Annotated in this window: 50 protein-coding genes, 1 pseudogene and 1 riboswitch (1 of these 52 cut by a window edge); of the genes and pseudogenes, 23 read left to right on the top strand and 28 right to left on the bottom strand. The window is 74.5% G+C overall.

Annotation, left to right across the window (positions count from 1 at the left end):
• Positions 1 to 125: 125 nt before the first annotated feature.
• Complete coding sequence (locus ACFV1J_RS24445; protein ID WP_385861285.1) at positions 126 to 599, bottom strand: MarR family winged helix-turn-helix transcriptional regulator; 474 nt, start codon at positions 597 to 599, stop codon at positions 126 to 128.
• Between the two features lie 144 nt (positions 600 to 743).
• On the opposite strand from ACFV1J_RS24445, the gene ACFV1J_RS24450 reads away from it, so the two are divergent.
• From ACFV1J_RS24450 to ACFV1J_RS24465, 4 genes are all read left to right on the top strand, one after another.
• On the top strand, positions 744 to 1,208 hold the full coding sequence (locus ACFV1J_RS24450; protein WP_385861287.1) for an SgcJ/EcaC family oxidoreductase: 465 nt from the start codon (positions 744 to 746) through the stop codon (positions 1,206 to 1,208).
• Between the two features lie 51 nt (positions 1,209 to 1,259).
• On the top strand, positions 1,260 to 1,580 hold the full coding sequence (locus tag ACFV1J_RS24455) for a DMT family transporter (protein WP_385861289.1): 321 nt from the start codon (positions 1,260 to 1,262) through the stop codon (positions 1,578 to 1,580).
• 127 nt (positions 1,581 to 1,707) lie between these two features.
• Positions 1,708 to 2,715: a 2,3,4,5-tetrahydropyridine-2,6-dicarboxylate N-succinyltransferase gene (dapD, locus tag ACFV1J_RS24460; protein ID WP_385861291.1), complete on the top strand. Its 1,008-nt coding sequence runs from the start codon at positions 1,708 to 1,710 to the stop codon at positions 2,713 to 2,715.
• A gap of 137 nt (positions 2,716 to 2,852) precedes the next feature.
• Entirely contained in the window at positions 2,853 to 3,788 is a 936-nt protein-coding gene (locus ACFV1J_RS24465; RefSeq protein ID WP_385861293.1) for an EI24 domain-containing protein, read from the top strand.
• Here ACFV1J_RS24465 and dapA read toward each other — a convergent pair.
• The 3 genes from dapA to ACFV1J_RS24480 all read right to left on the bottom strand — a co-directional run bounded on the left by dapA (position 3,691) and on the right by ACFV1J_RS24480 (position 6,949).
• Complete coding sequence (gene dapA / locus ACFV1J_RS24470) at positions 3,691 to 4,638, bottom strand: 4-hydroxy-tetrahydrodipicolinate synthase (RefSeq protein WP_385861295.1); 948 nt, start codon at positions 4,636 to 4,638, stop codon at positions 3,691 to 3,693. The two genes, ACFV1J_RS24465 and dapA, sit on opposite strands and share 98 nt — an antisense overlap.
• Positions 4,639 to 4,825: 187 nt before the next feature.
• Positions 4,826 to 4,975: a hypothetical protein gene (locus tag ACFV1J_RS24475; RefSeq protein ID WP_199812430.1), complete on the bottom strand. Its 150-nt coding sequence runs from the start codon at positions 4,973 to 4,975 to the stop codon at positions 4,826 to 4,828.
• A gap of 135 nt (positions 4,976 to 5,110) precedes the next feature.
• Positions 5,111 to 6,949: an endonuclease/exonuclease/phosphatase family protein gene (locus ACFV1J_RS24480; RefSeq protein ID WP_385861297.1), complete on the bottom strand. Its 1,839-nt coding sequence runs from the start codon at positions 6,947 to 6,949 to the stop codon at positions 5,111 to 5,113.
• Between the two features lie 243 nt (positions 6,950 to 7,192).
• Here ACFV1J_RS24480 and ACFV1J_RS24485 point away from each other — a divergent pair, with 243 nt between their 5' ends.
• Both ACFV1J_RS24485 and ACFV1J_RS24490 read left to right on the top strand, forming a co-directional pair.
• Positions 7,193 to 8,686, top strand: a complete 1,494-nt coding sequence (locus ACFV1J_RS24485) for a hypothetical protein (protein ID WP_385861299.1) — start codon at positions 7,193 to 7,195, stop codon at positions 8,684 to 8,686.
• A 166-nt stretch (positions 8,687 to 8,852) separates the two neighbouring features.
• Complete coding sequence (locus ACFV1J_RS24490) at positions 8,853 to 10,310, top strand: alkaline phosphatase PhoX (RefSeq protein ID WP_385861301.1); 1,458 nt, start codon at positions 8,853 to 8,855, stop codon at positions 10,308 to 10,310.
• Here ACFV1J_RS24490 and ACFV1J_RS24495 read toward each other — a convergent pair.
• Entirely contained in the window at positions 10,307 to 11,194 is an 888-nt protein-coding gene (locus tag ACFV1J_RS24495; RefSeq protein ID WP_385861303.1) for a class I SAM-dependent methyltransferase, read from the bottom strand. The genes ACFV1J_RS24490 and ACFV1J_RS24495 overlap by 4 nt on opposite strands.
• A gap of 71 nt (positions 11,195 to 11,265) precedes the next feature.
• Between ACFV1J_RS24495 and ACFV1J_RS24500 the strand changes: the two genes are divergently transcribed.
• Positions 11,266 to 12,309 (top strand): LLM class flavin-dependent oxidoreductase, encoded by a 1,044-nt coding sequence (locus ACFV1J_RS24500; protein ID WP_385861305.1) that lies wholly within the window; start codon positions 11,266 to 11,268, stop codon positions 12,307 to 12,309.
• Here the strand turns inward: ACFV1J_RS24500 and ACFV1J_RS24505 are convergent.
• The 3 genes from ACFV1J_RS24505 to ACFV1J_RS24515 all read right to left on the bottom strand — a co-directional run bounded on the left by ACFV1J_RS24505 (position 12,284) and on the right by ACFV1J_RS24515 (position 14,861).
• Positions 12,284 to 13,522, bottom strand: a complete 1,239-nt coding sequence (locus ACFV1J_RS24505; protein WP_385861471.1) for a TerD family protein — start codon at positions 13,520 to 13,522, stop codon at positions 12,284 to 12,286. The two genes, ACFV1J_RS24500 and ACFV1J_RS24505, sit on opposite strands and share 26 nt — an antisense overlap.
• A gap of 112 nt (positions 13,523 to 13,634) precedes the next feature.
• Positions 13,635 to 13,907 (bottom strand): GlsB/YeaQ/YmgE family stress response membrane protein, encoded by a 273-nt coding sequence (locus ACFV1J_RS24510; RefSeq protein WP_030799231.1) that lies wholly within the window; start codon positions 13,905 to 13,907, stop codon positions 13,635 to 13,637.
• A 135-nt stretch (positions 13,908 to 14,042) separates the two neighbouring features.
• The gene (locus ACFV1J_RS24515) at positions 14,043 to 14,861 is read right to left on the bottom strand and encodes an NAD-dependent epimerase/dehydratase family protein (RefSeq protein ID WP_385861307.1); all 819 of its coding nucleotides are present in this window, start codon (positions 14,859 to 14,861) and stop codon (positions 14,043 to 14,045) included.
• A 284-nt stretch (positions 14,862 to 15,145) separates the two neighbouring features.
• On the opposite strand from ACFV1J_RS24515, the gene ACFV1J_RS24520 reads away from it, so the two are divergent.
• Positions 15,146 to 16,117 (top strand): 5-dehydro-4-deoxyglucarate dehydratase, encoded by a 972-nt coding sequence (locus tag ACFV1J_RS24520; protein WP_385861309.1) that lies wholly within the window; start codon positions 15,146 to 15,148, stop codon positions 16,115 to 16,117.
• Positions 16,117 to 17,346, top strand: a complete 1,230-nt coding sequence (locus tag ACFV1J_RS24525) for a hypothetical protein (protein WP_385861311.1) — start codon at positions 16,117 to 16,119, stop codon at positions 17,344 to 17,346. Before ACFV1J_RS24520 ends, ACFV1J_RS24525 begins: the two co-directional genes overlap by 1 nt.
• Here the strand turns inward: ACFV1J_RS24525 and ACFV1J_RS24530 are convergent.
• The 3 genes from ACFV1J_RS24530 to ACFV1J_RS24540 form a co-directional block, all read right to left on the bottom strand.
• The gene (locus ACFV1J_RS24530) at positions 17,318 to 18,058 is read right to left on the bottom strand and encodes a response regulator (protein WP_385861313.1); all 741 of its coding nucleotides are present in this window, start codon (positions 18,056 to 18,058) and stop codon (positions 17,318 to 17,320) included. The two genes, ACFV1J_RS24525 and ACFV1J_RS24530, sit on opposite strands and share 29 nt — an antisense overlap.
• Positions 18,055 to 19,347 carry a sensor histidine kinase gene (locus tag ACFV1J_RS24535; protein WP_385861473.1) on the bottom strand — a complete coding sequence of 431 codons (1,293 nt, stop codon included), beginning with the start codon at positions 19,345 to 19,347 and terminating at the stop codon, positions 18,055 to 18,057. The genes ACFV1J_RS24530 and ACFV1J_RS24535 overlap by 4 nt, the downstream gene beginning before the upstream one ends.
• 77 nt (positions 19,348 to 19,424) lie before the next feature.
• On the bottom strand, positions 19,425 to 20,195 hold the full coding sequence (locus ACFV1J_RS24540; protein ID WP_385861315.1) for an IclR family transcriptional regulator: 771 nt from the start codon (positions 20,193 to 20,195) through the stop codon (positions 19,425 to 19,427).
• A 227-nt stretch (positions 20,196 to 20,422) separates the two neighbouring features.
• Here ACFV1J_RS24540 and ACFV1J_RS24545 point away from each other — a divergent pair, with 227 nt between their 5' ends.
• On the top strand, positions 20,423 to 21,988 hold the full coding sequence (locus tag ACFV1J_RS24545; protein ID WP_385861317.1) for an aldehyde dehydrogenase (NADP(+)): 1,566 nt from the start codon (positions 20,423 to 20,425) through the stop codon (positions 21,986 to 21,988).
• An 8-nt stretch (positions 21,989 to 21,996) separates the two neighbouring features.
• The gene (locus ACFV1J_RS24550) at positions 21,997 to 22,602 is read left to right on the top strand and encodes a GNAT family N-acetyltransferase (protein WP_385861319.1); all 606 of its coding nucleotides are present in this window, start codon (positions 21,997 to 21,999) and stop codon (positions 22,600 to 22,602) included.
• Here the strand turns inward: ACFV1J_RS24550 and ACFV1J_RS24555 are convergent.
• Positions 22,520 to 23,233, bottom strand: coding sequence for a class I SAM-dependent methyltransferase (locus ACFV1J_RS24555; protein WP_385861321.1), 714 nt, complete (start codon positions 23,231 to 23,233; stop codon positions 22,520 to 22,522). The genes ACFV1J_RS24550 and ACFV1J_RS24555 overlap by 83 nt on opposite strands.
• Before the next feature lie 105 nt (positions 23,234 to 23,338).
• Here ACFV1J_RS24555 and ACFV1J_RS24560 point away from each other — a divergent pair, with 105 nt between their 5' ends.
• From ACFV1J_RS24560 to ACFV1J_RS24570, 3 genes are all read left to right on the top strand, one after another.
• Positions 23,339 to 24,043, top strand: a complete 705-nt coding sequence (locus tag ACFV1J_RS24560; RefSeq protein WP_385861323.1) for a DsbA family oxidoreductase — start codon at positions 23,339 to 23,341, stop codon at positions 24,041 to 24,043.
• 81 nt (positions 24,044 to 24,124) lie between these two features.
• On the top strand, positions 24,125 to 25,195 hold the full coding sequence (locus ACFV1J_RS24565) for an aminotransferase class V-fold PLP-dependent enzyme (protein WP_385861324.1): 1,071 nt from the start codon (positions 24,125 to 24,127) through the stop codon (positions 25,193 to 25,195).
• 100 nt (positions 25,196 to 25,295) lie between these two features.
• The gene (locus ACFV1J_RS24570; RefSeq protein ID WP_385861326.1) at positions 25,296 to 26,363 is read left to right on the top strand and encodes an alkene reductase; all 1,068 of its coding nucleotides are present in this window, start codon (positions 25,296 to 25,298) and stop codon (positions 26,361 to 26,363) included.
• A gap of 87 nt (positions 26,364 to 26,450) precedes the next feature.
• On the opposite strand, the gene thpD is transcribed toward ACFV1J_RS24570, so the two are convergent.
• The 4 genes from thpD to ectA form a co-directional block, all read right to left on the bottom strand.
• Entirely contained in the window at positions 26,451 to 27,350 is a 900-nt protein-coding gene (gene thpD / locus ACFV1J_RS24575; protein ID WP_385861329.1) for an ectoine hydroxylase, read from the bottom strand.
• 98 nt (positions 27,351 to 27,448) lie between these two features.
• On the bottom strand, positions 27,449 to 27,865 hold the full coding sequence (locus tag ACFV1J_RS24580; RefSeq protein WP_310726864.1) for an ectoine synthase: 417 nt from the start codon (positions 27,863 to 27,865) through the stop codon (positions 27,449 to 27,451).
• A gap of 51 nt (positions 27,866 to 27,916) precedes the next feature.
• Positions 27,917 to 29,185: a diaminobutyrate--2-oxoglutarate transaminase gene (gene ectB, locus ACFV1J_RS24585; protein WP_385861331.1), complete on the bottom strand. Its 1,269-nt coding sequence runs from the start codon at positions 29,183 to 29,185 to the stop codon at positions 27,917 to 27,919.
• Between the two features lie 128 nt (positions 29,186 to 29,313).
• Complete coding sequence (gene ectA / locus ACFV1J_RS24590) at positions 29,314 to 29,880, bottom strand: diaminobutyrate acetyltransferase (RefSeq protein WP_385861333.1); 567 nt, start codon at positions 29,878 to 29,880, stop codon at positions 29,314 to 29,316.
• A 598-nt stretch (positions 29,881 to 30,478) separates the two neighbouring features.
• Between ectA and ACFV1J_RS24595 the strand changes: the two genes are divergently transcribed.
• Together ACFV1J_RS24595 and ACFV1J_RS24600 are read left to right on the top strand one after the other, a co-directional pair.
• Positions 30,479 to 31,570: an amidohydrolase family protein gene (locus tag ACFV1J_RS24595; protein WP_385861475.1), complete on the top strand. Its 1,092-nt coding sequence runs from the start codon at positions 30,479 to 30,481 to the stop codon at positions 31,568 to 31,570.
• A gap of 427 nt (positions 31,571 to 31,997) precedes the next feature.
• Positions 31,998 to 33,011 carry an SCO1860 family LAETG-anchored protein gene (locus ACFV1J_RS24600; protein ID WP_385861334.1) on the top strand — a complete coding sequence of 338 codons (1,014 nt, stop codon included), beginning with the start codon at positions 31,998 to 32,000 and terminating at the stop codon, positions 33,009 to 33,011.
• Between the two features lie 165 nt (positions 33,012 to 33,176).
• Here the strand turns inward: ACFV1J_RS24600 and cobC are convergent, their stop codons facing one another.
• From cobC to ACFV1J_RS24645, 9 genes and pseudogenes are all read right to left on the bottom strand, one after another.
• Entirely contained in the window at positions 33,177 to 34,301 is a 1,125-nt protein-coding gene (cobC, locus tag ACFV1J_RS24605; protein ID WP_385861336.1) for an Rv2231c family pyridoxal phosphate-dependent protein CobC, read from the bottom strand.
• A 2-nt stretch (positions 34,302 to 34,303) separates the two neighbouring features.
• A complete protein-coding gene (locus ACFV1J_RS24610) occupies positions 34,304 to 35,221 on the bottom strand; it encodes a sirohydrochlorin chelatase (protein ID WP_385861477.1) in 918 nt (305 codons plus the stop codon).
• A 156-nt stretch (positions 35,222 to 35,377) separates the two neighbouring features.
• Positions 35,378 to 35,770, bottom strand: a pseudogene (locus ACFV1J_RS24615) (cobalamin biosynthesis protein); the annotation flags it as partial.
• Complete coding sequence (locus tag ACFV1J_RS24620) at positions 35,767 to 36,435, bottom strand: VOC family protein (RefSeq protein WP_385861337.1); 669 nt, start codon at positions 36,433 to 36,435, stop codon at positions 35,767 to 35,769. The gene ACFV1J_RS24620 and the pseudogene ACFV1J_RS24615, both read right to left, overlap by 4 nt.
• The gene (locus ACFV1J_RS24625) at positions 36,432 to 37,817 is read right to left on the bottom strand and encodes a cobyrinate a,c-diamide synthase (RefSeq protein WP_385861339.1); all 1,386 of its coding nucleotides are present in this window, start codon (positions 37,815 to 37,817) and stop codon (positions 36,432 to 36,434) included. Before ACFV1J_RS24625 ends, ACFV1J_RS24620 begins: the two co-directional genes overlap by 4 nt.
• Before the next feature lie 16 nt (positions 37,818 to 37,833).
• Positions 37,834 to 38,433, bottom strand: coding sequence for a cob(I)yrinic acid a,c-diamide adenosyltransferase (gene cobO / locus ACFV1J_RS24630; protein ID WP_385861340.1), 600 nt, complete (start codon positions 38,431 to 38,433; stop codon positions 37,834 to 37,836).
• Positions 38,433 to 40,583: a putative cobaltochelatase gene (locus ACFV1J_RS24635; protein WP_385861342.1), complete on the bottom strand. Its 2,151-nt coding sequence runs from the start codon at positions 40,581 to 40,583 to the stop codon at positions 38,433 to 38,435. The genes cobO and ACFV1J_RS24635 overlap by 1 nt, the downstream gene beginning before the upstream one ends.
• 55 nt (positions 40,584 to 40,638) lie before the next feature.
• A complete protein-coding gene (locus ACFV1J_RS24640; RefSeq protein WP_385861344.1) occupies positions 40,639 to 42,216 on the bottom strand; it encodes a cobyric acid synthase in 1,578 nt (525 codons plus the stop codon).
• Positions 42,213 to 43,199 carry a cobalamin biosynthesis protein gene (locus tag ACFV1J_RS24645; RefSeq protein ID WP_385861347.1) on the bottom strand — a complete coding sequence of 329 codons (987 nt, stop codon included), beginning with the start codon at positions 43,197 to 43,199 and terminating at the stop codon, positions 42,213 to 42,215. Before ACFV1J_RS24645 ends, ACFV1J_RS24640 begins: the two co-directional genes overlap by 4 nt.
• 129 nt (positions 43,200 to 43,328) lie before the next feature.
• Positions 43,329 to 43,466, bottom strand: a riboswitch (cobalamin riboswitch).
• Between the two features lie 202 nt (positions 43,467 to 43,668).
• On the opposite strand from ACFV1J_RS24645, the gene ACFV1J_RS24650 reads away from it, so the two are divergent.
• From ACFV1J_RS24650 to ACFV1J_RS24660, 3 genes are read left to right on the top strand one after another with little or no spacing between them, the layout of a single operon-like run.
• Positions 43,669 to 44,094, top strand: coding sequence for a hypothetical protein (locus tag ACFV1J_RS24650; protein WP_385861349.1), 426 nt, complete (start codon positions 43,669 to 43,671; stop codon positions 44,092 to 44,094).
• Positions 44,095 to 44,099: 5 nt separating this feature from the next.
• Entirely contained in the window at positions 44,100 to 46,763 is a 2,664-nt protein-coding gene (locus ACFV1J_RS24655; protein ID WP_385861350.1) for a caspase family protein, read from the top strand.
• Complete coding sequence (locus ACFV1J_RS24660) at positions 46,760 to 48,169, top strand: extracellular solute-binding protein (protein ID WP_385861351.1); 1,410 nt, start codon at positions 46,760 to 46,762, stop codon at positions 48,167 to 48,169. Before ACFV1J_RS24655 ends, ACFV1J_RS24660 begins: the two co-directional genes overlap by 4 nt.
• A 45-nt stretch (positions 48,170 to 48,214) precedes the next feature.
• Here the strand turns inward: ACFV1J_RS24660 and ACFV1J_RS24665 are convergent, their stop codons facing one another.
• Together ACFV1J_RS24665 and ACFV1J_RS24670 are read right to left on the bottom strand one after the other, a co-directional pair.
• Positions 48,215 to 48,451: a hypothetical protein gene (locus ACFV1J_RS24665; protein ID WP_385861353.1), complete on the bottom strand. Its 237-nt coding sequence runs from the start codon at positions 48,449 to 48,451 to the stop codon at positions 48,215 to 48,217.
• A gap of 22 nt (positions 48,452 to 48,473) precedes the next feature.
• Positions 48,474 to 49,754 (bottom strand): anion permease, encoded by a 1,281-nt coding sequence (locus tag ACFV1J_RS24670; RefSeq protein ID WP_385861355.1) that lies wholly within the window; start codon positions 49,752 to 49,754, stop codon positions 48,474 to 48,476.
• A gap of 378 nt (positions 49,755 to 50,132) precedes the next feature.
• On the opposite strand from ACFV1J_RS24670, the gene ACFV1J_RS24675 reads away from it, so the two are divergent.
• The 3 genes from ACFV1J_RS24675 to ACFV1J_RS24685 all read left to right on the top strand — a co-directional run bounded on the left by ACFV1J_RS24675 (position 50,133) and on the right by ACFV1J_RS24685 (position 53,793).
• The gene (locus ACFV1J_RS24675) at positions 50,133 to 50,816 is read left to right on the top strand and encodes a class II aldolase/adducin family protein (RefSeq protein WP_385861357.1); all 684 of its coding nucleotides are present in this window, start codon (positions 50,133 to 50,135) and stop codon (positions 50,814 to 50,816) included.
• A 143-nt stretch (positions 50,817 to 50,959) separates the two neighbouring features.
• Positions 50,960 to 52,087 (top strand): alpha/beta hydrolase, encoded by a 1,128-nt coding sequence (locus ACFV1J_RS24680; protein ID WP_385861358.1) that lies wholly within the window; start codon positions 50,960 to 50,962, stop codon positions 52,085 to 52,087.
• A 209-nt stretch (positions 52,088 to 52,296) separates the two neighbouring features.
• Positions 52,297 to 53,793, top strand: coding sequence for a hypothetical protein (locus ACFV1J_RS24685; RefSeq protein ID WP_385861360.1), 1,497 nt, complete (start codon positions 52,297 to 52,299; stop codon positions 53,791 to 53,793).
• Between the two features lie 34 nt (positions 53,794 to 53,827).
• On the opposite strand, the gene ACFV1J_RS24690 is transcribed toward ACFV1J_RS24685, so the two are convergent.
• Positions 53,828 to 54,244 (bottom strand): VOC family protein, encoded by a 417-nt coding sequence (locus tag ACFV1J_RS24690; protein ID WP_385861362.1) that lies wholly within the window; start codon positions 54,242 to 54,244, stop codon positions 53,828 to 53,830.
• Positions 54,245 to 54,556: 312 nt separating this feature from the next.
• Here ACFV1J_RS24690 and ACFV1J_RS24695 point away from each other — a divergent pair, with 312 nt between their 5' ends.
• Positions 54,557 to 55,819, top strand: partial view of an ABC-F family ATP-binding cassette domain-containing protein gene (locus tag ACFV1J_RS24695; RefSeq protein WP_385861364.1) — the 5' portion only. It continues 336 nt past the right edge of the window; 1,263 of the gene's 1,599 nt are visible here — the first part of the coding sequence; the start codon lies at positions 54,557 to 54,559; its stop codon lies off the right edge, out of view.

A 55,819-nucleotide genomic window follows, 5' to 3' on the forward strand; every position in this document is an offset into this window, starting at 1 on the left:
CTGCGGCTGGGAGTCCCGCGGCGATCCGTCGTGGCGGGGCACTCGGCGTGCGGTCAGCTCGCCCTGGGGGCCCCCGCGCCGCACCACTGGCGGGCACGGCCGTGACGTGTTTGCGGCCCGTGGGGTCAGGCCCCTGGCAGGCCCTTGGTCTCCGTGGTGGCGGCCCGCAGGGCCGGCGCCGCGGCGGCGAAGTAGCGGAAGAGGACGCGCAGTTCGTCCTCGGTGAAGGTGCCGAAGACCTCGGCCATCCGCCGGCGGGCCGGCCCGAAGGCGGCCTCGTCCTCCTCGTGCGGCAGCGGCAGCGGCTCGACGACCACCCGCCGCCGGTCCTCGGGGTCGGCCGCCCGGCGGGCCCGGCCGGCCCGTACCAGCCGGTCGACGAGCCGGGTGGTGGCGCTCTGGGAGAGGCCGATGCGCTCGGCGAGGGCGCCGGTGGTGAGCGGCCCGGCGAGCTCCAGGGTGTGCAGCGCGTAGAGGTCGGTGGGGTGCTGGCCGAGGACCTCCGCGGCGGCCTGGCCGTGCAGCACGGTGGCCGTGACATAGGCGCGGTAGCTGTCGGCGTGCTGCTGCAGCAGGGCGTCGCGCTGCTGGTCGGACATCTCGCTCACCTTCCGGGCGGAAACCGTGACTCGTGTGCGGGGCGGACCGTTGTGGGCAGCCCCCTTGCCACATTCTTGCATGCCTGCATATATTGCATGCGTGCATGCAAATAACTGCAGCCGTTCTTCTTCACAGGGGGAGTCATGACCGCAGCACCGACCGCAACCACCCAGGACGCGGCGGCCGCCGTACGCGAGCGCTTCGCCGCGCACCGCCTCGCCTGGGGCGACGCCGACGCCTACGGAAGCTCGTTCACCGAGGACGCCGACTACATCACCTTCTACGGCGGCCGGCTCACCGGCCGTGAGGGGGTCGTCGAGGGACACCGGGGCCTGTTCGCCGGCGTCCTGAAGGGCTCCCGGCTCTGGGCCGAGATCACCGGCCTGGCGTTCCTCACCCCGGACGTGGCACTGGTCCACGCCCGCGGCGCCGTCCTCAAGGGCCGCCGCACCCGGCCCGGCCGCCGCGCGCTCTCCGTCCAGACCTACGTCCTGGTCCGCGAGCCGGACGGTGACTGGCGGATCCGCGCCTTCCACAACACCCGCCACCGTCCCCGCACGGAGGCGCTCAGCGCCGCCCTGGCCCGATGGGCGCCGAAGGGCGACTGACCGGACGACCGACCGCCGACCGGCACCCCCGCGCTCGGTACGGTCGTCCGCATGGCCCATCTGACGCTCGCCGCCGCGATCCTCTCCGAGATCCTCGCGACCACCTCGATGAAGTACAGCGACGGCTTCAGCAGGCTGTGGCCGTCGCTGGGGACCGCGGTGGGCTACCTGATCGCCTTCGCGCTGCTCGCGCAGACCCTGAAGTCGATGAGCATGGGCGCCGCGTACGCCATCTGGGCCGGTGTCGGGACGGCGGTGATCGCGGCCATCGGCATGGTCTTCCTGGGGGAGAGCACCAGCGCGCTGAAGATCTTCGGGATATTCCTGGTGATCGCCGGGGTCGTGGTGCTGAACCTGGACGGGGCGCACTGACGGACCACGGCACCACGGCCGCGGCGGCTTCGTACGGCCGTACAAGGCCGGTGGTGCGACCGTACGGGCCGGCCCGAGCACTGAGACCGGTTCGCCTCGGCGGGCGCCCTCCGGTTAGGTTTCCCGCATGACCGATGCTGCTACCTCCGCTTCCCGCACGACCGGCGCCGTCGCCGCCGGGCTCGCCACCGTCACCTCCGACGGCACCGTTCTCGACACCTGGTTCCCGGCCCCCGAGCTGGTGACCGTGACCGCCGAGGGCCCCGGCCCGGCCGGCACCGAGCGCCTGGACGACGAGCGCGCCACCGAACTGCTGGGCCCGGCCGTCCTCAAGGCGATCGGCCCCGACCCGGTCCGCGAGGTCGAGGTCGTGGCCGTCCGCACGGTCATCGCCTCGCTCGACGACAAGCCGCTGGACGCGCACGATGCCTACCTGCGGCTGCACCTGCTCAGCCACCGCCTGGTCAAGCCGCACGGGCAGAACCTCGAAGGCCTCTTCGGCGTGCTGTCGAACGTCGCCTGGACCTCGCTGGGCCCGGTGCCGGTCGACCGGCTGGAGACGGCGCGGCTCAACGCCCGCGCCGAGGGGCTGCACCTCGCGGTCACCAGCGTCGACAAGTTCCCGCGGATGACCGACTACGTCGCGCCCGCCGGGGTGCGGATCGCCGACGCCGACCGGGTCCGGCTGGGCGCCCACCTCGCCGCCGGCACCACCGTCATGCACGAGGGCTTCGTCAACTTCAACGCCGGGACGCTGGGCACCTCCATGATCGAGGGCCGGATCAGCGCCGGCGTGGTCATCGGTGACGGCTCCGACATCGGCGGCGGCGCCTCCACGATGGGCACCCTCTCGGGCGGCGGCAAGCAGATCATCTCGATCGGCGAACGCTGCCTGCTCGGCGCCGAGTCCGGCATCGGCATCGCCCTGGGCGACGAGTGCGTCGTCGAGGCCGGTCTGTACGTCACCGCGGGCACCCGGGTCACGCTGCCCGACGGCCAGATCGTCAAGGCCCTGGAGCTGTCCGGCGCGGACAACATCCTCTTCCGCCGCAACTCCACCACCGGCGCCGTCGAGGCCCGCCCCAACAAGGCGACCTGGGGCGGCCTGAACGAGATCCTGCACAGCCACAACTGAACGTCCCCGCACAACGGGGCGGTGGCGCACCCTCGGTGAAGTGCGGGGCGGCCCGGCGGAAAGCGTTCCGCCGGGCCGCCCTCGCATGGTGACCGCCCCGTCCACACCGTCGCCGGGCACCCTCTAGGCTGGGGGCCATGCGTGATCTTGTAGCGGGGATGCGGTATCTGGGGGAGGGCCAGCGCTGGGTTGCCCGGCACGGCCGGTGGTGGGGGTTCGGGCTGATCCCGGCGCTGATCGCGCTGGTGCTCTACGTCGGGGTGCTCATCGCGCTGGCCATCTGGTCCGGTGATCTCGCCGCCTGGGCGACGCCGTTCGCCGACGACTGGGGCTCGCCCTGGCAGGGGCTGCTGCGCGGGGTGTTCGTGGCGCTGCTGCTGGCCGGCGGGCTGACCCTGTCGGTGCTGACCTTCACGGCGGTCACCCTGCTGATCGGCGACCCGTTCTACGAGTCGCTCTCGGCGAAGGTCGAGGAGAGCGAGGGGTACTGCCCGCCCGGCCCGGACCGGCCGCTGTGGCGGGAGCTCGCGCTCGCGCTGCGCGACAGCGTCCACGTACTGCTGCGCGCGGCCGGCTTCGGCATCCTGCTGTTCGTCCTCGGCTTCGTGCCGTTCCTGGGCCAGACCGTGGTGCCCGCGATCGGCTTCTGCGTCTCCGGGTTCTTCCTCACCGTCGAGCTGACCGCGGTGGCGATGCAGCGCCGGGACGTTCCGGTGCGCGCCCGGCTGCGGCTGCTGCGCGGCCGGAAGGCGCTGGCGGTCGGCTTCGGCACCCCGCTCGTGCTGCTCTTCCTGATCCCGTTCCTCGCGGTCGCCCTCATGCCGGGCGCGGTGGCCGGCGCCACGCTGCTGGTGCGGGACCTGGTACCGGCCGGGAACGGGGACGAGGGCGGCCACGGGGGCGGCGGCGAAGGCATGGACGAGGCCGCGGGCCGGGGCGGTGCCGCCGCCCCGGCCGGCGCCGGACCGGTCCCGGCTAGCCCGGCACCCCCGCCGGCACCGCACGCCCCGCAGCCTCCGCGTCCGCGGTCCGGTCCAGGGCCGTCCGCAGGGCGTCCGCCAGCCGGCTGGTGAGCGCGGGGTCCGCGTCCAGCAGCGGGCCGCGGACCGGCCCGGCCGGCAGCCCGAGGTGCGTCAGCAGCGCCTTCACGGCGACCGTGCCGGGCGTCCCGGACCCGGTCACCGCCTCGATGAGCGGGATGAGCGCGAGCTGGCGGCGGGCCGCGCCGGCGGTGTCGCCCGCGTCGTAGGCGTCGAGGACCGCCCGCACCGCCCGCGGTGCCACATTGCCGGCGGTGCTGACGCAGCCGGCGGCGCCCAGCGCGCGCAGCGGCAGGATCTGCTCGTCGCAGCCCGCGTAGTACGCGAGGTCCGTCGCGGCCCGTACCTTCGCCGTCTTCAGCAGGTCGTAACCGCAGTCCTTGACCGCCGCGATCCGCGGGTGGCCGGCCAGCCGCAGCAGGGTGTCCGCGGTCAGCGCGGTGCCGGTGCGGCCGGGGATGTCGTAGAGCATCACCGGCAGCCCGGTGGCGTCCGCGACCGTGCGCAGATGGTGCGCGACGGCCTCCTGCGGGGGCCGTGAGTAGTACGGCGTGACCACCAACAGGCCGTGTGCGCCCGCCCGTTCGGCACCGCGGGCCAGTTCGACGGTGTGCCGGGTGTCGCTGGTGCCGACCCCGGCGGTGATCCACGCCCGGTCGCCGACCGCCTCGGCGACGGCCCGCAGCAGGGTCTCCTTCTCGGCGTCCGAGGTGGTGGGGGACTCGCCGGTGGTGCCGCTGAGGACCAGCGCGTCACAGCCGCCCTCGTCGACGAGCCGGGTGGCGAGCCGCTGGGCGCCGTCCGGGTCCAGCTCCCCGTCGGCGGTGAACGGGGTGATCATGGCGACCGCGGTACGGCCGAAGGGTGTGGTGGGGTGCTCCATGCCGGGAGTGTGAAGGTCCATCATGTTTCACGTCCACTTAGTTGGGCGGGTGACAACTCTTAAGCGAAAGCACGTAGTTGATGGCTTGACGGCTCACAGCGCCGCGCCGGCCGGTGGCTCCGCACCCGCAAACGCGGGGCGGCCGCCGCACCTCTCGGTGCGACGGCCGCCGGGCTGCTGAGGCCCATCACGCGTCAGTCAGGCCATTCCGCGAACGCTTCAGGTCCTGGGTCCGCTCGGAAGCGGACTCCTCCGACGACTTCGGCTTCCGCTGGTCGGCGCGCCGCTCAGCGGCACGGTCCTTGTTGCCCGACTTACGGTTCTGCGCCTTCGGCATGATGACTCCCTATGTCTCGCCGAATGTTGCTTACGTTGCCAGTACCGCACTCCCGGCCGCGGTTTGCTCCCGGACGTGGGCCAGTGGAGTGACGGACGGGTCACGCGGGGTGACGGGAGGGCGGGAGCCCGGGCCTCACGGCGTGATCCGCAGCACCTGCGGATCGTGGTCGCTGGCCTGGTCGGCGTACTCGGCGTTGAGGTGCACGATGTCGTAGTCCGGCCTGGTCAGTTGTCGGCTGGTGAGCATGTGGTCGAGCACCTGCGAGTTGCCGCTGTAGACGTAGCCGTAGCGCTCCGCGGCCGGCAGTCCGTTCACCAGGTCCGTGAGGACGCCACCGGCGGTGAGGTTCTTCAGGGCCGGTGAGAACTGGTAGTCGTTGAGGTCACCGGCGACCACCACGTCCGCCTTCGGGTCCTTGGCCAGCAGGTCCTTGACGAACGCGTTCACCAGCTTCGCCTGGGCGGTGCGCTGGGTCTCCGAGGAGCGGACCGGTGGCTGGAAACGGCTGTCCAGGCCCTGGTCGCCGCCCTTGGAGTTGAAGTGGTTGGCGATCACGAAGATCCGGCTGCCCGGGCGGCTCTTGAGCGAGAACTGCCCGGCCAGCGGCTTGCGGCTGGTCTTCCACGCCGGGTCGGCCGGGGCGATCCGGCCCGGGGAGGCGGACAGCGCGGCCCGGCCGTGGTCACCGACGACCTTGACCGGGGTCGTGGCGTCGCCGCCCTTGACGTCCGTGAACGAGACCCGGGCCGGGTCGTACAGGAACGCCACCCGGATGTTGCCGCCCGGCTGGCCGCCGTCCTGGTCGTTGACCGGGTCGATCTGCCGCCATGCGTACGCCGGGCCGCCGGCCGCCTTGATCGCGTCGGTGAGCTTCTTGAGCGTGCTGCCGGCGGTGACCGTGCCGTCGTCCTTGGCGCCGCTGTCGTCCTGCACCTCCTCCAGGGCGACGACGTCCGGAGCCGCCAGGTTGTGCACCAGGGCCTTGGCCAGCCGGTCGAACTTCGCCTGCGGGTTGTCCGGTGCGAGGTTCTCGACGTTGTACGTGGCCACCGCCAGCTCGCCGGACTTCTGCTTGCGGGTGGTCTCCGGCGCCGGGCCGTGTCCGGTGAGCTTGCCCAGCTCGGTGGCCTGGAGGGTGTAGCCGCCGAAGTTGTCGTAGTCCAGCGGTCCGGCGGTGGTGCCCGCCAGCGTCTGGCCGACGTCGGCCACCGGGAACGGCCGCTCGGAGAAGGGGATCAGCGAGCCGACCTTCACCCGGCCGCCGTTGGGGTCCGCGTACGAGCGGTAGAGGGTGCCGCCGCGCGGTGTGCGGTTGTGGCCCGGCTCGGCGGTCACCCACAGCTCGTGGTACTTGTTCGTCGGGCCGACGACCCGGGCGCCGCCGACCGCGACCCGCATGCCCTCCAGCGACTCGTAGCGGTCCAGCGCGTAACTGCCGGGGCGCAGCTTCAGCGATTCGATGCTCTTGCCGCCCGCGTCGGGGGCGTAACGATCCGGCACCGAGGCGGTGTTGAGCTTATGGGCGGCCGGCAGCGGGTTGCCGGAGGAAGTGGTCTTCCAGGTCGCCTTGGTGATCTCGGTGACGGACTGCAGGCCGGCGTCCTTGCCGCCCGGGTAGTACTCGCTGACCGTGCCGGAGAACGTGATCGCGTCCCCGACCGAGACCTTCGGGGTCTCCTTGCCGGTGAAGACGAAGACCGCCTCGCTGGTGGCCGGGTCGTCGTCCGGGTGCGGGTCCTGCACCCAGAAGCCGCGCGAGGAGCCGAACGCCCGGACGGCGGTGACCGTACCGGGGACGTCGCTGACCTGCTTGCCGGCCAGCGGGGATATTCGGGTGCTGCCCTGGATGTCGTGGATCCGGGTGCCGGCCGCCGAGGCGGACTGGGTGGCGGTCAGCAGTCCGCCGGCGAGGGCGGCCGCGGCCACCGCGCCGAGGGCGGCTGGTCTGCGGAGCGGACGACGGGACGGCATGCATGCCTCCGAGGGGAGAGGGGGGTGGTCGGTGTGTGCGGAGCCGGGACCGGCGTCACGCTACGCGCGTCAATCTCTTGTGCGGGCAAGGGAGTTGTCAAGGTTTCGCGGGTGACCGGCGGGCGGCGCGGGGGTGAACCGCCCGAGATACGGAGAATTCCGTCTACGCTGGGGCGGCGCCTCCCCCAGCCACCGCTGGGAGGTCCCCCAGCCGTAGTCCGTTTTCGAGGAGCTGAGCACCCGATGTCCGCAGACCGCCCCACCCTGCCGCCGGTGCGGCTGCGCTCCGAAGCGGAACTGGCCCGGGACGCGCTCAGCGCCCCCCTGATGGCCCGGGCCGCCCGGCTCGCCCGCTGGGCCGAGCGGGGCGTCCCGGTCGGCGCCGGCGGGGAGATCCTCGACGACGCGCTGGCCGCCGCCACCGAACACCTCGGCCTGACCGCCGACGAGGACGGCCCCGCCTACACCGCCGAGGCGTGGCAGCTCGCGGTGGACACCGGCCTGGTCGAGATCGAGGAGATCCCGGACGCCGACGCGACCGCCGGGGACGGGGCCGGCCCGGCCGACGCCGCGGTCGGCACCGCCACCCCCGGCGAGGAGCTCGCGCTGCTCACCTCCGGCAGCCCGCAGGACATCCTCGACATCTGGCTGTCCGGCATGGAGACCGTTCTCGCCGACGCGGCCGCCCCCGATCTCGCCGACATCGCCGACCAGCTCGCCGAGGGCGGCGAGCTGGACCTGGACGCCCTCGACTGGAACCCGGAGGAGGAGGCCGAGCTGCTCGACGGCATCCTCGGCAACCTCTACCTCCTCACCGCCCTGGCCGAGGGCCCCGACCGGAACGTCCCGCTGCCCGCGCTGGCCGCCTCCATGATCGTCCCGGACGACATGGACGAGCCCACCGACGACATCCTCGAAGAGGTCTCCGAGGCGATGATGCGCCTGGACGACCAGTTCCGGGTCCTGGAGCCGATCGGCCTGGTCGCCTACCGGCCGGTCGACGAGGCGCTCATCGAGGAACTGGACGAGGAGGGCGAGACGGTCCGGGCCGCCGAACCGCTCACCGACGAGGACGTCTCCCGCTACGGCCTGGTCCGCCTCACCCCGCTCGGCGTCTACGCGGTCCGCACCCGGCTGCTGGACGCGGGCGCCGACGCCCCGGCGGTCGGCGACCTCACCGGCAAGGGCGCCGACGTCCTCCTCGACGCGCTGCCCGACTACCCCGAGGCGCACGCCCAGGCCGAGTCCGAGCAGTGGCTCGCCGCCCGCGGCCCGCTGGACGCCGCCCGCGAGCTGCTCGGCGCCGCCCGCGGCGACGACGCGGACGCCCCGCGCCGCCGGCTCGCCGCCCAGCAGACCCTCTCGCTGGTCGCCCCGGAGGCCGAGGCCGCGCTGCGCGAGGTGCTCGACGACCGGCAGCTGGGCGGTCTGGCCCGGGTCTGGCTGGCCGAGCGCGGGCTGCCCGGCATCCCCGAGCCGTCCCAGGACATGGTCTTCTGGCTGACGATCGACACCATCGCCGCCCAGCTGGCCAGCGCGGACGAGGGCGCCGAGGCGGAGCTGCGCGACCTCGTCCAGGGCCTGACCGAGCAGCACAGCGGCTTCTTCGACGCCGCCTGGCGGGTGGACCACCCGGCCACCGCCGACGTCCTGGACGCCATGGGCCGGCTGCACCCGGACAAGAAGGCCGCCAAGGAGGCCCGCAAGGCCGCGTTCAAGGCGCGTTCCCAGCAGTAGCACTGAGTATCCGCCGCAAGGGGCCGGTCCGGGGGCGGGAACACCGCCCGGGCCGGCCCCAACTGCTTCCTGGATGTCGCACCGCGTTCAACTGGAGTTCGACGGCGCACGAGAACGTGTGCGACGCAGGCACAGGGGAGTAGAACCGGCCATCCAGGAGATGACAATGCCGCTCACCCGGAGAGACTTCGCCAAGCGTTCCGCCCTCGCCGGCGCGGGGGTCGCGCTGGCCGGCAGCGCCGGCGTACTGGCCACCGCGCCCGGCGCGCTCGCCGCCGAAGCGGCGGACGCCGACCAGGACGGAGCGGCGGACGGCCAGGGCCACCCGGCCGGCTACGGCCCGCTCCTTCCGGACCCGGACGGCATCCTCGCCCTGCCCGCCGGGTTCTCGTACAAGATCGTCACCCACTCCGGTGTCACCAAGCTGGACAGCGGTGAGTCCACCCCCTCCAACCACGACGGCACCGGCACCTTCGCCGGTCACCGCGGCACCACCCTCCTCGTCAACAACCACGAGCTGAAGGGGCCGCGCGCCGGCTGGCCGCACCCGGTCCCGCTGGCCGAGGGGCTGGTCTACGACCCGGCCGCGGCCGGCGGCTGCACCGTCGTCGAGGTCGCCAAGGACGGCACGCCGATCGGCGAGTGGGTCGGCATAGCCGGTACGTCCACCAACTGCGCGGGCGGCACCACCCCTTGGGGCACCTGGCTCACCTGCGAGGAGACCGAGGACAAGGCCGGCCAGCACGGCATGACCAAGGACCACGGCTACGTCTTCGAGGTCGACCCGCACGACGGCAAGGCCGGCCGCGACCCCAAGCCGGTCAAGGCGCTGGGCCGTTACGCCCACGAGGCCGTCGTCGTCGACCCCCGGCGCGGCCGCCTCTACCTCACCGAGGACGCCGCCGGCCCCAACGGCCTCTTCTACCGCTGGACCCCGCCGCAGGGCTTCCACCACGGCCGCGGCAAGCTCCGCACCCTCGCCGACGACGCCGGTGTGCTGCAGGCGTTCAAGTGCTTCGACTCCGGCGGCCGGTTCGTCGACGACCTCTCCCGCGCCACCCGGCCCGGCACCGTCTACGGCGTCGACTGGGTCGACGTCCCCGACCGCGACGCCCGGACCACCTCCGTCCGCAAGCAGTTCAAGGACGGCGAGGTCACCCGCGCCCGCAAGCTGGAGGGCCTGTGGTGGGCGGACGGCGGCGCCTACGTGGTGTCCTCCTACGCCCGCGAGGAGAGCCCGGTCCAGCACGACGGGCAGGTCTGGTTCTACGACCCGCGGCGGCGCACCCTGACCCTGAAGGTGCTGCTCGGCGTCAACCCCGACCCCGGCAAGGACGGCGCGTTCGACGGCCCGGACAACATCACCGTCTCGCCCTACGGCGGCCTGATCATCGCCGAGGACGGCGAGGGCGTCCAGCACCTCTTCGGCGCCACCGAGGACGGCCGCACCTACCCCCTGGCCCGCAACGAGCTCAACCTCGGCACCGCCGAGGCGCCCGAGTACAGCGAGTTCACCGGCCCGGTCTTCTCCCCGGACGGCCGCACCCTCTTCGCCAACATCCAGGAGCCTGGCATCATGCTGGCCATCACCGGCCCCTGGAAGCGGCAGCCCCGCCGGCGCTAGCGCACCGCCGTGAGCAGGTAGTAGTCCAGCAGCCCGGCCTGATACGCCGTCAGATAGCGGCGCGGCCACTCGTCGTCGGCGAGCTCGGGCTGCTGGGCCATGTACCGGTCGTACGGCTCCCACACCGCCTCGCCGATCGGCCGGACCATGACGTCCCGCAGCCCGGCCGCGGCCAGCGTCCCGGCGAACTCGTCGATCACGTGCGGCACGTCCAGCCCGTCGGCGTACGGCGGCAGCAGCCCGGGCAGCTCCCGGGCGGCCGCGGGGGTGCGGGCGAAGAACGTGGTCAGCGCCAGCCGGCCGCCGGGCCGCAGCACCCGCGCCGCCTCACGGGCGAAGGCGGCCGGGGCACGGAAGTGCTGCACGGCCTCGACGGAGTACAGGCAGTCGAAGGTCTCCCTGGGCAGCGGCATCCGCTGGGCGGAGCCCAGCACGAACGTGAGCCGCCCGGAACCGCCCGCGCCCCCGGCGAGCAGCTGGACGTGCGCCGCCCGGGCCCGGGCGATCTGGTCCGGGTGCGCGTCCAGACCGATGACCGGGTCCAGTCCGAACTCCCGCAGCGCCAGCGCACAGCCCAGCCCGCGCCCGCAGCCGGCCTCCAGGGCGCTGTGGCCGCGCACCCCGTCGAACGTGCCGAGCACCAGGCGGTAGAGGTCCTGCTCGCTGCGCACCCGGTCGGCCTCGGTCAGCGGCCGGCCGGTCAGGTCCCCCAGCCCCGCCCAGTAGCCGAAGTTGATGAACCCGCCGGCGAAGGCGGGCACGGTGGCCAGGTCGTACGCGCCGTAGACCGTCGCGACCCGGGGCGGGAGATCCGGTGCGGACGCTGGGCCGTCCGGGTGACCGGTGGCTCCGGCCGGGCCGGTCTGCGGCTGCTGCTGCGCCATCGGAGAGGCTCCTTCCGCGGCCGGCGGGCGGGGACGGGGAATCCTGGGGGCGGCGGGACGTTGAAGCAGAGGTGGGGAACTCGACGACACGGACGACACGGACGACACAATTTTCGGTCCTGGACCGCTCCCGCACCAGGGAAGGGCACCCGGAGGCGGCCGCCCTGCGGGACACGGTGGCGCTGGCGCGCCGCGTCGAGGGGCTCGGCTACCACCGCTTCTGGGTCTCCGAGCACCACGGCGTGCCCGGCGTCGCCGGCTCCGCGCCGACCGTGCTCGCCGCCGCGGTGGCCGGTGCGACCTCCCGGATCCGGGTCGGCACCGGCGGGGTGATGCTGCCCAACCACCGGCCGCTGGTCGTCGCCGAGCAGTTCGGGGTGCTGGAGGCGCTCTTCCCCGGCCGGATCGACATGGGGCTCGGCCGGTCGGTCGGCTTCACCGGCGGGATCCGCCGCGCCCTGGGCACGGAGAAGGACGCCGCCGAGGACTTCGGCGCTCAACTGACCGAGCTGCTCGGCTACTTCACCGGTGAGCAGACCACCCATCCGCAGGTCCACGCGCGGCCCGCGGAGGGGCTGCGGCTCCCGGCGTTCGTCCTGGCGACCGGGGCCGGCGCACGGATCGCCGCGGCGGCCGGGCTGGCGCTGGTCATCGGCGACCTCCGCGGCCGGCAGCGGATGCTGGAGGCCATCGACGGCTACCGCCAGGGCTTCCGGCCGTCGCCGCTGTGGGAGCGCCCGTACGTGGTCGTCTCCGGGACGGTGGCGGTGGCCGGCACCGAGGCGGCGGCGCGCCGGCTGCTGCTGCCGGAGGCCCGTTCGCTGGCGTACTCCCGTACCCACGGCGTCTTTCCGCCGCTGCGGCCCGCCGAGGACGGTCCGGCGGCCACGGCCGGGATGTCCGACCGTGAGCGCGGCTTCTACGAGGACGCCCTGCGCGGGCCCGTCCACGGCACGGAGGAGCAGGTGGCCGACGCCCTCGGCACCCTGATCGAGCGCAGCGGCGCGGACGAGGTGCTGGTGACCACCAGCACCTACGACCGCGCGGCGCTGACCGAGTCGTACGAGCGGCTGGCCCGGGTCGCCGGGCTCACAGCGCCTGACCGCCCGGTTTGACCATTCCGCGGACCGTGCGGGCGTCGACGAACTCGCCGATGGCGGTCATCTCCCACTCTCCGGAGAACTGCCGGATCAGCTTCGCCATCATCACGCCGGTGCGCGGTTCGCCGTGGGTGAGGTCGAAGCGGACCAGTTCCTCGTCGGTCTGTGCGTCCACCAGGCGGCAGTAGGCCTTGGCGACGTCGGAGAACTTCTGGCCGGAGAAGGAGTTCACGACGAAGACCAGGCCGCTGACCTCCGGGGGCACCCCGCCGAGGTGGACGGTGATCGCCTCGTCGTCGCCGGCGCCCTCGCCGGTGAGGTTGTCGCCGGAGTGCTGGATCGCGCCGCCGAGGATCATCAGCTTGCCGAAGAAGCAGTTGTCGATCTTCTTGCGGTCCGGGCCGTAGGCGATGACGGAGGCGTCCAGGTCGATGTTCCGGCCGCGGAAGGCGGGCTCCCAGCCGAGGCCCATCCGGACCGAGCCGAGCAGCGGGCGGCCGCCCTTGACCAGCGAGACGGTCTGGTTCTTCTGCAGGCTGACCCGGCCCTTGTCGAGGTTGACCTTCCCGGATCCGGGAGCCGGGGCGGGCGCGGCGGCGGCCGGCGGCGGGGACACCGGGGCCGGGGCGCCGGCGGGCGGGTCCCACTGGCCGGCCGGGGCCGGGGGAGCGGCCGGGGCCGGCGGGGCGGGCGGCGCGGGCGGGGCTGCCGGGGCGGTGGGTGCGGCGGCCGGGGCGGTGGGTTCCTCGACGTGCACGCCGAAGTCGGTGGCGATGCCCGCCAGGCCGTCGGCGTAGCCCTGGCCGACCGCGCGGACCTTCCAGGACCCGGCCCGGCGGTAGATCTCGACGACCACCAGCGCGGTCTCGGCGCCCAGCCGCGGCGGCGTGAAGGTGGCGATCAGGCTGCCGTCGTCGGCGTTGCGGACCGTCCCGGTCGGCTCGGTGCCCGCGAAGGTCGCGCCGGGGGCGTCCAGGCTCGCGGTGACCACGATCTTCTCGACGGCCTCGGGCACCGCGGCGGTGTCCACCGTGATGGTGTCGCCGCCGGCCGCCGCGGAGTACGTCACGCCCGGGCCGCTGGGCTGGTTGTAGAACACGAAGTCGTCGTCGGAGCGCACCTTGCCGTCGGCGCCGAGCAGCAGCCCCGACACGTCCAGCCGCACGGGGGCGGTGACGTCCACCGCGACCCGTACGGCGGTGAGCGGGAGGTTCGAGCCAGGAGTCATAGCGGTCATGCCGGGACCAACGATCGGTTCGCCTTTGCGGTTCCATTACCCGCGGCCGGACGGCCGCCCGCCCGCCGTACCGTCGTACGCCGCATCGTGCGCCGCCCCATCGTCACCGCCGATCGCGGGAGTTGCCGAACAGCAGCCGGTAGGCGATCAGCAGGACCAGCGCACCGGCGACCGAGGCGATCCACATGGACGGCTCGCCGAAGTCCTTCGGTATCGGGCGGTGCAGGAACTTGGTGGACAGCCAGCCGCCGATGAAGGACCCCACGATGCCGATCAGGGTCGTGCCGACGATCCCGCCCGGGTCGCGCCCCGGCAGCAGGACCTTGGCGATGATGCCCGCGATCAGTCCCAGTACGAGCCAGCTGACGATGCCCATGATGCGTTCCTCGTTCCTGCGCGTGTGTGCGTGCACAGCGGTGTGCCGGTGCACAGACGAGGACGCCGGGCGGGCGGCGCGGGTTCCGTGCCGTGGTCCCGGCCACGCCCGCACCGCCCGGTGGCGGGCCGCCGCTCAGTACGGCCACCGGGGCGGATCGGTACAGAAGGCACCGCCGAGGTGGGCGTGTTCGGGGTTCTCGGGGTCCAGTTCGCCCTGGGCGGCGAGGAGTTCCGCGGCGTACGGTTCGGAGTCGTCCTGCGGCTCGTACCCGAGGGCCCGCGCGGACGACAGGTCCCACCACAGGCGGGTGTTGGCGGAGGAGCCGTAGACGACGGTGTGGCCGACGTCCGGCGCGGTGAGCGCGGCATGCAGCAGACGGGCCGCGTCGGCCGGGCTGAGCCAGATCGACAGCATCCGCACCGTGGTGGGTCGCGGGTAGCAGGAGCCGATCCGGACCGACACCGTCTCGATGCCGTGCAGGTCCCAGTAGAGCGAGGCGAGGTCCTCGCCGAACCCCTTGGACAGGCCGTAGTAGGTGTCCGGGCGGCGCGGGGTGTCCACCGGGATCGCGCCGGAGCCGTCCGCCGGGCGCGGGGTGAAGCCGACCGCGTGGTTGGAGGAGGCGAAGACGATCCGGCGGACGCCCGCCTCGCGCGCCGCCTCGTAGAGGTGGTAGGTGCCCTCGATGTTGGCGCGCAGGATCTTCTCGAACGGGGCCTCCAGCGAGATCCCGGCGAAGTGGACGATCGCGTCGACCCCGCGCACCGCCTCGCGCAGCGCCTCCTTGTCGGCCAACTCGGCGGTGATGACGTCCGGTTCGCCCGCCGCGTTCTCGATGGGGCGCTGGTCGAACAGGCGCAGCCGGTACCCGTAGGGCGGCAGCAGCTCGCGCATCAGGGTGCCGAGCCCGCCGGCGGCGCCGGTGAGCAGGACGGTGCGGGGTGCGGTCATGGGCGGTGGGCTCCTCGGGCGGTGACGTGGGCGGGCCGGCTGCCGTGCGGCACGGACGGGACCCGTATTCATGTCCGTGGACGGCACACGCTAGGGAGGGCACCAGGGCCGGTCAAGACATGTGACGGATCGGGTAAATCGGCTTGTCGTCCCGCTGTTTTCAGGGAAGTTGGGCACCCTTGACCGGTGTGGGGCGGCTGCTCTAGCGTGCTGCCGTTCAGGAATATGGACGTCGATCAGAAACGTGCACATAAGAAGCCTACGCGGATGTCAGGGAGAGCCCAGTGACCGCACCCCCTCCCCCCGCGGCAGCCGGGACCCGGCTCGCCGACCGTCTCGACGGACTGCTGTTCTTTCCCGTGACCGCGTTCGGCCCCGACGGCGCCCTGGACCTGACGGCCTTCCGCGCCCACGTACGGAGCGGCATCGACGCGGGCGCGGCCGCGGTCTTCGCCTGCTGTGGCACCGGCGAGTTCCATGCGCTCACCCCCGAGGAGTTCGCCGCCTGCGTCGCGGCCACGGTCGAGGAGGCCGCCGGCCGCATCCCGGTGATCGCCGGCACCGGCTACGGCACCGCGCTCGCCGTGCACTTCGCGCACCTCGCCCACCGGGCCGGCGCCGACGGACTGCTCGCCATGCCGCCCTACCTCGTCGTCCCCGGACAGGACGGCCTGCTGCGGCACTACACCGCACTGGCCGCGGCCACCCCGCTGCCGGTCGTCGTCTACCAGCGCGACAACGCCGTCTTCGCCCCGTCCACCGTCGCCGCCCTGGCCCGCACCCCCGGCATCATCGGCCTCAAGGACGGGCTCGGCGACCTCGAACTGCTCCAGCGCATCATCAGCGCGGTCCGCACCGAGGCCCCCGACGAGGACTTCCTCTACTTCAACGGCCTGCCCACGGCCGAACTCACCGGCCCCGCCTACCTGGGCCTGGGCGTCCGCCGCTACTCCTCCGCCGTCTTCGCCTTCGCCCCCGAGATCGCCCTCGCCTTCCACCGGGCGCTCACCACCGGCGACCACGACACCGTGCGGCGGCTGCTGGACGGCTTCTACCGGCCGCTGGTCGAACTCCGCAACCAGGGCCGCGGCTACGCCGTCTCGCTGGTCAAGGCCGGTGTACGGATGCGCGGCCCGGACGTCGGCGCGGTCCGGCCCCCGCTCGGCGAACCGGCCCCCGCACACCTGAAGCAGCTGGCCGGACTGATCGACCACGGGCTGGCGCTGGCCGCGGCGGCACCCGGGGCCGGCGCCTGATGCGGGCCGCCGCCTTCCTCTACCCCTGGGACGTCGTCGGCGACCCGGACGCCCCCGCCCGCCTCGCCGGCCTCGGCATCGACCAGGTCGCCCTGGCCGCCGCCTACCACTCCACCCGCGCCCTCACCCCCCGCCACCCGCGCCACCGCATCGTCACCGCCCGGCACTCCGCCGTCCTCTACCCGCCGGACCCCGCCCGCTGGGCCGGCCGGGAACTGCGCCCGTACACCCAGGACTGGGTGCCCGGCCCCGACCCCTTCGGCGCGGCGGCCCGGGCGCTGGCCGACGCGGGCCTGGAGGTGCACACCTGGGTCGTGCTGGCGCACAACTCCCGTCTGGGCACCGAGCATCCGTCCGTCGTGGTCCGCAACGCCTATGGGGACGCCTACCCCTGGGCGCCGTGCATCGCCCGGCCCGAGATACGCGGCTACCTCGTCGACCTCGCCGCCGAGGCAGCGGTCCGCCCGGGCGCCCGCGGCACGGAACTGGAGTCCTGCGGCTGGTACGGGCTGGCCCATCTGCACGCCCACGACAAGATCGCCGGAGTGCGGCTGTCCGGCGCCGCCCGGTACCTGATGTCGGTCTGCTTCTGTCCGGTGTGCGCCGGGGGATACCGCGAACTGGGCGTGCCGCCCGAGGAGTTGCGGGCCGCGGTGGTGCGCGCCCTGGAGCCGCTCTGGTCGGCGGGCGCGGCCTCGCCGGACCCCGCGCCGACGGACCGGGAGGGGGAGTGGGCCGCCGTCGAGGCGCTGCTCGGCGCGGAGCCGGCCGGTGTGCTGCGCACCTGGCGGGACCGCGCCGCCCGGACGCTGCGGCGCGCGGTGGTGGGCGCCGTACGGGCGGCCGCGCCGGACGGCTTCCGGGTGCTGCTGCACGCCGATCCCGCCGCCCACCGCTGCGGCGCGGACCCCGGGGTGGACCCGGGGGAGGCACTGGCCGACGCGGACGGGGTGGTCCTGCCCTGCACCGGGGGCGCGGCGGCCCGCGCCGCGGTGCTCGGCCCGTTCGCCGGCCCGCGGCCCGCCGCCGCGACGGTCGCCGCCAACCTCACCATCGTCTCCGGCATGGGCGGCAGCCCGCGCACCCTCGCCGCCGACGCCGCCCACGCGGCCCGCCTGGGCGCCGACGAACTCCGCCTGTACCACGCGGGCCTGGCCGGCGAGGACGACCTGGCCGCCGTACGGGAGGCGCTGGCCGAGCTCAGGGACGGGGCGGGGGAGGGGCCGTAGGGCGGACGAACCCGCACTCGTACGCCGCGATGACGGCCTGGGTGCGGTCGCGGACGCCGAGTTTGGCCAGCACGCCCGCCACATGGGTCTTCACCGTGGCGGGGCCCACGCCCAGCCGGCCGGCGATCTCGGCGTTGGTCAGGCCCGCGGTCATCAGCCGCAGCACCGCCCGCTCCCGCTCGGACAGCCGGGCCCTGAGCATCCGCGCGGTGTCCTCCGCGGCCCGCTGCCCGGCGTACCGGGCGGCCAGCCCGCGTACCGCGGCCGGGAACAGCAGCGAGTCGCTGCGCGCCACCAGCCGTACCGCCTGCACCAGTTCGTCGGCACCGGACCGCTTGAGCAGGAAGCCACTGGCGCCGGCCCGCAGCGCGTCGTAGACGTAGGCGTCGTTCTCGAAGGTCGTCACGACGATGATCCGCGGGGGATCGGGCATCCCGGCGAGCACCTGCTCGGTCGCCCGGATCCCGTCGATCTCCGGCATCCGCACGTCCATCAGCACCACGTCCGGCCGCAGCGACCGGATCAGCGGCACCGCCTCGGCGCCGGTCGAGGCCTCGCCGACGACCTCCATGTCGGGCTCGGCGCCCAGGATCGCGCGCAGCGCGGTGCGCACCATCCGCTCGTCGTCGGCGAGGACGAGGCGCAGCGGCGGCGGGGCGCCCGGCGGCTCGTCCCGTTCCGCCGACGCCTCCGTGGCTGCTTCCCGCGTCATGGTGCCTCCCCCTCCTGCCCGGCCCGTCGCCGGTCCGGTGTCCCGTTCCCCGTGTGGTCCGCCGTGTCGCCCGTCGTGTCGTGCGTCGTGCCGTGCGTCGTGTCCGGCGTGTTCTCCGCCAGCGGCAGCCGGACGGTCAGCCGCCATGTTCCGTCCTGCGGCCCGGCGGTCGCCTCCCCGCCGAGCAGCCGGGCGCGCTCCGCGATGCCCCGCAGGCCGCGGCCGCCGCCCACCCGGGGCGACGGCACGGACCCGGCGGCCGACTCCGGTGCCGCCGGCAGCGGGTTCTCCAGCCGGATCAGCAACTCCCCTCCTACGGCGCTCAGTTGGAGCCGGACCGGGACCGGCCCGGCGTGCCGCAGGACGTTGCCGAGGCCCTCCTGCACGATGCGGTACGCCTCCCGGGAGACCACCGGCGGCAGCCCGGTGCGGCGGCCCCGCACGGTCGCCTCGACCGGTACGCCCGCCGCCCGGGTCCGGTCCAGCAGCGCCTCCAGGGCGTCCAGGGTGGGCGCGGGCAGCGCCGGATCGGTGCCGTCCTCCTCGCGCAACAGGCCCAGGACGGTGTCCAGTTCGGCGACCGCGGCCCGCGTGGTGTCCTCGATGGCGGCCAGTGCCCGGCGGGCGAACTCGGGGTCCGCGTCCAGGACCCGGCGGGCAGCGCTCGCCTGGAGGGTGACCGCGCTCAGCGCGTGCCCCACCGCGTCGTGCAGTTCGCGGGCCAGCCGGTTGCGGGACGCCAGGTCGGCGGCGCGGCGTTCGGCCGCGGCGAGCCGGTCGGCGGGGGTGGGTCCCAGCAGCGGCGCGGCGCAGCGGGCCAGCAGGGCCCCGGCGGCCCAGGCGGTGCCGAGGACCAGGCCCAGCAACCCCAGTCCGGCGAGCGGGCCGAGGACGCCGGGCAGGTCCCGCGTCCAGGGCGGTACGGAGTCCCGCAGGGGCGCCGAGAACGGCAGCACCAGCAGCAGCACCGCGGCGGGCGGGGCGGCCAGGGTCATCCCGCTGACGGTGCCGCCGGCGAGCAGGTGCGCCACGAACCACAGTGCGCTGCGCCGGCGGGCTGCCCACGTCAGGGCCGGTCCGTCGGCCAGCCGCTCGCCGGGCACCCCGCACAGGGACCGTACGGCGGTCACCTCCAGTGGGCGCAGCGGCGGGACGAGCAGCCCGGCCACCGCGGCGAGCGGCAGCGCACAGCCGAACGCGGCGAACTGCACGCCCACCTGGCGCAGCGGGTCGGGGTCGTGCCAGAGCAGCGGCATGACCACCAGCGAGGTCACCAGATAGAACGGCATCAGGAGCGCGCCGCCCAGAATCAGGTGGATCCAGCGGCCGCCCCACAGGCGCAGCCCCGGCCGGAGCCGTCGGCGCCTCACAGCCGCCGGGTGGCCAGGGCCAGCCGGTCGCGGGCGTCGAACAGGGCGTCCTTGATCGTCTGCTCATGGCCCGGGGTCAGCCGGGCCACCGGCACCGAGCAGCTGATCGCGTCCCGGGCCGGGGTGCGGTAGGGGATCGCCACGCCGAAGCAGCGCAGGCCCAGGGTGTTCTCCTCGCGGTCGACCGCATAGCCCTGCTCGCGCACCGCGTGCAGCTCCTCGATCAGCCGCTCGCGGTCGGTGATCGTGTGCTCGGTCAGTTGCGCCAGCGTCGGCGGCAGCAGCGCCCGCACCTGGTCGTCGGTGTACGTGGCGAGCAGCGCCTTGCCCAGCGAGGTGGAGTGCGCGGGCAGCCGCCGGCCGACCCGGGTGAACGGGCGCAGGTAGTGCTGCGACTGCCGGGTGGCGAGGTAGACCACATTGGTGCCGTCGAGGCGGGCGAGGTGGATGGTCTCGGTGGTGTCGTCGGAGAGCCGGTCCAGCGTCGGCCGGGCCACCGCCACCACCTCGTCACCGTCGATGTACGACGTGCCGACCAGCAGCGCGCGGACGCCGATGCCGTAACGGGTGCCGGTCGCGTCGGTCTCCACCCAGCCGAGGTCGACGAGGGTGCGCAGCAGCATGTAGAGGCTGGACTTCGGGTAGCCGACGGCTTCCTGGACGGAGGCGAGGGAATGCATACCGGGGCTGCCCGCGAAGTACTCCAGCAATTCCACCGTCCGCACCGCGGACTTGACCTGCGATCCTCCGGAATCGGCAGCTGACATTCGCCCTTGACCCCTCTGTTCGGACAGCCATAGAGTCCCGATTGTTCAAGATCTGGGACGACGTTCAGCATATCGAACGGTGTCCGGTCCGCTGCAAGGTCCGGGCGGCTCCGGAAACCGGGCACCACGCCCGGGAACGGACGTCCCGGACCGCACCCGCGACGGGCCCGCACGACCCGGCACGGCGCAGTACGACCCGGCACGGCAGCACCCTGGAGGAATGCACGGTGGCAGCGGCAGCGGCAGCACCAGTCTGGAGTGTCGACCCCCGAACCGGGAAGCGGCGGGAGCAGGTTGCGGTGGAGGCCACAGCGGCCGAGGTGGACACCGCGGTCCGCACCGCGCACGCCGCCCGCGAGGCGCTCGCCGACCGCGGGGTGCGGGCCGCGCTGCTGCGCCGCGCCGCCGGTCTGCTCGACGAGGCGGGCGAGGCGGTCATCGAGGCCGCCGACGCCGAGACCGCGCTCGGCCCCGGCCGGCTCACCGGCGAACTCGCCCGCACCACCTACCAGTTGCGGTCCTTCGCGGACCTCGTCGAGGACGGCGCGTTCCTCGACGTACGGATCGACCACGCCGACCCCGGCCTCACCCCGCCCCGGCCCGACCTGCGCCGCTACAAGATCCCGCTGGGCGTGGTCGCGGTCTACTCCGCCAGCAACTTCCCGCTCGCCTTCTCCGTCCCCGGCGGCGACACCGCCAGCGCCCTCGCGGCCGGCTGCCCGGTCGTGGTCAAGGCGCACCCGGACCACCCCGCCACCTCGGAACTGTGCGCCGCACTGCTGCGCCGCGCCGCCGACGAGACCGGGCTGCCGCCCGGCGTGCTGAGCCTCGTCCACGGCTTCCAGGCCGGGATCGACCTGGTCCGCCACCCGCTGGTGGCCGCGGCCGGCTTCACCGGCTCGGTGCGCGGCGGCCGCGCCCTGTACGACGCGGCCGCGGCCCGCCCGCACCCGATCCCCTTCCACGGCGAGCTGGGCAGCCTCAACCCGGTCGTGGTCACCGAGGCCGCGGCCGCCGAACGCGCCGGGCAGATCGGCGCCGGGCTGGCCGCCGCGATGACCCTGGGCACCGGCCAGTTCTGCGTCAAGCCCGGCCTGGTGCTGGCGCCCGCCGGGCCGGCCGGGGACCGGCTGCTGACCGCGCTGACCGACGCGGTCAGCAACACCGAGGCCGGGGTGCTGCTCGACCACCGGATGCGCGAGGCGTTCCTCGGCGGCGTCCGCGGCCGCGCCGGGCTCCCCGACGTCGAGGCGCCGGTGACCCCGGGCGCCGGCGGCGAGCACACCGTCAGCGCCGGCTTCCTCACCGTGCCCGCCGCCCGCCTGGCCGCCGAGGGCCCGCACGACCTGCTGCTGGAGGAGTGCTTCGGCCCGGTCACCGTCGTCGCCCGCTACACCGACGAGGCCGAGGTCGGCGCCGTCCTCGCCCGTCTGCCCGGCAACCTCTCCGCGACGCTCCACCTCGGCGACGCGGAGACCGCCGGCACCGACGGGGACGGCACCGACGGCGGCGGCCTCGGCGCCCGGCTGCTGGCCCGGGTCACCCCGCTCGCCGGCCGGGTCGTGGTCAACGGCTGGCCGACCGGCGTCGCGGTCGCCCCCGCCCAGCACCACGGCGGCCCCTACCCGGCCACCACCTCGACCTCCACCTCCGTCGGCGGCACCGCCGTGGAACGCTGGCTGCGGCCGGTCGCCTACCAGGACACCCCGCCCGCCCTGCTGCCGCCCGAACTCCGCGACGGCAACCCGCTCGGACTGCCGCGCCGGATCGACGGCCGCCCCGAGGGCGGATGAGGCCCGGCGTGCGCCCCACCCCCGACCCCACCGCCCTCCGGATCCGCGGCGCGACCCACGCGGACCTGACGGCGATCGCCGCCCTGCACACCGGCGCCCGCGCCGCGTACCACCGCGCCCGCCACCCCGGCACGCCCTTCGACGCCCCGGCCGAACAGGCCCGCTGGCACGACGCCTGGGCCGGGGTCCTGGACCGCGCCGACACCCCCGCGCTCTGCGCCGAACGCCACGGCACGGTCATCGGCGCCGCCTGCTACCTCCCGCACGCCTCGACGGCCCGGGGGAACGCCCCGCGCACCGGCACCGCCCGCCCCACGGTCACCCTCCACCAGCTGCACGTCGCCCCCGCCCACTGGGGCACTGGCGTCGGCCGCGCCCTGCACACCGCCTGTCTGCGCGCCTGGCGCACGGCCGGATTCGCCCGCGCCGTCCTCGACGTCCGCTGGCACAACCACCGCGCCCGCGCCTTCTACGACCGGCTCGGCTGGCGCCCCGACCCGGACCGCCGCCCCGCCCCCGACGCCACCCACCTCACGCTGGCGCTGGACCTGACCGGCCCGGCCCCGGAGGCTCCGCCGTCGAAGCCGTCGGAGCCGTCGTCCGCCGGGCGATGAGCTGCAGCCGCTCGGCCCGCCGCCCGTCCAGCGTCCCCACCGACCCGGTCCGCTCCGTCACCACCGAGAAGCCCGCCGCCCGCACCAGCCCCCGCAGCCGCTCCGGGGTGTGGTGCCGGAACACCCCGCCGTCCGGCGTCTCGAACACCCCGAACGTGCCGTACCGGTCCGCGAACCGCCGGTACCGCTCCTGGTTGAACGCGTCGTCCTGCAGCGGTACGTCGCTCACGTACAGCACCCCGCCCGGCCGCACCAGCCGCCCCAGCTCCCCGGCGATCGCCTCCTGGTCCGCGTCCCGGGGCACACAGGTGAGCACCGCGAACAGCAGCGCCGCGTCGAAGGCCCCGGCCCCGAACGGCAGCGGAAGCCCGGCGTACCGCCGCAGGTCCAGCTCCGGGTGCTCCCGCCGCCCCCGCGCGATCAGCGCCGCCGAGACGTCCACCCCGCACACCCCGCGGTACCCCAGCGCGGCCAGTTCGGCGGTCAACCGCCCGTAGCCGCAGCCGTAGTCCAGCACCCGCGCCCGCCGCGGCACGTAGGCGTCCAGCAGCGCCGGATCGAGCGGGTGGGTGAAGGTCTTCGCGGAGCCGGTCGTCTCCCAGAACCCGAGGAATCCCTGTGGCGAGGTCATGTCCGGACGGTACCCACGGAATAGCCCGGCGCCCCGCGCGGTTGCACGCAGCACACGTCCCGAGCACACGTCCCGAGCACACGTCCCGACGAGGAAAGTCAGCACATGCGCGTCGAAATCTGGTCCGACATCGCCTGCCCCTGGTGCTACATCGGCAAGGCCCGCTTCGAGGCCGGGCTCGCCGCGTTCGCGCACCGCGCCGAGGTCGAGGTGGTGCACCGCTCCTTCGAGCTGGACCCCGAGGCGCCGCCCGCCTCCGACGTCCCGGTGCTCGACATGCTCGCCGCCAAGTACGGCGTCAGCCGCGCCCAGGCCGAGCAGATGGAGGCCCGGGTCGCCGCGGCGGCCGCCCAGGAGGGCCTCGGCTACCGTTCCGACCGCATCCACGGCAACACCTTCGACCTGCACCGGCTGCTGCACCTCGGCCGGACGCACGGCCGCCAGGAGGCGCTGCTCGACGCCTTCTACCGCGCCAACTTCGCCGAGGCCCGGCCGCTCGGCGACCCCGCCGTCCTCACGGAGCTCGCCACCGGCGCCGGACTGCCCGCCGACGAGGTCGCCCGGGTGCTCGCCGACCCCGACGCGTACGCCCAGGAGGTGCGCGCCGACGAGCGCGCGGCCGCCGAGCTGGGCGCCACCGGCGTCCCGTTCTTCGTCATCGACCGCCGCTACGGCATATCCGGCGGCCAGCCCGCCGAGGTCTTCCGGCAGGCCCTGGAGCGGGCGCACGCCGACGGCGTGGTGGAGAGCGTGCCGGCCGGTGACGCGGAGGTCTGCGGGCCGGACGGCTGCGCGGTGCCCGGAAGCTGACCGCGAACCGGCCACCGTTCGGGCACGACCACGACCGAAACACCGTGGACGGAGCGTGCCCCGCCGAGCACAGTGGGGGACATGCAGCGACATGAGCCACTCGGCGGGGCCGAATTCGCGCCCGAGACGACCTATCTGAACTCCGCCTCCAGCGGACTGCTCCCCCGGCGCAGCGCCGACGCCCTGCGCGCGGCCGTCGAGGAGGCCACCTCCTACGGCACGATGGGCCGCGACTACTTCGCCGCCCCCACCGCCGCCCGGGCCGCCTTCGCCCGGCTGGTGGACATCCCCGCCGAACGCGTCGCCATCGGCAGCTCGGTGGCGGTGCAGTCCGCGGCCGTCGCCGCCTCGCTCCCGCCCGGCAGCGAAGTCCTCGCCCCCGAGGGTGACTTCAGCTCCCTGGTCAACCCGCTCGGCACCCACCCCGACCTCACCCTGCGCACCGTGCCGCTGGAGGCGCTGGCCGACGAGGTGCGCCCCGGCACGGCCCTGGTCGCCTTCAGCGCCGTGCAGTCGCTCGACGGCCGGATCGCCGACCTCGCCGCGGTACGCGAGGCCGCGGCGGCCCACGGCGCGCTCACCTACCTCGACGCCACCCAGGCCGCCGGCTGGCTGCCGCTGCGCGCCGCCGACTACGACTTCCTGGTCTGCGGCGCGTTCAAATGGCTGCTGTGCCCGCGCGGTACCACCTTCATGGCCTTCGGCGGCGACCGCGACCCCAGCGGCAGCGGCCCCGGCTGGCCGCCCGCGCCGCACGCCGGCTGGGTGGCCGGGGAGGACCTCGACGAGTCCAACTACGGCCTGATCCGGCCGGCCGCCACCGCCCGCCGCTACGACGAACCGCACGCCCACTTCGCGTACACCGGCGCCGCGGCGTCCCTCGGCCTCATCGAGGAGCTGGGCGTGGCCGCCGTCCACGCCCACAACACCGCGCTCGCCGACCAGTACCGCGCCGGACTGGCCGAGCGCGGCCTGACCCCCCGGCCCGCGCCCGGCTCGGCGATCGTCTCCGTCCCCGGACCGGCCGATGCCCAGGAGCGGCTGGCCGGGGCCGGGGTACGGATCTCGGTGCGCGGCGGCCTGCTGCGCGCGGCCTTCCACCTCTACAACGGGACGGCCGACGTGGAACGGCTGCTGGAGCTGGTGAAATAGCCGGCCGGTGACGGGAATGCCGGGCGGGCCCGGTGCGTTGGACGGTGACGAACCGTCATGGGCAATGCCCTGCCTTCGCACCGTAGTTGAGAGGCCCTCAGTGACCACCGCATTCGAGCCCTTCGAGCTCGCCGGCATCCCGCTCGCCAACCGCATCGTGATGGCGCCCATGACGAGGAACCGCGCCACCCAGGAGGGCGTCCCCACCCCGTCGATGGTCCGCTACTACACCCAGCGGGCCTCGGCCGGCCTCATCATCACCGAGGCCGCGCAGACCGAACCGGTCGGCCGCGGCTATCCGTTGACCCCCGGCCTGCACACCCCCGAGCAGATCGCCGGATGGCGCGCGGTCACCGACTCCGTGCACGCCGCGGGCGGCCGGATCTTCGCCCAGCTGTGGCACGGCGGCCGCATCGGCCACCCGGTGCTGCTGTCCGACGGCCTGGTGCCGGTCGGGCCCTCCGCGGTCGCCGCGGCCGGCCAGGGCTTCACCCAGGAGGGCCCGACGGACTTCGTCACCCCGCGCGAGCTGACCGGCGGCGAAATAGCGGCGACGATCGACGGATTCGCCGCGGCGGCCCGCAACGCCGTCGAGGCCGGATTCGACGGCGTGGAGATCCACGGCGCCAACGGCTATCTGATCCACCAGTTCCTGGCGCCCAACGCCAACCTCCGCACCGACGAGTGGGGCGGCTCCGACGAGGCCCGGGCCCGCTTCGCCATCGAGGTCGTCCGGGCCGTCGCGGGCGCCGTGGGCGCGCACCGCACCGGACTGCGGATCTCGCCCGGCAACCCCTTCAACGACATCGCCGAACCCGCCCCCGAGACCACCTACACCACGCTGATCGAGGCCATCGCCCCGCTGGGCCTGGCCTACCTGCACACCTGCGACGTCCGCGACCTGGACCTGCTGGCCCGGCTGCGCAAGCGCTTCGGCGGCACGTTCCTGCTCAACCCGGCCACCGACGGCCGGCCCACCGGCCCCGAGGAGCTCGGCCTCATCGAGGACGGCGAGGCCGATCTGCTCGCCTACGGTGCGCTGTTCCTCGCCAACCCCGACCTGCCCCGCCGGCTCGCCCTCGGCGGCCCCTTCAACACCCCCGACCGGGCGAGCTTCTACGGCGGCGACGACACCGGCTACCTCGACTACCCGCCGCTGGCGGACTGAGCCTCCGACGACGGCGCGGCCGCCGCACAGACCCTGCTGTGCGGCGGCCGCGCCACCGGACTTCTTCCGCCTGTCCGCCTCGTACGGCTACTTGACCGGGGTGAAGTCCCGCGCCCCGATGTACTCCGGACGCCGGACCGGGGCCGCGAACGGCTCCACGGCCGTGTTCTCCACGCTGTTGAAGACGATGAAGACATTGCTGCGCGGGTACGGCGTGATGTTGTCGCCGGAGCCGTGCATGGCGTTGCAGTCGAACCACGTCGCCGAGCCGGCCTTGCCGGTGAACAGCCGGATGCCGTGCTTGTCGGCCATCTTGGTGAGGACCTCGTCCGAGGGTATGCCCGCGTCCTGCATCTGCAGGGACCGCTTGTAGTGGTCCTTCGGCGTCTCGCCCTCGCACCCCACGAAGTGCTGGTGCGAACCGGGCATGATCATCAGGCCGCCGTTGGTGTCGTAGTTCTCCGTCAGCGCGATCGAGACCGACACGGTGCGCATGTTCGGCAGCCCGTCCTCGGCGTGCCAGGTCTCGAAGTCCGAGTGCCAGTAGAAGCCGGAGGCACCGAAGCCGGGCTTCACGTTGATCCGCGACTGGTGGACGTAGACGTCCGACCCGAGGATCTGACGGGCACGGCCGACCACACGCGGATCGGCGACCAGCTTGGCGAACACCTCGCTGATCTTGTGCACCTCGAACACCGACCGGACGCTCTGCGACTTCGGCTCGACGATGGAGCGCGGGTCGGCGCGCATCGCCGGGTCGAGCACCAGCCGGTCCAGTTCGGCGCGGTACACCGCGACTTCCTCCGCGGTGAGCAGTTCCCCGATGGCGAAGAAGCCGTCGCGTTCGAAGTCGCTCAGCTCGGACGGCGCGAAGGGGCCGGCCGCTCCGGGCTGCGACCACACCACCGGGTCCTTCCGCGGCGTGATCACCTCGGCGGTGCCGCGGGTCGGGTACAGGTCGGCGGTGCGCTCGGGTGCGGTGGTCATGGTGTTGCCTTCCTCTCCTCTCGTACGGAATCTGGCATCGGGCGCGCGTTGCGTACCTTCCTGGAGCTCTGCCGGACGGGGCAGGCGTCAGGTTCGCCTCAGACCGTCTCGGGCTCGGTGTCCGGTTCGGTGAGAAGGGGGTAGACCCCGTTCTCGTCGTGGTCCTCGCGGCCGGTGACCGGGGGGTTGAAGACGCACAGGCAGCGGAAGTCCTGCTTGATCCGCATGGTGTGCTTCTCATGCCCGTCGAGCAGGTACATCACGCCGGGCGTGATGAGGTGCTTCTCGCCGGTCTCGTCGTTGGTCAGCTCGGCCTCGCCCTCGACGCAGACGACGGCCTCGATGTGGTTGGCGTACCACATCGACGTCTCGGTGCCGGCGTACAGGACGGTCTCGTGCAGCGAGAACCCGACCCGCTCCTTGGCGAGCACGATGCGCTTGCTCTCCCAGGTGCCGGACTTGGACTTGACGTGGCGGTCGGTGCCTTCGATGTCCTTGAAGGAGCGGACGATCACGGTGCGGGCTGCCTTTCTGTCGTATCTGTGGTGCGGTGCGGAACGCCGCGCTCAGGCGCAGTCGCGGACCGCGCGGCCGAGGGTGCGCAGACCCTCGTCCAGTTCCTCGGGGGTGGTGGTCAGGGCCGGCAGCAGCTTGACGACCTCGCTCTCCGGGCCGGAGGTCTCGATCAGCAGACCCAGCTCGAAGGCGCGCTTGGCGATCTTGCCGGCGAGCGGCTTGTCGTTGCACTCCAGGCCCCACACCAGACCGCGGCCGCGGTACTCGGCGAAGGTGCCCGGGTTCTCCTCGACGATCGCCTTCAGATGCGCTTCGACGATCTCACCGCGGGCCAGGGTCTGCTTCTCCATCTGCCCGTCGGCCCAGTAGGTGTCGAGCGCCGCGGCGGCGGTGACGAACGCCGGGTTGTTGCCGCGGAAGGTGCCGTTGTGCTCGCCCGGCTCCCAGATGTCCAGCTCGGGCTTGAACAGGGTGAGCGCGAGCGGCAGGCCGTAGCCGCTGATGGACTTCGAGACGGTGACGATGTCCGGCACGATGCCCGCCTCCTCGAAGGAGAAGAAGGCACCCGTACGGCCGCAGCCCATCTGGATGTCGTCGACGATCAGCAGCATGTCCTGGCGCTCGCACAGGGCGGCCAGGGCGCGCAGCCACTCGACCCGGGCGACGTTGATGCCGCCCTCGCCCTGCACGGTCTCCACGATCACCGCGGCGGGCTTGTTCAGGCCGGAGCCCTGGTCCTCCAGCAGCCGCTCGAACCACAGGAAGTCCGGGGTCTGGCCGTCGAGGTAGTTGTCGAACGGCATCGGCGTGCCGTGCACCAGCGGGATGCCGGCGCCGGCCCGCTTCATGGAGTTGCCGGTGACCGCGAGGGCGCCGAGCGACATGCCGTGGAAGGCGTTGGTGAAGGACACGATCGACTCGCGGCCCTTGACCTTACGGGCCAGCTTCAGCGCGGCCTCGACCGAGTTGGCGCCCGTCGGGCCCGGGAACATGACCTTGTAGGGCAGGTCGCGCGGCCGCAGCACGATGTTCTGGAACGACTCCAGGAACGCCCGCTTGGCCGTGGTGGACATGTCCAGGGCGTGGGTGATGCCGTCCCGCTCGATGTAGTCGATCAGGGCGCGTTTGAGGACCGGGTTGTTGTGCCCGTAGTTGAGCGAACCGGCGCCGGAGAAGAAGTCGAGGTAGGTGTGGCCGTCCTCGTCGGTGATGCGGCTGCCCTGCGCGCGGTCGAAGACGGTGGGCCAGCCACGGCAGTAGCTGCGCACCTCCGACTCCACGGTCTCGAAGACGCTCAGATCGGGCTGGGTGATGGTCACAGCATGCTCCTGGGAGATGAGTGCGAGAGGCGGAAGAAGTCTGTTGGGGGGCTTTGCGGGGCCGGCGGGTCGAGGGGGAGCCGGTGCCGCACGGCCGTCGCGGCGGCCGTGCCGCGCGGCCCTGGTCGCTAGTGCGCGGGCCCGGCCGGGGGCGCGAACGGGCCTATGAGGTGCAGCACCTCCGGCTCGTGGCCCTGCTCCGGGAACAGCCCGGCGTCGAAGAGCACCTCCCGCTCGACCGGCACGGAGTGCCGTTCGCCGAAGGACGCGAACAGCCGGTTGGAAGCGGCGTTGTCGGGGGTGATGGTGGTCTCGACGTAACGGATGCCCAGCTCGTCCCGGGCCCGGGTGGTCACCCCGTCCAGGAGGGCGGCCGCCAGCCCCAGGCCACGGTGCGCCGCGTCGACGGCGACCTGCCAGACGACGAGGGTCTCGGGGCGCTCGGGACGGATGTAGCCGGTCACGAAGGCGGCCGGCTCGCCCTCCGCGTCGCGGGCGACGACGGAGGTGGCGGCGAAGTCCCGACACCACAGGAGGTAGCTGTAGGAGGAGTTGAGGTCCAGCGTCTTGGAGTCGCGGGCGATGCGCCAGATCGCGGCTCCGTCCTCCACGCGGGGGGTGTCGAGCTTGAAGCCCTCCGGAAATTCTCCGATATCGCTACGGGCACCTGCATGGTCTGCTTGTGCGGCGGTCATGGGAATTAAATTTACCCAGGGAAAAAGGAAATTGCATCGCGGGGAGGGGTTACGTCGGGCCGCCCGATGTGTTATCGCGCGGGGGCGCCCGGGCGCGCGACGTCGATGCGTGATGCCCCGATTTGACCGGGAAGTACGGGGCGAAACGGACGTGCTGTGTAGTCGGTCACAGGTGCGTAACGTCCGCGAGATCGGTCCGAATTACGGGCTTCGGCGCTAGCGGAATCTTGGCGTTTGAGCTGCGGAAAAGCGGGCAGAAGAAGACGGGAAGCTGTACCCGAAGAAATTGGGAATTCGCCACCGGAGACCCTGGCGCAAGTCCCGGAAAAACCTGTGCGACACATCCATGAGAAGCATCGCAAGAACATACGCCGAGAACGGTCGGCGGGCTTTTTCGGAAACATTGCGGCAATAATCGCCTACACAGCGTCGGCGACGCGTCGGCGACCGCCCGGACGGCCTTCCCGCCGGCCCGGCCGCACCGCCGTCCCCGCCGTCGCACGCCGCCTTCACGCCGTCTCCCGGCCGCCCCCGCACCGCGGTGACCGCCGCCTCCGGCGGACCCGCCGGCGGCGCCTAGAGTGCCGGTATGACGTCCATGAGTGAAGGTGCGGTGCTGCACCTCAAGGGGAGGGTCCTCGTCGGACCGGACGACGTGCGCGACGAGCTGTGGGTGGTCGGCGGGCGGGTGACCTACGACCGGCCGGCCCTGGCACGCGATGCCATCAGCGTGCAGGGCTGGGCGCTGCCCGGCCTGGTCGACGCGCACTGCCACGTGGGGCTGGACGCGCACGGCCCGGTGGACGCCCCCACCAGCGAGAAGCAGGCGCTCACCGACCGTGACGCCGGCACCCTGCTGATCCGGGACGCCGGATCGCCCTCCGACACCCGCTGGGTCGACGACCGGGCCGACCTGCCGAAGATCATCCGGGCCGGCCGGCACATCGCCCGCACCAAGCGGTACATCCGCAACTACGCCCATGAGATCGAGCCCGAGGACCTGGTCGCCTACGTCGCCCAGGAGGCCCGCCGCGGCGACGGCTGGGTCAAGCTCGTCGGCGACTGGATCGACCGCTCCACCGGGGACCTGGGCGCCTGCTGGCCCAAGGGCGCGGTCGAGGCGGCCATCGCGGAGGCGCACCGCCTGGGCGCCCGGGTGACCGCCCACTGCTTCGCCGAGGAAACCCTCGCCCCGCTCGTCGAGGCCGGTATCGACTGCATCGAGCACGCCACCGGGCTCACCGAGGAGACCATCCCGCTGTTCGCCGAGCGCGGGGTCGCCATCGTCCCCACGCTGGTCAACATCGCCACCTTCCCGCGCCTGGCGGACGCCGGTCACGCGAAGTTCCCGCGCTGGGCGGACCACATGCGCCGGCTGCACGACCGCCGCTACGACACCGTCCGGGCCGCCTACGACGCCGGGGTGCCCGTCTTCGCCGGCACCGACGCGGGCGGCTCGCTGGCGCACGGCCTGGTCGCCGACGAGGTCGTCGAACTGACCCGGGCCGGGCTGCCCGCCCGTGCCGCGCTCTCCGCCACCACCTGGGGCGCCCGTGAGTGGCTCGGCCGCCCGGGCCTCACCGAGGGCGCCCCGGCGGACCTGGTCGTCTACGAGAGCGACCCGCGCGAGGACGTCCGCGTCCTGGCGGCCCCGCGCCGGGTCGTGCTGCGTGGCGAGATCGTGGGCTGAGCCGCCCCCGCGTCCCCGGGGGGAGCGGGGAACCACCTCCGGCGGGCCGTCCGGGCCGTGCCCCCCGGGCGGTGCGCCGGAGCACCGTGGTCAGGATGTCGGTCGCCGTGCACTCGGCGCCCACGGCCGGTGACCGTACGGCGGGCCGCCCGGTCGTCCCGGACGCGGCCCCGGCCAGGGCCGCAGCCGGACCGGGTCGGTCAACGGGGATCACCCCCGTGGTGGGGCGGCTGTGACGGGGGAGATGCGGGGGGCCGCGGGAATCGAACCCAGGCGCGAAAACCACCCTTTGGGATGAACTGACCTCACGTGGCTGCCCGTTCACCCTCGGTGCCGACACGATGTGCGGGTCGATGTCGCCGGCCCGCGTGATGTCCCCCATTGGCGCGGCCGGCGGCTCCATTTCTCTTGTGGGGGTTCCACACACGTGTCCACCAGTCCCACCCACTCCTCCGGTGCGCCCCGGCGCCTGGCCGCGGCCGTCGTCGCCGCCACGCTCACGGCCGGTCCCGCCGTGCTGCTCGGCGCCGGGCCGGCGCACGCCACCGGAGGGCACGGCCCGGCCCGGGGCAAGGCCGACGCGGTCGTGCTGCGCACCGGCCTGAACGTCGGCCTGCTCGACAAGTCGGCCGACATCCCGCTGAACGCCGTGCTGAACGAGGTGCACGCACCCGCCTCGGCCGGCAAGACCGCGCTCACCGTGCGGCTCGACGGCATCGACCGGGGCCGCCCGTTCACCGTGCTGCGCGCCGACGCCGCCACCGCCCGCGCCACCACGGCCCGGCAGAAGGCCGAGGGCTATGCCAACCTGCTGCACGCCAAGGTGCGGCTGCCCGGGCTGCCGCTGCTGTCCCTGATCGAGGTCCAGCAGGTCACCGCCAAGGCCGTGTGCGAGGCGGGCCGGCGGCCCCGGGCCGAGGCCAACGTCCTCGGCCCCGTCCGCGTCCTCGGCAAGCAGGTCACGCTCACCGCGGGCGGCACGACGGACGTCAAGGTGCCGGGCGTCGGCGACGTACGGCTGGACCTGTCGCGGAAGAGCGTCTCCGGGAAGACCGCCGCGGCCACCGCGCTGCAGCTGAACGTCTCGGTCGACCCGCTGAAGCTCAACGTCGCCGAGGTGCACGGCCGGGTCACCCTCGTCCACGCCGGCTGCACCGCCCCGGACGCCACCACCCCGCCCGGACACGGTGGCTCCGGCGGTACGAGCGGCGGCGGCACCAACGGCGGTGGCACCAGCGGCGGCGGGGGTGACAAGCCGGCCGGCGGCGGCACCCAGGTGAGCCACAGCGGTGCCGGGAACACCGGCCCCGACCTCGCCGAGACCGGCGGCAGTTCGGCCACCCCGTACCTCGCCGGCGGTGCCGCGCTGCTGGTCGCGGCCGGTGCCGGGGCCCTGGTCCTCACCCGCCGGCGCCGCGCCGCCTCCCCGCAGGGCGGCTGACGGCTCCGTACCCCGTGCCGGTGCTGTGGGGGCGTCGGCCGCGGGGTACGGCCGGGGTGTGTCGTACGGACCGGAGGCGGCCCGTACGGCACACCCCACCCCGCCGGGACCCGTCGGAAGGGAAGCGTGGTGCGACGGGACCCGGCGGGCCCGCGCACCGGCCGGTCAGCGCAGGACCTCGGCCAGCGCCGCCACGAACCGGTCGGTGGTGGCCCGGTCCCGCACCGCGAGCCGCAGCCAGTCCGGCCCCAGGCCCGGGAAGGTGTCCCCGCGGCGCACCGCGAAACCGCGGGCCCGCAGGCCCTCCCGCACTCCCGCCGCGCCCGGCAGCCGCAGCAGGACGAACGGCCCCGCCGCCGGCCCGGCCACCCGGATCTGCTCGAACTCGCCGAGCCGGGCCAGCAGATGGGCCCGGTCCCGGACGATCTCCTCGGCCGCCGCGGCCGCCTCCGCCAGCGCCGCCGGCGCACTGCACGCCTCCGCGGCGGCCAGCGCCGGACTCGACACCGGCCACAGCGGCTGGGCCCGCTCCAGGCCCGCCACGGTCTGCGGGCCGGCCAGCACATAGCCGATCCGCAGCCCCGCCAGCCCCCACGTCTTGGTCAGCGAACGCAGTACCACCAGCCCCGGCAGATCCGTGCGCCCGGCCAGCGACTCCCGCTCACCGGGCACCGCGTCCATGAACGCCTCGTCCACCACCAGCGTCCGCCCGGGCCGCGCCAACCGGGCCAGCGCGCCCGCCGGGTGCAGCACCGACGTGGGATTGGTGGGGTTGCCGACCACGACCAGATCGGCGTCCTCGGGCACCGCGTCCGGATCCAGCCGGAACCCGTCCCGTGCGGAGAGCAGCACCCGGGCCACGTCGTGCCCGGCGTCCCGCAGCGCCGCCTCCGGTTCGGTGAACTGCGGATGCACCACCACCGGGCGGCGGGCCCGCACGGTCCGCGCCAGCAGTACGAACGCCTCCGCGGCCCCGGACGTCAGCAGCACCCGCTCCACGGGCAGCCCGTGCCGCCCGGCCACCGCCCGGCGCGCCGCCCGGCCGTCGGGGTAGGCGGCCAGTGCGTCCAGTGACGCGGTGAGGTGCGCCTTGAGCCACGCCGGGGGAGTGCCGGCCCGGACGTTGACCGCCAGGTCCGTCAACGCACCGCCGTCGCCCCGCACTTCGGCATCACCGTGGTGCCGCAGATCGGGCTCGTCCGCCGGCACGGGGGAGGGGCCGGCCGGGACGGGAGCGGGCCCGGCGGGGCCGGAGCCGCGCGGCCGGACCGCATCGGTGGGCGCCGGCATGCTCACCGCTCCCCGGCGCCCGCCGCCACCCGCGCCGGGCCGTACGACACCCCGCCGTCCGCCGCCCGGTCCGGCGGCGCGCCCCCGGCCACCGCCGCGCGGTAGCGCTCCATGACCACCTCGGCCACCTCGGGCCCGGTGCCGAGCACCTGGGCACCGAACACCTCGACGCCCGAGTGCGCCGCGGCCCAGCCCTCGGTCTGCATCCACAGCCGCTCCACCGGCCCGTCGGCGAGGAGGGCGTACGGCAGGACCACGATCCGGGACGGGCCGGCCGCGCCCGGGACCGGCCCGGCCAGTGCCCGGCAGCGGTCCAGCCCGGCCGGCACGTCCGGCGCGGTCTGGGCGACGAACGCGGTCTCCACGCCCGCGAATCCGCGCCCCTCCCACAGCAGTCGCGCGGCCCGCGCCACCTCGGCGTTGGCGTGCGGATCGGTCGTCCCGCGGCCCACCAGCAGCACCGTGGTCCGGGCCCGGTCCTGCGGCGTACGGGTGCCGGCGCCGAGCGCCTCGTCCAGCCGCCGCTCCAGCACGTCCAGCAGCCGCGGGTCCGGGCCGAGTTCGGCGGTGCAGTACGTGCGCAGGTCCGGGTGCCCGGCGGCCGCGCGCTCCAGCGCCGCGGGCAGGGTCTGGGTGCCCGCACCGGTCGGCGCCAGCAGCAGAGGTACCGCGACGAGTTCGGTCACGCCCTGCCCGGCCAGCCCGTCCACGGCGTCGGCCAGCGGCATCGGCGTGCCCGGGGCGCCGAAGAACCCGCCGGCGACCGGGACCTCGGGCAGATGCTCGCCGAGCGCGTCCACCAGTGCGCGCAGGGCCTCGGCCGCGTCGTCGTCACGGGCGCCGTGACCGGCGATGAGCAGTGCGGGAGGGGTGGTCACGGGGGTCTCCTTGCTACCGGTGTCTTCGCCGTCGGGTGCCATCTCGTCGATGACCGGCCGCCGTCGGCCGGTGCCACGGTGCGGTGGGTTGGGCGAGGTCATGACGATATCGGCACCAGGTGCGGGGGCGGCGGCCGCTCCCTCCCTACCAGCGGTAAGCACACGGTGGGGCGTTACTGTCGCCAGCGCGAGCGCACAGGTCGCCCCGCCCGCCGGCGACTTCCGCTTGCCGGCGACCAGTTCGGCCCCCGGCCCGGCGGCCAGCAGCGCGGCCGCCTCGGCGACGCCCGGCGTCCCGGCGGCGGCCGCCACCACCGCGGACGGGTTCGGCACCGGTACGGCCGCCAGCGCGGCCGCGGGATACGACCACAACGGCACCCCCAGCCGCCGCGCCGCCTCGGTCAGTCCGGGCTCGTCGGCCTTCGCCGCCACCGTCGCCAGCGCCCGCACCGGGTGCCCGGCACAGCCGGCCGCGGTGCGCGCCGCCGCGATCAGCTCCAGGACCTCGGACGCCGGCACCCCGCGGCGCGCCCCCACGCCCACCACCAGCGCCGCCGGCCCGCCGCGGACACCGGCCGTCCGGCGTCTCATACCGCGCCGGCTCCCCGTCCGAACGCCACCCGGCCGTACCGCCCTTCCACCACGGCGGTCAGCTGTGCCTCCGGCCCGGCGGCGAGTTCCCCCGGCCACCGCGCGCCGAGCGCCGCCCAGGTGGCCCGGGCCGCCGCCGGATCGGGATGCACCGCCCGCAGCGCGACCAGCGGCAGCACCGGAAGCCCGGCGGACGGATGCGGCGTGGCGCCCCAGTCCAGCAGGAACGGCGCCAGCCGGTCGCCCGCCCCCGGCGGCGTCAGCCGCCAGGTGAGCCGGCCGCCGTCCGGCGTCCGCCGGGACATCGCCACCGCCTCGCCCGGGTCGTGGCCGCACGCCCGCGCCGCGGCGACCCGGGCCGCGATACCGGTGACCCGGACCGCCCAGGTGACCAGCCGCGGCCCGGTCAGCGCGTCGATGCCGAACCACCGCGGCCGGTCCGGCGCGGGCTGCTCCGGATCGGGCCCGATGACCTCCACGTACGCCCCGCCGCCCAGCCCCAGCAGATGATTACGGGTCCCGCGCCCCGGATGGCTGCCGCCCGGCACCGGCCGTACACCGGTCAGCGCGGCCACCTCGGCGACGGTGGCCGCCAGGTCGGGGGTGGCGAGGACGAGATGGTCGAGGACGGCCGGCGGTCCGCCCGCACCCGGCCCGCCGGTCATGGTGCGGCCACCGGCACCTGACGCGCCGCGCCCGCCACCAGCCGCGCCGCCAGCGACGGTTCGGCCGCCCAGTGCACATGCAGGTACGAGGCGTGCACCCCGCCGGTCACGAAGCCCTCCACCCGCCGCTCCGGATGCGTCAGCCCCCAGGCCGGCCCGTCACCCGCGCCCGGTTCCAGCACCGTGCGGTGGAACTCGTGCCCGCGCACCCGGGTCCCGGCCGCCGCCAGCGCGTTGTCCGTCAGCGCCACCGCCTCCCGGTAGCCCAGCGTGAGCCGTTCGGTCATCCGGGCCTCGGCCGGCAGCACCCCGCACATCGGCATCCCGTCGATCGCCCGGGACAGGTACAGCAGCCCGGCGCACTCGGCGGACACCGGCGCCCCCGAGGCGGCCAGCCCGGCCACCGCGGCGCGCAGCGGCGCATTCGCCGACAGGTCCGGCGCATACACCTCCGGGAACCCGCCGCCGATCACCAACCCCCGTGTACCGGGCGGCAGTTGCTCGTCCCGCAGCGGATCGAACGGCACCACCTCGGCGCCCGCCGCGGTCAGCAGCTCGGCGTGCTCGGCGTACGCGAACGTGAACGCGGCACCGCCCGCGACCGCGATCAGCGGCCGGCTCCCGGACGCCGCCGCCCGCACCTCCGCCGCCGGGTCCCAGGCCGCGTCCGGCAGCTCCGGCACCGACCGCGCCAGTGCCAGCAGCGCCGTCAGGTCGCAGCCCTCGCGCACCCGCGCGGCCAGCTCCCGTACCGACGCGAGCGCCTCGGCCCGGCGTTCGGCGACCGGCACCAGCCCCAGGTGCCGGGACGGCGTACCGGCCCGGCCGTCCCGCCGCAGCGCGCCCAGCACCGGCACCCCGGAGGACTCCATGGCCTCCCGCAGCAGCGCCTCGTGCCGGTCCGAACCGACCTTGTTGAGGATCACCCCGGCCAGCCGCACCTCCGGGTCCCACGACGCGAAGCCGTGCACCAGCGCGGCCACCGACCGGGACTGCGAGGAGGCGTCCACCACCAGCACCACCGGCGCCCGCAGCAGCTTCGCGACCTGCGCCGTCGACGACAACTCGCCCATGCCGGACGCCCCGTCGAACAGCCCCATCACGCCCTCGACGACCGCCAGGTCCGCGCCCGCCGCCCCGTGCAGGAACAGCGGTGCGATCCGCTCCGGACCGCACAGATACGCGTCCAGGTTGCGGCCCGGACGGCCGGTCGCCAGGGAGTGGTAGCCCGGATCGATGTAGTCCGGGCCCACCTTGTGCGGCGAGACCACGAGTCCCGCCTCGGCGAACGCCGCCATCAGACCGGTGGCCACGGTGGTCTTCCCCGCACCGGAGGACGGTGCGGCGATCACCAGCCGGGGAATGGCGCCCCCGCTGCTCATGCTGCGCCCACCTCGCTCACCACTCGATGCCCCGCTGGCCCTTCTGGCCCGCGTCCATCGGGTGCTTGACCTTCGTCATGTCGGTGACCAGGTCGGCCAGGTCGCACAGCGCCTGCGGGGCGTTCCGGCCGGTGATCACCACGTGCTGGGTGCCGGGCCGGTCGCGCAGCACCGAGACCACCTCCTCGGTGTCCACCCAGCCCCAGTGCAGCGGATAGGCGAACTCGTCGAGGACGTACAGCCGGTAGGTCTCCGCGGCGAGGTCCCGCTTGACCTGCTCCCAGCCCTCCCGGGCCGCCTCCTCGTTGCTGAACTGCGAGTCGCGCTGCACCCATGACCAGCCCTCGCCCATCTTGTGCCAGGCGACCGTGCCGCCCTCACCGGAGTCGCCGAGCACCCGCAGCGCCCGCTCCTCGCCGACCTTCCACTTCGCCGACTTCACGAACTGGAACACCCCGACCGGCCAGCCCTGGTTCCAGGCCCGCATCGCCAGCCCGAAGGCGGCGGTCGACTTGCCCTTGCCCAGGCCCGTGTGGACCAGCACCAGCGGGCGGTTGCGGCGCTGGCGGGTGGTGAGCCCGTCATTCGGTACGACGGACGGTTGTCCCTGCGGCATTACGCGGCCTTCCTGTTGCCGTGAACGGTCCTGGTGCCCTGAACGGTCCGTACGAGCGCGGAGACGCGGTCCGCGCGCAGTGCGTCGAGGGTGACGGCGGTGCCTCCGAGGTCCCGGGCCAGCTCACCGGCCAGACCCAGCCGTACCGGACCGGTCTCGCAGTCCACCACGACCGCGGCGGTGCCGTCGGCGGCCAGCAGCCGCGCCGCCCGGGACGCCCGGACCCGCGGCTCGGGGCCGGCGGTGGCCCGCCCGTCGGTGACCACGACCAGCAGCGGGCGGCGCGCCGGGTCCCGCATCCGCTCCACCCGCAGCACCTCGTGCGCCGCGAGCAGCCCCTCGGACAGCGGCGTACGGCCCCCGGTGGGCAGCGACGCGAGCCGCGCCGCACCCGCCTCGACCGACGACGTCGGGGGCAGCGCGACCTCCGCGCCGGCGCCCCGGAACGTGATCATGCCGATCTTGTCGCGCCGCTGGTAGGCGTCGAGCAGCAGCGAGAGCACCGCGCCCTTGACCGCACCCATCCGCTTGCGCGCCGCCATCGAGCCGGACGCGTCCACGACGAACAGGACCAGATTGCCCTCCCGGCCCTCGCGCACCGCCTCGCGCAGATCGTCCCGGCGCACCAGCAGCCCGGTGCCGCGCCGCCCGCGCGCCTTCTGGTGCGGCGCCGCGGCCTGCACGGTGGCCGCCAGGTGCAGTTTGCCCAGGGCGCCCCGGGGGCGGCGGGCCCCGGTCGTCCGGCCGTGCGCGGTACGGGCCCGGGAGCGGCGGCCGTCGGCGCCCTCGCCCAGCCCCGGCACGTCCAGACGCCGGGCCTTGAACGGCTCACCGGCCGCCACCGCCGGCTGCTCCGCGGCCGCCCCGCCCTGCGCCTGCGGCCGGGCCCCGGCCTCGTCCCCGTCCCCGGACGGCTCGGGTACGGGCTCCTGTGCCTGCGGGGTCTCCTGCTCACGCTGGTGCGGCAGTCCGTCCCCCGGCGGCACCGACGACTCCTGAGGACCACCTTCCTGGGGACCGCCCTCCTGCGGCGGCACTCCGCCGCCCGGACCGCCCCCGTCGGGGCCCCCGTCCGGACCGTCCGGCTCCGGATCGTCCCCGCCGTCCGCCGGATCGTCCTGTCCGGCGAACTCCTCCAGCGTCCGGTCGAGCTTGTCCTCGTCGAGTCCGGGGGCGTCGAAGGGCGCCCGGCGCCGGCGGTGCGGCAGGGCCAGCAGTGCCGCCTGCCGCACGTCCTCCTCCCGGACCTCCGTCCGCCCGGCCCACGCGGCCAGCGCGGTGGCGGTCCGCGCCATGACGATGTCCGCGCGCATCCCGTCCACCTCGAACGCGGCACAGGTCGCCGCGATCTGCCGCAGCGCCGCGTCGCCCAGCGTCACCTCGGGCAGCAACTCCCGGGCCGCGGCGATGCGTTGCCGCAGCGCGTCCTCCTCGGCCGCCCAGCGCGCCGCGAACCCGGCCGGGTCGGCGTCGTACGCGAGCCGCCGCCGGACCACCTCCACCCGCTGCTCCGGCTCCCGGGAGGCCGCGACCTCGACGGTCAGCCCGAACCGGTCCAGCAACTGCGGCCGCAGCTCGCCCTCTTCCGGGTTCATGGTCCCGACCAGCAGGAAACGGGAGGCGTGCCGGACGGAGACGCCCTCGCGCTCCACGTAGGAGGCGCCCATCGCGGCGGCGTCCAACAGTAGGTCGACCAAGTGGTCATGGAGGAGATTGACCTCGTCCACGTACAGGATTCCGCGGTGCGCGTCCGCGAGCAGGCCCGGCTCGAAGGCCTTCACGCCCTCCGACAGGGCCCGTTCGATGTCCAGGGCGCCCACCAGGCGGTCCTCGGAGGCGCCGACCGGAAGCTCCACCATCCGCGTCGGACGGCTCTCGGCGGCCCCGGTCCCGTGCGGCCCGTCGGGACAGCCGGGGTCGGGCGCGGCCGGGGCGCAGGCGAACCGGCAGCCGGCCACCACGTCCACGGCCGGCATCAGCGCCGACAGGGCGCGTACCGCGGTGGATTTCGCGGTCCCCTTCTCGCCGCGGACCAGCACCCCGCCGACCGCCGGGCTCACCGCGTTCAGCAGCAGCGCCAGCCGCAGGTCGGCCATGCCGACGACCGCGGTGAAGGGGTACTGCGGGGTGGTGTTGTGCGCACTCGTCATGCTGTGTCGTCCTCCACGTCGCCGGCCGGCCCGGATCCCGTCCCTTGCGTACCCCTCATGGCGCCCCCGGAGGCACGAACGGCAGCCCCTCCGGCACCCCCTTCTCGATCAGCCGGAGCAGCGCCCCGGTGTCCGCGTGCTCCTCGATCAGATCGCCCAGCCGGTCCAGCTGCTCCTCGCGCAGCGCGCCGAATCGGGTGTCGGGGGCCGGGACGAACGCCCGGCCGGCGTCCGCCGCCACCCGCCGCAGGAAGGCCCGGCGGAAGGCGTCGCTCTCCAGGGAGCCGTGCCAGTGCGTGCCCCATACGGAGCCGACCCGGCAGCCGTCCATGAACGCCTCGTCCCCGCCCGTCACTTCGGCGACGCCGTGGTGGATCTCGTAGCCCTCCACCGGCTCGCCGAGGGCCTCGCCCACCGGCCGGGCGAGCGTCTTCTCCACCGCGAAGCGGACCCGTACGGGCAGCATCCCGAGGCCCTCGACCGCGCCCGCCTTCGACTCGACCTCGTCGTCGATGTGCTCGCCGAGCATCTGGAAGCCGCCGCAGATGCCCAGGACCGGACGGCCCTCGGCGGCCCGCCGGACGATCGCGTCCGCCAGCCCGCGCTCGCGCAGCCACCGCAGGGCGCGGACCGTGCCGCGGGTGCCCGGCAGCACCACCAGGTCCGCGTCGGCCAGTTCCTCCGGCCGGTCCACGAACCGCACCACCACGCCCGGTTCGGCCGCCAGCGCGTCCACGTCGGTGAAGTTCGACATCAGCGGGACGGCACAGACCGCCACCCGCAGCACGTCCGCGCCGTGCGGCGGCGCCACCACGCTCTCGCGCACCGCGCCGCGCAGCGAGACCCGGAGGCCGTCCTCCTCGTCGATGCCGAGCCCGTGCGCGTACGGCAGCACGCCCAGCGTCGGCCGCCCGGTCAGCCGCTCCAGCATGTCCAGACCGGGCTCCAGCAGCGTCACATCGCCCCGGAACTTGTTGACGAGGTACCCGGCGACCAGCGCCTGGTCCTCCTTCGACAGCAGCGCCGTGGTCCCGAAGAAGGACGCGAAGACGCCGCCGCGGTCGATGTCGCCGACCACCACGACCGGTATCCGGGCGGTCCGGGCGATGCCCATGTTCACGATGTCGGTGCGCCGCAGATTGATCTCGGCGGGACTGCCCGCGCCCTCGCAGATGACGGCGTCGTGCGTACGGCGCAGTTCGGCGAGACAGTCGGTGACGGTGCCGAGCAACTGCTCCCGCCCGCCCGCGTACCGCGCCTCCCCGGGGGACGACCCTCCGGGCCCGCCGAAGTACCCGCGCGCGCTCAGCTCACCCACCGGCCTGCCCAGCAGCACCACCTGGCTGCTGCGGTCGCCGCCCGGCTTGAGCAGGACCGGGTTCATCAGCGCGGTCGGTTCGACCCGGGCCGCGGCGGCCTGCATCGCCTGCGCCCGGCCGATCTCCGCGCCCTCGCGGGTGACGAACGAATTGAGCGACATGTTCTGCGCCTTGAAGGGCGCCACCTTCACGCCCTGCCGGACCAGCCAGCGGCAGATCCCCGCCGTCACCACGCTCTTGCCCGCGTCGGACGTCGTACCGGCCACCAGCAGCCCGCCGCCGAGCCCCCCGGCCGTCCCGCATTGCCCGTTCACCGGCGCTTCCTCCCGCTCGTGCCCCTGCCGCCCGCGATCCTGTCCCGCACCGCGCCCGCCGCCAGCCGTCCCGCCACCGTCGCCACCAGCGCCAGCGCGCTCACCCGCCGCGACAGCCGCACCGCCCGCTCGATGTCCGCCACCTCCGGCGGCCGCGCCGCGCCGTTGAGCACCGGACGGTGTTCCACCCGCCCGCCGTACGCCAGCGTGCCGCCCAGCCGTACGCCCAGCGCGCCCGCGAACGACGCCTCCACCGGGCCCGCGTTGGGGCTCGGGTGCGCCCCGCCGTCCGCCCGCCAGGCCGCGAGCGCACCGCGCCGGTCGGGCCCCGCGAGCACGGTCAGCGCGGCGGTCAGCCGGGAGCCGGGCCAGCCGGCGACGTCGTCGAGCCGGGCCGCGGCCCAGCCGAACCGCCGGTAACGCGGAGACTTGTGACCCACCATCGCGTCCAGGGTGTTCACCGCCCGGAACGCCACCAGACCGGGCACCCCGCCGAACGCGCCCCACACCAGGGCGCCCACCACCGCGTCCGAGGTGTTCTCGGCCACCGACTCCACCACCGCGCGGGCCATCTGCGGCCCGTCCAGCGCCTCGGGATCACGGCCGCACAGATGCGGCAGCCGCTCCCGCGCCACGTCCGGATCGCCCGCTTCCAGCGCGCCGCCGACGGCCCGCGCCTCCCGGCCCAGCGAGGTGCCGCCCAGCACCGCCCAGACGGTGGCCGCGGTCAAGGCCACCCGGGCGCCGCGGCGGTGCCGTACGGCCCGCTCCAGCAGCGCCGCGCCGGCCGCCGCACCGCCCGCGCACAGCACGGCGTGGACCGCGCCATGACCCCGGTGGTCGCGCCACAGCCGGCGCTCGACGGCGGCCGCGGCCCGGCCGAACGCGGCCACCGGATGACCGCGCCGCGGATCCGCCGCGATCAGGTCGCCGAGGAAGCCGAGAGCCGCGCCGCACGCATATCCCGCGTGTTCGCCGCGCATCGGATCAGGCCGCCGTCGGTCCTCGAAGGGGCCCTGCGGCAGCGGGCAGTGGGGATCGGGGCGGGCGGCCAGGCATGGCGGTATGTCCTCACTCAGGGTCCTCGCCCTGGCTCGACGTGACGGCGACCAGAGTCTCCTGGCTCCCGGATCGGCGTGTCCCCCGGCCTTCCCGTCCGTACGTATCCGTACGGACCGTGGCCCTCGTCGGAGGAACGCTCCCCGGTGACAGTGGCGGGACCGCGCCGGATTCTCACCGGACTTCCTCATCTGTCGCCGATTGGCCCCGGCAGTCCACCACGGTCCGCGAAGGCCCGTCAACTCACCCTTGACCTGCGACGCTGCCCCGTGGCAGGCCCTGTGGCGCACGCCACAGGGTGGTGAGGGCGTCACGGACGGTTGCCCCCGTCCCTGATTCCACGTCACTATCTGGTGCACGGTGGCGAAGGGGCCGCCGGAAGGGGGCTGGGGGATGCCGGAGCACGCCGACCATCATGAGGACCGTCAGGAGATCCGCCTCAGGGTCACCGGGACGGACAATCCGCAGCAGGATCTCGACGACCTCCGGGCCTGGCTGGAGCGCGAACCCTGGCTGAGCCGCCGGGACCACACCTGGGAACACCGGCCGCAGCCCCCGCACCTCACGGACGACGGGGACGCACCGGGCCCCGCCGACATGGCCGTGGGCGTGGACGACCTGATCCTGGTCGTCGTCGGCGCGATCGCCACCGAGGTCACCAAGGGACTGAGCATCGCCGTGCGGGAATGGCTGCGGCGCCGCAAGGAGGAGCGCGCCGCCGGCGAGGAGCCCGCCGTCGAGGTCACCGGCGACGGCGGCCCGGCACGACCCGATCCCGGCAACCCGACGCACGAGAGTGGCAGCGCCGGCGAGGACTGACCCGGATGTCCGAATACGACGCGCGGGGAAAGATCAACCGGGCGCTGCTGATCGGTGTCCACGACTACGCGACGCTCGGCGGCCTGCCCGCGGTGGAGGACAACCCCGCCGAGCTGCGCCGCGCCCTGACCGCCACCGACCTGTTCACCGCCGACGAGGTCACCCTCTGCCGGCCGGCCGAACCCTGGGAGTTGAGCCAGGCGCTCAAGACCGCCGCCGACGAGGCCCGCGGACTGCTGCTGGTGTACTTCTCCGGCCACGGCTGGGTCGGCAGCGACGGCGGCGACCTGCAGCTGATGGTCGGCGCCTCGGTGCCCCGGCAGAGCCACACCACCGTCTCCTGGCAGGACGCGGTGCTCTCCTGCCTCGACAGCGCCCGCGCCGAACGCATCGTGATCGTCCTGGAGTGCTGCTACGCGGGCAACGCCGGCGGCGCCTTCCACTCCCACCGCAAACCCATGTCGCTGCTGATGGCCGCCCAGCCCAACCGCCGGATCTTCAGCGGGGAGGAACCGGCCGGCGGCACCGTCTTCACCCGCGCCATGGTGCAGATCCTCGAAAACGGCATCCCCGGCCGCCGGTTCGTCACCTTCGAGGACCTCGTACGGGAGTTACGGGGCCGGCTCGCCGGTGAGCGGACGCCGATGGGCGACGTCTGGGAGCCCCGGTCGGCGAAGCAGAACACCGTCGACGACGTCGTGCTGTCCTTCGCCACCCCCGAGGCGCGGCTGCCGACGCCGCCGCGGGTCCGCCTGCGCCGCTGGTCCAACCAGCACGTCCGGCCCCGCCTGAAGCCGCTGCTCGCGCTCGTCACCGTCCTCGTGCTGATCGCCGCCGGGCTCGTCGTCCGGCAGCTGCTGCTGCCGCTGCCGGACTGCCCGCCCGCCCTCGAACTGCGGCTGCTCACCGCGCCGGAGGCCGAACCGACCCTGCGCCGGGCCGCGTTCGACTACGAGATGTCCGAGGCCAACACCCGCCCGCTGCAGGGCGAGGGCGACCTCCCGGCGGGCTGCCGGCGCGCCCAGATCACCGTCTACTCCGCCGCCAAGGACCAGATCGACCAGGGCTTCGCCGCCGCCGGCCGCTGGCAGGGCGAGGCCCAGGGGACCGGCCAGGGACAGCAGGACGACAAGGGCACCGATCCGCTCTACCGGCCCGGCCCGCAACCCGACCTGTGGATCCCCGAGTCCACCGCCGACTACGACGAGGCCCGCCGCGGCATGCCCCCCACGGGCTCCCCGGCGACCCTGCACAACACCGGCCCGGTCGCCTACAGTCCGCTGGTCGTCGGCATCCCCGCGGGAAAGCAGCTGGACGACGTCGAGCGGGTGCGCGCCTCCTGGCAGGACCTGCTCACCGGCACCGACAGCGGCCACCGGGACCTCAAACTGCTGCGCCCCAGCCCGGTGCTCTCCGGTACCGGCCTGCTGCACACCATCGGCCTCTACCTCGCCAACGACGGCTCGCGGATCGGCTCCTCCGGTTCCCCGGACCCGGCCCTCGCCGAGGGCGCCGAGCAGCGGCTCTCCGCCCCGGGCAGCCAGTACGCCGACAGCACCGAGCTGCTGTGCTCGCTGCGCCCGGCCACCGGCCCCGACGCCACCGCCACCGGCCAGGCCCCCGCCGGCGGCGCCCGGGGCGACCGCTCGGCGCCACTGGTCTCCGAGAAGTCCCTGGCCGACTACAACCTCGGCCGGGCGGTCGGCAGTTGCCCCGCCCTGGCCGGCCCGCTCGCCCCCCGCGACCGGTACGTCGCGTACTACCCCAAGAACGTCCCGGCGCTCGACCACCCGCTGATCCGCGTCGACTGGCACGGCACCGCCGACGCCACCGCACGGCAGGCCGCGGTCGACCGCTTCGCCGAGTGGCTGCGCGCCCCGGACGGCGGCCGTGCCGTCCTCACCGCGCAGGGCTACCGCCCGGTCCCCGGCAAGGACAGCACGGACCCCGCGCCCGCGCCGGGCTCCCCGCTGCGCGACAGCCGCGCCGACGCCGACCTCGACGCCCCGGTCAACCGCTTCACGGCCGGCACCGACCAGGTCGCCCGGGTGCTCGACGGCTACGACAAGGCGCAGAAGCCCAGCCGGCTGCTGATCCTCATGGACACCTCCACCTCGATGGCCGACGGCGGCAAGCTCCCGGTCGCCCTCGGTGCCGCGGGCCGCGCCCTGGAGATGGTCGGCGACCGCCACACCTACGGCCTGTGGACCTTCCCCGACCGCGCCCACCCCGGCGATCCGGACGCGGTGCGCCGGGTCGTCCCCCTGGGCACGGTCGACCCGGCGCGCGGCAAGGCCGCCCTGGACCGGATCGCCAAGGGCGAACTCGTCGACCACGGCGCCGCGATGGAGGAGGCGCTGACCGCCGCCGTACGGGAGATGAAGACGTCGTCCGGCAGCAACCAGGCCATCGTGCTGATCATGGACGAGGACGACGGCAGGGCGCGGCGCGCGGCCGGCGTCGAGCAGCGGCTGACCGCGCTGCTGAAGCAGAAGCCGGCGGTGCCGGTGCTGACGCTGGTGCTGGACAAGGCCGGCTGCGACACCTTCGCCCTCCAGGGGCTGGCCAACGCCTCCCGGGGACAGTGCGTGCCCGGGGGCCCTCAGGCGCCCGATCTGCTGGCCGGCCTGATCGCGTCCATCGGCACCGCGGGCAAGGAGGACCGGTGAGGAAGCCCCGTACCACCTGGCCGGCCGCCGCGCTCGCCCTGATGCTGACCGCGGCGGTCTCCGGCTGCACCGCCGGCCCCGGGCCCGGCCCCGAGAAGGGCCCGATCGTCCTGGCCACCGGCAGCGACCTCAGCAGTACCGGCGTCCGCCAGGCCCTCATCCGGGCCTTCGAGCGCCGCACCGGCCGTGCGGTGCGGATCGTCAAGCTGCCGGACACCGCCGACGGCCAGCGCAGCCAGCTGCTGGCCGCCGGCCAGTCCGGCAGCGGCGCCTACGACGTGCTCAACCTCGACGTGGCCTGGACCGCGGAGTTCGCCGAGGCCGGCGTCATCCGCCCCTGGGGCACGAGCCTGGACGGCGACTTCCTCGACAGTGTGGTCAAGACCGTCGAGTACGACGACAAGGTCTGGGCCGTCCCCTTCAACACCGACGCCGGCCTGCTCTACTACCGCAAGGACATCCTCGCCAAGTACGGCCATCATCCTCAACCGCCCGACAACTGGGGCTCGTTGAAGGAGCTGGCCACCGCGGTCACCGCCGCGTACAACCGCGAGCTCGCCCGCACGGCCAAGGACGGCAAGGTCCCCGAGGACAAGAAGATGTACGGCATGGTCGCCCAACTGCGGCCCTACGAGGGCCTGACCGTCAACACCCTGGAGTCCGCGTGGGCCACCGGCGGCGACCCGGACGCCACCAGCTTCACCAAGGGCGAGCAGGTCGGCGCCCTCCAGCTGGGCGTCGCGGACCTCAAGGACCGGCTGGACACGATCATGCCGCACGCGGCCCTCACGATGGACGAGACGGAGAGCCGCCGCTGGTTCGCCGACGGCCGGGCGCTGTTCATGCGCAACTGGCCGGTGGAGTACGCCTCGGTCGCCGAGAAGCTCACCCCCGGCGAGAAGTTCGACGTCGCCGAGCTGCCGGCCCGGCCCGCCGACGGCAAGCGGATGTCCGTCCTGGGCGGGCAGAACCTGGCGATCTCCGCCGGCAGCAGGCGGCCGGCCGGGGCCCGCGCGCTGATCGAGGCGCTGACCGGCCCGGGCAGCGAACGCTGTCTGCTGGAGCGGGGGTTCGCGGCCACCCGCGACTCGGCGTACCGGCCGGCGGGCAAGGCGCCGGTCTGCCCTCTGCCGCCCGAGCGGGGCGAGCACGGCGCCGCCGGCCAGCCCTGGCCCGGCCGGCAGCCGCCGTACACCAGGACGCTGTACGCGGCGCTGCTGGCGGCCGAGCCGCGCCCGCGCAGCGCCCACTACCAGACCTTCAGCAAGGTCGTGCAGATCCGGGTCTCGGAGTACCTGGGCAGCCCCGGCGGTACGGCCATCGCCGACGCGCTGGCCCGTGAGGCCGACGAGGCGCTCAGCGGGCGGGGCGCACAACGGGCGAGGCGCCCGGCGGAAGACGGCTGATGCCGAGCTCCGCCGGGCGCCTCGCGCCGTCGGGTGTCGCCGGGGTCAGGCGGCGACGATCAGATAGATGCCGTAGGCCACGGCCGCCGCGCACAGGGCGAAGGCGACCAGCGCACCGGTCCGCGCGCCCGCCCCGGGCGCGGTAGCGGCGGCCGCCTCGCCCTCCTGCACCGGCTTGCGGGAGGTGCCGACGATGCCGACGGTGAAGAGGCCCACCAGCCCGACCGTCACCACGAGGGTGACGCCGAAGACCTGGCCGAGAGCTGCCCAGTCGATGGTCATGGGGTTCCTTAGGTGAGAGCCGCTAGCGGGTGACCGTCGCGGCCTGGGCGCGCGGGGCGGAGGTGGTCGGGGTGTCGGTGCCGTCCTCGGCCGGCACCTCGGCGTCGACCTGGATGTCGGCCGCCGGGGCCGGGTGGCCGGCCGGGGGAGGGGAGACGGCGCGCAGCGCGGCGGTCACCACGCCCACCGGTTCGGCGGCCGGGCCCTCGTTGACGTTGGTGTGGTCGACCGGCTTGCGCCGGGAGGCGGCCCAGATGGCACCGCAGACGCCCAGTCCGAGGACCGCCACCGCGGCCACGCCCCAGGTGCCCTGACCGGCCAGGAACGCGGCGCCCGCGGCGACCGCACCGGCGGCCGGCAGCGTCAGGGCCCAGGCGGCGACCATCCGGCCGGCCGTGGACCAGCGCACCACGCCGCCCTTGCGGCCCAGGCCCGAGCCCATCACGGAGCCGGAGCAGACCTGGGTGGTGGAGAGCGCGAAGCCGAGGTGGGAGGAGGCCAGGATGGTGGCCGCGGCGCCGGTCTGGGCGGCGAAGCCCTGCGGCGGCCGGATGTCGGTGATGCCCTTGCCCATCGTGCGGATGATCCGCCAGCCGCCCAGGTACGTGCCGAGCGCGATGGCCAGACCGGCCGAGGCGATGACCCACAGCGGCGGGTCGGCGTGCGGGGCGACGACCCCGCCGGTGATCAGCGCGAGGGTGATCACGCCCATGGTCTTCTGGGCGTCGTTGGTGCCGTGGGCGAGGGAGACCAGGGCGGCCGAGGCGATCTGCCCGGCGCGGTAGCCCTTGGCGGTGTCGGCCTCGTCGTGGCCGCGCGTCAGACGGTAGGTGAGCCGGGTCGCCGCCATCGAGGCCAGGCCCGCGACGATCGGGGCGGCCACCGCCGGGATCAGGACCTTCATCACCACGGCCTCACCGTGCACACCGTGGGTGCCGACGGACACCAACGTGGCGCCGATGAGGCCGCCGAAGAGTGCGTGGGAGGAACTGGAGGGCAGACCGGCGAGCCAGGTGACCAGGTTCCAGATGATCGCGCCGACCAGGCCGGCGAAGATCACCTCCGGCCTGATGCCGGAGGCTTCGTCGATGATGCCGCCGGAGATGGTCTTGGCCACCTCGACGGAGAGGAACGCGCCGACAAGATTGAGGACTGCCGACATCGCCACCGCGGTCTTGGGTCGCAATGCCCCGGTGGAAATGGTGGTGGCCATTGCGTTGGCCGTGTCGTGGAAGCCGTTCGTAAAGTCGAACACCAAGGCCGTGACGATCACGATCCCGATGAGAAGCGTGATGTGTTCCATTCACCCAGGCAATCAGTTCGAAGGTCAGTGTCGCTCGGAACGTACGGAGGATGGGTGAACGGAAGGTGAACTGGGCCGGGCGTGGTGGTGACACCCCCGCATTGTTCACGCGGAGGCGCCTCCGTTGTCACTTTCGTCTCACCCGTTGGAGAACTTGCTGGGCTACGCCGGTCCGTGGCCGGTCGTGCCGGGCATGACAAGGGGAAGGTAAGCGAGCGGCCGAACAAGACGGTCGATTCCCGGCCAATTCAGCCGAGTTCCGGAGGTATCCCCAGATGGCGGATACCGGCCCGGCGGGCCCCCGGCGTACCCTTCCCCGGCCCGCTCGTACGGTGGCGCGCACTGCATCCGCACTCGCCGCACCGCGCCGGAGGACCCATGAAGGACCGTCCCGACCAGCTCGCCGCCGCCTGGAGCGCCCTGGTCGCCACCGCCCGCCGAACCGTCGCCGACGGCCTGGTCGTCGGCACCTCGGGGAACGTCTCGTGCCGCCTGAAGGACCTGGTCCTGGTCACCCCCAGCGGCGTCCCCTACGACCGGCTCGGCCCCCGCGACACCACCGCCGTCGACCTCGAAGGACGGCAGATCATCGGCACCCTCCGGCCGACCAGCGAACTCCCGATGCACCTGGCGGTCTACCGCAGCACCCCGGCCACCGCCGTCGTCCACACCCACGCCCCGCACGCCACCGCCGTCTCCACCCTCGTCCCCGAGCTCCCGCCGGTCCACTACATGGCCGCGGCGCTCGGCGGCCCGGTCCGCGTCGCCCCCTACGCGCTCTACGGCAGCGACGAGCTCGCCGACCACATGCTGGAGGCGCTCCGCGACCGCACCGGCTGCCTGCTGCAGAACCACGGCACCCTCACCTACGGCAGCAGCCTCGACCAGGCACTGGACCGCACCACCCAGCTGGAGTGGATGTGCCGGGTCTGGCTGCTCGCCCACTCCGTGCCCGGCTGCTCGCCCACCGTGCTGTCGCCCGGCCAGCTCGACGCGGCCGGTGCCCGCCTGCGCGGCTACGGCCAGCCCAACGGCGCCCGCGCCGACCGCCCCCGGGCCTGACCGCACTCAGGCCTGACCGCCCCGGGCCTGACCGCGCCCCCCCGGTACGGCGGCCCGCGCAGCCGCGCGGGCCGCCGTACGCCGGTCACCCCCGCGGACTGCGCCAAGTGGCCGCACCCGGCCCCGCCGCCCACACTGAGGGGGTGCGTCCGGTTACCGCGGCGGCCATGGCCGTCCTCACCGTGGCCGGTGCCGGGGTGGCCGCCGTGGCGGTCGGCCGGTACGCCGGCGACGTTGCCCTGAAACCATCGCCCGACCACCCCCTGCCGGGGGACTCCCGGCTCACCGTGCACTCCGCGGGCCAGGAACGGATCGCCCTCACCCGCAGCCTGGTGTCCCTGCGGCCCGGCACCTACGGGCTGACCGGCGCCGGCTGCCACGCGGAGATCGGCTCCGTCGTCCGCGGCGCCCCGCACCCCGCGGACGCCGTCGTGCGCCGCCTGGAGCGGGTCACCCACGGCACCCTGCGGCCCGGCATGCGGATGCGGCTCACCCCGCAGGTGCACAGCGGCAACCCCCGCGACGCCCTCGGCCTCGACTGCGCCGACGTCGACGTCCCCGGCGAACTCGGGCCGCTGCCGGCGTGGTTCGTCCCCGGCGTGCGCGACACCTGGGTCATCACCGCGCACGGCCTGGGCACCACCCGCGAACACCCCATGGTGGTCATGCCGTTCCTGCACCGCCACCGGCTGCCCGTCCTCGACCTGGCCTACCGCAACGACCCGGGCGCCCCGCGTACCACCGACGGCATCAACCACCTCGGCGACAGCGAATGGCGCGACCTGGACGCGGCGATCCGCTACGCCGTCCGCTACGGCGCCCGCGACGTCGTCCTGCACGGCTGGTCCGTCGGCGCCACCATGGCGCTGCGCGCCGCCACCCACTCCGCGCTGCGCGACCGGATCAGCGGACTGATCCTGGACTCGCCGGTCCTCGACCGGCACACCACCGTCCGCGCGCTGGCCGCCGCCCGGGGGGTGCCGCGCGCCCTGCTGCCGCTCGTCGTCCGGGCCGCCGAGGGCGTCACCGGGATGCCCGTCCACCGGCCCGCCGACGCCGCGGACCCGGCCGCCCTCAACGCGCCCACCCTGATCTTCCACGGCCCCGACGACCGGATCGCCCCCTGGGCGGCCTCCCGCGCCTTCGCCGCCCGCCGCCCCGACCTGATCACCCTGCACGCCGTCCCGCACGCCCCGCACGCCGCGATGTGGAACGCCGACCCGGCCGGCTACGAGGAGGCGCTGCGCCGCTTCCTCACCCCCCTCATGTGACGCCCCCGGCGGGGCCCGACGTGCCGCGTCGGGTGCCACCGGACCTGCCACGGCCACCCCCGCCCCGGTCCGGCCGGTGCGGTGACGCCCCGGCATACGGAAGGACAACTCGCCCCATCCGGGATGGGTCGCCGCGATGACGGCGCCCCGCCAGATCGCAAGCCGGGTTCCGATTGGGCTTTCGGGCCGTCAGCGGCAAGACTGCTCCTGTGACGTCCCGTACTCCGCGCGACTCCCGGCTCCGACTCGTCCCCCGTCAACCGGTTGCGGCCGCCCGCCGGGCGGTGACAACCCGGGCCAAGCGCCCGGCACCCCGCCCGCCCGAGGGCACCCCGCCGCCCGCGGAACTGGCCCGCCAGGCCCGTGCCGTATTGGCCGGCGCGGCCCGGCTCGCCCGCTGGGCCGACGGCACCGGCGCGGCCGGCGGCACCGGCGGTGGTCTGCGGGCCGGCCCGGACGGCGCGCTGCCGGCGACGGCGGTGGAACGCGCCGCCGAAGCGCTGTCCCTGACGCCGCGGCAGGTGCGCACCGACTGGGACCTGGCCCGGCTCGCCGGACTCATCGAACTGCACGACGGCCTGGTCCGCCCCGGCTGGCGGCTGCGCGCCTGGGACCGCGACGACACCGCCGTGCTGCGCGGCTGGGTCGCGCTCTTCGACGCCTGGTCGCTGGCCCGCCCCGCCCCGGCCGGCGCCGCCCCCGCGATCGTCGCCGAGGTCGTCGAGGCGCTGCCGCAGCTGCTCTCCCTGCTGCACCTGTCCGCGGGGCCGGTACGGCTGCCGGTCCTGCTCGACATGCTCGAACAGCGGGTCACCGAACTCCGCACGGAACGCTGCGAGGTCCCCTACCACCAGGACGCACCGGACGCCCCGGACGCCCCGGACGCCCCGGACACGTCCGGGGCCCCGCACCCGGCGCCCGACCCGGCCGACGGCGCCGCGGGGGCGTCGCTGGCCGAACTCCTGGGCTGGGCGCTGGACGCCCTGCTGACCGTCGGCGCGCTGGTGCCTTTGGACGGTGCCCGGGACGGCGCGTACCAAGGCGCGCCCGAGACGGCCGAGGCGCAGCTCACCCCCCTGGGCAACTGGTCGGTGTGGATCAAGCTGGAGCAGATCTGCGTCGCCGCGCAGAGTCCGGCCGGCAACATCGAGCAGTCCGCCGAGGCGATGCTGCGCGGCTGCGCCCGGCTGACCCCGGGGCCGGCCCGCGCGGAGTACCGCGCCTGGCTCGCCGCCCGCTCCGTCGGCGCGGCCGTCGAGGAACTGCTGACCGTGGCCCGCGGCGAGGACGCGCTGCTGCGCGGCCTGGCCTTCGAGGCACTGCGGGCCGTCGGCGCCCCCGCCGAGCAGGCCGTACGCGCCGCCGCCGAGGAGCCCGTGCTGCGCCCGTACGCCCTGCTGTGGCTCGTCGAGCACGAAGGCGGTGACCCGGAGACCGCACCGGACGTGCTCACCCGCGAGGAGTCGACCTGGCTGTGGGTGGACACCGCGGCGGCGGTCGCCGACCACGGCGAGACCCAGCTGCTGGTGCGCCACCTCGACTCGGCGGTCCAGGGCTCCGTGCCCCGCCTCCTCGAAGAGGTACGCGCCGTCGGCCACCCCCGCACCGTCCAGGTGCTGGTCGCGCTGGCCGCGGCCCATCCCGACCCGGCCCTCGCCAAGGCCGTGCGCCGGGCGGCGTTCCAGGTGCACACCGGCGGGGCCTGACCGCCGGCGGCCGGTGCCGGCCCGGACCAGGCGGTCAGGGCCCGGCACCGGCGGCGGCCACGGCGGGGGTGTAGGTGCCGAAGCTCCAGACGTTGCCCTCGGCGTCCCGGGCGAGGTACTCCCGTGAGCCGTACTCCATGTCGGTGGGCGGCAGCAGGATCTCCACGTCCGACCGCTCGGCCCGCCGGTAGTGGGCGTCGGTGTCCTCGACGCGGACGTAGACGCCGACCGGCCCGGCGTCCTCCATCGCCTCCGCGAAGACGCCGCCGCGCCCTTTCGAACCCACCATCACCGTGCCGTTGCCGTAGGAGAGTTCGGCATGCAGCACCAGGCCCTCCTCGGTCTCGTACTTCGCGCCGACGGTGAAGCCGAACGCTTTCGTCAGCTGGGTGATGGCGGTCTGGGCGTCCTGGTAGAGCACCGTCGGGTACATCGTCGGGGTTCCTGCCATCGTGATCACGGTCCTTCCCGCAGCGGCTTTCTGTGTCCTGGATCACAGTCTTGCACCGGGGGCCGACAACGCCCGTTCCGCCGCTCGGCGGCAGCCGCCGCAGCGCACGACGCCACAGCGCACGGGCGTCGCCGGCGCCCGCCGGGCGGGCGGGCGCGGGGCCGCGCGGCCCCGCCGGCGGCCGGGAAAACTACTTGCACCGGCCCGTTAGACTGCCTCCCATGGCAGTTCTCCTCTGGGTTCATTAGACGGCGCAGCCCGCTCTCGGACCGTCCGTCCAATCCGCCGTCTTCCTGCCCTGGAGTTTTTCCCGTGATCAACGCTTCCGGCATCGAGCTGCGCGCCGGCGCCCGCGTCCTCATCGAGTCCGCCTCCTTCCGCATCGCCAAGGGCGACCGGATCGGCCTGGTCGGCCGTAACGGCGCCGGCAAGACCACCCTCACCAAGGTGCTGGCGGGGGAGGGCATCCCCGCCGCCGGCACGGTCACCCGCTCGGGGCAGGTCGGCTATCTGCCGCAGGACCCGCGCACCGGCGACCTGGACGTCCTCGCCCGGGACCGCATCCTCTCCGCCCGCGATCTGGACACCGTGCTGCGCAAGATGCGCGAGAACGAGGACCGGATGGCCAACGGCAAGGGCGCCACCCGCGAAAAGGCGATGAAGAAGTACGAGCGCCTGGAGACCGAGTTCCTGACCAAGGGCGGGTACGCCGCCGAGGCGGAGGCCGCGACCATCGCGGCCAGCCTGGGCCTGCCCGACCGGATCCTCGGCCAGCCGCTGCACACCCTCTCCGGCGGCCAGCGGCGCCGCGTCGAGCTGGCCCGGATCCTCTTCTCGGACTCCGACATCCTGCTGCTCGACGAGCCGACCAACCACCTCGACGCCGACTCGATCGTCTGGCTGCGCGACTACCTCAAGACCTACCGCGGCGGCTTCATCGTCATCTCGCACGATGTCGACCTGGTCGAGACCGTGGTGAACAAGGTGTTCTACCTGGACGCCAACCGGTCCCAGATCGACGTCTACAACATGGGCTGGAAGCTGTACCAGCAGCAGCGCGAGGCCGACGAGAAGCGCCGCAAGCGCGAGCGGGCGAACGCCGAGAAGAAGGCCGCCGCGCTCAACTCCCAGGCCGACAAGATGCGGGCCAAGGCCACCAAGACCGTCGCCGCGCAGAACATGGCCCGGCGCGCCGAGAAGCTGCTCTCGGGCCTGGACGAGGTGCGGGTCGCCGACAAGGTCGCCAAGCTGCGTTTCCCGGACCCGGCGCCGTGCGGCAAGACCCCGCTCACCGCCGAGGGCCTGTCGAAGTCCTACGGTTCCCTGGAGATCTTCACCGATGTCGACCTCGCCATCGACAAGGGTTCCCGGGTCGTCATCCTGGGCCTGAACGGCGCGGGCAAGACCACCCTGCTGCGGCTGCTGGCGGGCGTCGAGCAGCCGGACACCGGCGAGGTCCGCCCGGGCCACGGTCTGAAGCTCGGCTACTACGCCCAGGAGCACGAGACCCTGGACCCGGACCGCACGGTCCTGGAGAACATGCGCTCCGCCGCCCCGGACATGGACCTGGTCGCC

The organism is Streptomyces sp. NPDC059649, assembly GCF_042734445.1.
In the GTDB taxonomy this organism is placed as follows: Bacteria; Actinomycetota; Actinomycetes; order Streptomycetales; family Streptomycetaceae; genus Streptomyces.

Bases quoted from the DNA above. Each gene is read 5' to 3' on its own strand.
- ACFV1J_RS24650 (WP_385861349.1), top strand. From the start codon at position 43,669: ATGCCGGAGCACGCCGACCATCATGAGGACCGTCAGGAGATCCGCCTC.
- cobO (WP_385861340.1), bottom strand. From the start codon at position 38,433: ATGCCGCAGGGACAACCGTCCGTCGTACCGAATGACGGGCTCACCACC.
- thpD (WP_385861329.1), bottom strand. From the start codon at position 27,350: ATGACCACCGCACCCGAGCGCACCGCCGACCTGTACCCGACCCGCGGC.
- ACFV1J_RS24525 (WP_385861311.1), top strand. From the start codon at position 16,117: ATGCGGGCCGCCGCCTTCCTCTACCCCTGGGACGTCGTCGGCGACCCG.
- ACFV1J_RS24480 (WP_385861297.1), bottom strand. From the start codon at position 6,949: ATGCCGTCCCGTCGTCCGCTCCGCAGACCAGCCGCCCTCGGCGCGGTG.
- ACFV1J_RS24465 (WP_385861293.1), top strand. From the start codon at position 2,853: ATGCGTGATCTTGTAGCGGGGATGCGGTATCTGGGGGAGGGCCAGCGC.
- ACFV1J_RS24510 (WP_030799231.1), bottom strand. From the start codon at position 13,907: ATGGGCATCGTCAGCTGGCTCGTACTGGGACTGATCGCGGGCATCATC.
- ACFV1J_RS24610 (WP_385861477.1), bottom strand. From the start codon at position 35,221: ATGGCACCCGACGGCGAAGACACCGGTAGCAAGGAGACCCCCGTGACC.
- ectA (WP_385861333.1), bottom strand. From the start codon at position 29,880: ATGACCGCCGCACAAGCAGACCATGCAGGTGCCCGTAGCGATATCGGA.
- ACFV1J_RS24540 (WP_385861315.1), bottom strand. From the start codon at position 20,195: ATGTCAGCTGCCGATTCCGGAGGATCGCAGGTCAAGTCCGCGGTGCGG.
- ACFV1J_RS24595 (WP_385861475.1), top strand. From the start codon at position 30,479: ATGAGTGAAGGTGCGGTGCTGCACCTCAAGGGGAGGGTCCTCGTCGGA.
- ACFV1J_RS24505 (WP_385861471.1), bottom strand. From the start codon at position 13,522: ATGACTCCTGGCTCGAACCTCCCGCTCACCGCCGTACGGGTCGCGGTG.
- dapA (WP_385861295.1), bottom strand. From the start codon at position 4,638: ATGGAGCACCCCACCACACCCTTCGGCCGTACCGCGGTCGCCATGATC.
- ACFV1J_RS24620 (WP_385861337.1), bottom strand. From the start codon at position 36,435: ATGACCGGCGGGCCGGGTGCGGGCGGACCGCCGGCCGTCCTCGACCAT.
- ACFV1J_RS24560 (WP_385861323.1), top strand. From the start codon at position 23,339: ATGCGCGTCGAAATCTGGTCCGACATCGCCTGCCCCTGGTGCTACATC.
- ACFV1J_RS24635 (WP_385861342.1), bottom strand. From the start codon at position 40,583: ATGACGAGTGCGCACAACACCACCCCGCAGTACCCCTTCACCGCGGTC.
- ACFV1J_RS24675 (WP_385861357.1), top strand. From the start codon at position 50,133: ATGAAGGACCGTCCCGACCAGCTCGCCGCCGCCTGGAGCGCCCTGGTC.
- cobC (WP_385861336.1), bottom strand. From the start codon at position 34,301: ATGCCGGCGCCCACCGATGCGGTCCGGCCGCGCGGCTCCGGCCCCGCC.
- ACFV1J_RS24655 (WP_385861350.1), top strand. From the start codon at position 44,100: ATGTCCGAATACGACGCGCGGGGAAAGATCAACCGGGCGCTGCTGATC.
- ACFV1J_RS24535 (WP_385861473.1), bottom strand. From the start codon at position 19,347: ATGCCGTTCTATCTGGTGACCTCGCTGGTGGTCATGCCGCTGCTCTGG.
- ACFV1J_RS24495 (WP_385861303.1), bottom strand. From the start codon at position 11,194: ATGGCGCAGCAGCAGCCGCAGACCGGCCCGGCCGGAGCCACCGGTCAC.
- ACFV1J_RS24490 (WP_385861301.1), top strand. From the start codon at position 8,853: ATGCCGCTCACCCGGAGAGACTTCGCCAAGCGTTCCGCCCTCGCCGGC.
- ACFV1J_RS24515 (WP_385861307.1), bottom strand. From the start codon at position 14,861: ATGACCGCACCCCGCACCGTCCTGCTCACCGGCGCCGCCGGCGGGCTC.
- ACFV1J_RS24625 (WP_385861339.1), bottom strand. From the start codon at position 37,817: ATGAGCAGCGGGGGCGCCATTCCCCGGCTGGTGATCGCCGCACCGTCC.
- ACFV1J_RS24485 (WP_385861299.1), top strand. From the start codon at position 7,193: ATGTCCGCAGACCGCCCCACCCTGCCGCCGGTGCGGCTGCGCTCCGAA.
- ACFV1J_RS24445 (WP_385861285.1), bottom strand. From the start codon at position 599: ATGTCCGACCAGCAGCGCGACGCCCTGCTGCAGCAGCACGCCGACAGC.
- ACFV1J_RS24690 (WP_385861362.1), bottom strand. From the start codon at position 54,244: ATGGCAGGAACCCCGACGATGTACCCGACGGTGCTCTACCAGGACGCC.
- ACFV1J_RS24555 (WP_385861321.1), bottom strand. From the start codon at position 23,233: ATGACCTCGCCACAGGGATTCCTCGGGTTCTGGGAGACGACCGGCTCC.
- ACFV1J_RS24670 (WP_385861355.1), bottom strand. From the start codon at position 49,754: ATGGAACACATCACGCTTCTCATCGGGATCGTGATCGTCACGGCCTTG.
- dapD (WP_385861291.1), top strand. From the start codon at position 1,708: ATGACCGATGCTGCTACCTCCGCTTCCCGCACGACCGGCGCCGTCGCC.
- ACFV1J_RS24665 (WP_385861353.1), bottom strand. From the start codon at position 48,451: ATGACCATCGACTGGGCAGCTCTCGGCCAGGTCTTCGGCGTCACCCTC.
- ACFV1J_RS24450 (WP_385861287.1), top strand. From the start codon at position 744: ATGACCGCAGCACCGACCGCAACCACCCAGGACGCGGCGGCCGCCGTA.
- ACFV1J_RS24530 (WP_385861313.1), bottom strand. From the start codon at position 18,058: ATGACGCGGGAAGCAGCCACGGAGGCGTCGGCGGAACGGGACGAGCCG.
- ACFV1J_RS24645 (WP_385861347.1), bottom strand. From the start codon at position 43,199: ATGCGCGGCGAACACGCGGGATATGCGTGCGGCGCGGCTCTCGGCTTC.
- ACFV1J_RS24475 (WP_199812430.1), bottom strand. From the start codon at position 4,975: ATGCCGAAGGCGCAGAACCGTAAGTCGGGCAACAAGGACCGTGCCGCT.
- ACFV1J_RS24455 (WP_385861289.1), top strand. From the start codon at position 1,260: ATGGCCCATCTGACGCTCGCCGCCGCGATCCTCTCCGAGATCCTCGCG.
- ACFV1J_RS24565 (WP_385861324.1), top strand. From the start codon at position 24,125: ATGCAGCGACATGAGCCACTCGGCGGGGCCGAATTCGCGCCCGAGACG.